Annotated in this window: 36 protein-coding genes and 1 pseudogene; 19 read left to right on the top strand and 18 right to left on the bottom strand. The window is 37.8% G+C overall.

What is annotated here, in order from left to right:
- Window positions 1-272 (top strand): YjbQ family protein (locus QNJ50_RS10655; protein WP_300635083.1); only part of this gene is annotated, 272 nt, incomplete at its 5' end.
- Window positions 273-313: 41 nt separating this feature from the next.
- Here the strand turns inward: QNJ50_RS10655 and QNJ50_RS10660 are convergent.
- From QNJ50_RS10660 to QNJ50_RS10680, 5 genes and pseudogenes are all read right to left on the bottom strand, one after another.
- A complete protein-coding gene (locus QNJ50_RS10660; RefSeq protein ID WP_300635085.1) occupies window positions 314-1,780 on the bottom strand; it encodes a glycoside hydrolase family 13 protein in 1,467 nt (488 codons plus the stop codon).
- 138 nt (window positions 1,781-1,918) lie between these two features.
- Entirely contained in the window at window positions 1,919-2,365 is a 447-nt protein-coding gene (locus QNJ50_RS10665; protein WP_300635087.1) for a hypothetical protein, read from the bottom strand.
- A gap of 281 nt (window positions 2,366-2,646) precedes the next feature.
- Window positions 2,647-3,212: pseudogene (hemJ, locus tag QNJ50_RS10670) on the bottom strand (protoporphyrinogen oxidase HemJ).
- 138 nt (window positions 3,213-3,350) lie between these two features.
- A complete protein-coding gene (locus tag QNJ50_RS10675) occupies window positions 3,351-4,124 on the bottom strand; it encodes a circadian clock KaiB family protein (RefSeq protein WP_300635089.1) in 774 nt (257 codons plus the stop codon).
- A gap of 238 nt (window positions 4,125-4,362) precedes the next feature.
- The gene (locus QNJ50_RS10680; protein WP_300635091.1) at window positions 4,363-5,697 is read right to left on the bottom strand and encodes a type IV pilus twitching motility protein PilT; all 1,335 of its coding nucleotides are present in this window, start codon (window positions 5,695-5,697) and stop codon (window positions 4,363-4,365) included.
- Between the two features lie 787 nt (window positions 5,698-6,484).
- On the opposite strand from QNJ50_RS10680, the gene QNJ50_RS10685 reads away from it, so the two are divergent.
- On the top strand, window positions 6,485-6,856 hold the full coding sequence (locus QNJ50_RS10685) for a hypothetical protein (protein ID WP_300635093.1): 372 nt from the start codon (window positions 6,485-6,487) through the stop codon (window positions 6,854-6,856).
- Window positions 6,857-7,298: 442 nt separating this feature from the next.
- The gene (wecB, locus tag QNJ50_RS10690; RefSeq protein WP_300635095.1) at window positions 7,299-8,405 is read left to right on the top strand and encodes a UDP-N-acetylglucosamine 2-epimerase (non-hydrolyzing); all 1,107 of its coding nucleotides are present in this window, start codon (window positions 7,299-7,301) and stop codon (window positions 8,403-8,405) included.
- Between the two features lie 2 nt (window positions 8,406-8,407).
- Here the strand turns inward: wecB and QNJ50_RS10695 are convergent, their stop codons facing one another.
- From QNJ50_RS10695 to hemC, 3 genes are all read right to left on the bottom strand, one after another.
- Window positions 8,408-8,698 carry a hypothetical protein gene (locus tag QNJ50_RS10695; RefSeq protein WP_300635097.1) on the bottom strand — a complete coding sequence of 97 codons (291 nt, stop codon included), beginning with the start codon at window positions 8,696-8,698 and terminating at the stop codon, window positions 8,408-8,410.
- A gap of 91 nt (window positions 8,699-8,789) precedes the next feature.
- Window positions 8,790-10,211, bottom strand: a complete 1,422-nt coding sequence (glgA, locus tag QNJ50_RS10700; RefSeq protein ID WP_300635098.1) for a glycogen synthase GlgA — start codon at window positions 10,209-10,211, stop codon at window positions 8,790-8,792.
- A gap of 145 nt (window positions 10,212-10,356) precedes the next feature.
- Entirely contained in the window at window positions 10,357-11,328 is a 972-nt protein-coding gene (gene hemC, locus QNJ50_RS10705) for a hydroxymethylbilane synthase (RefSeq protein WP_027844747.1), read from the bottom strand.
- 1,280 nt (window positions 11,329-12,608) lie between these two features.
- Between hemC and QNJ50_RS10710 the strand changes: the two genes are divergently transcribed.
- From QNJ50_RS10710 to QNJ50_RS10725, 4 genes are all read left to right on the top strand, one after another.
- Entirely contained in the window at window positions 12,609-12,755 is a 147-nt protein-coding gene (locus tag QNJ50_RS10710) for a hypothetical protein (RefSeq protein ID WP_300635100.1), read from the top strand.
- 637 nt (window positions 12,756-13,392) lie between these two features.
- Entirely contained in the window at window positions 13,393-14,163 is a 771-nt protein-coding gene (locus tag QNJ50_RS10715) for a pentapeptide repeat-containing protein (RefSeq protein ID WP_300635146.1), read from the top strand.
- A gap of 77 nt (window positions 14,164-14,240) precedes the next feature.
- Window positions 14,241-14,870: a TenA family protein gene (locus QNJ50_RS10720; RefSeq protein ID WP_300635101.1), complete on the top strand. Its 630-nt coding sequence runs from the start codon at window positions 14,241-14,243 to the stop codon at window positions 14,868-14,870.
- 364 nt (window positions 14,871-15,234) lie between these two features.
- Window positions 15,235-15,414, top strand: coding sequence for a hypothetical protein (locus tag QNJ50_RS10725; protein ID WP_300635102.1), 180 nt, complete (start codon window positions 15,235-15,237; stop codon window positions 15,412-15,414).
- Between the two features lie 332 nt (window positions 15,415-15,746).
- Here the strand turns inward: QNJ50_RS10725 and QNJ50_RS10730 are convergent, their stop codons facing one another.
- The 4 genes from QNJ50_RS10730 to QNJ50_RS10745 all read right to left on the bottom strand — a co-directional run bounded on the left by QNJ50_RS10730 (window position 15,747) and on the right by QNJ50_RS10745 (window position 18,514).
- Window positions 15,747-16,724 (bottom strand): glutathione S-transferase family protein, encoded by a 978-nt coding sequence (locus QNJ50_RS10730; protein ID WP_300635105.1) that lies wholly within the window; start codon window positions 16,722-16,724, stop codon window positions 15,747-15,749.
- A gap of 129 nt (window positions 16,725-16,853) precedes the next feature.
- On the bottom strand, window positions 16,854-17,210 hold the full coding sequence (locus tag QNJ50_RS10735) for a SnoaL-like domain-containing protein (RefSeq protein WP_300635107.1): 357 nt from the start codon (window positions 17,208-17,210) through the stop codon (window positions 16,854-16,856).
- Between the two features lie 484 nt (window positions 17,211-17,694).
- Window positions 17,695-18,156 carry a MarR family transcriptional regulator gene (locus QNJ50_RS10740; protein WP_300635108.1) on the bottom strand — a complete coding sequence of 154 codons (462 nt, stop codon included), beginning with the start codon at window positions 18,154-18,156 and terminating at the stop codon, window positions 17,695-17,697.
- 130 nt (window positions 18,157-18,286) lie between these two features.
- Window positions 18,287-18,514, bottom strand: coding sequence for a hypothetical protein (locus QNJ50_RS10745; RefSeq protein ID WP_300635110.1), 228 nt, complete (start codon window positions 18,512-18,514; stop codon window positions 18,287-18,289).
- A gap of 192 nt (window positions 18,515-18,706) precedes the next feature.
- Here QNJ50_RS10745 and ilvD point away from each other — a divergent pair, with 192 nt between their 5' ends.
- The 5 genes from ilvD to QNJ50_RS10770 all read left to right on the top strand — a co-directional run bounded on the left by ilvD (window position 18,707) and on the right by QNJ50_RS10770 (window position 24,423).
- Window positions 18,707-20,392, top strand: coding sequence for a dihydroxy-acid dehydratase (gene ilvD / locus QNJ50_RS10750; RefSeq protein ID WP_300635112.1), 1,686 nt, complete (start codon window positions 18,707-18,709; stop codon window positions 20,390-20,392).
- A 96-nt stretch (window positions 20,393-20,488) separates the two neighbouring features.
- Window positions 20,489-21,178, top strand: coding sequence for an acetoacetate decarboxylase family protein (locus QNJ50_RS10755; protein WP_300635113.1), 690 nt, complete (start codon window positions 20,489-20,491; stop codon window positions 21,176-21,178).
- Window positions 21,179-21,241: 63 nt separating this feature from the next.
- Window positions 21,242-22,654 (top strand): cytochrome P450, encoded by a 1,413-nt coding sequence (locus QNJ50_RS10760; RefSeq protein ID WP_300635115.1) that lies wholly within the window; start codon window positions 21,242-21,244, stop codon window positions 22,652-22,654.
- A 66-nt stretch (window positions 22,655-22,720) separates the two neighbouring features.
- Entirely contained in the window at window positions 22,721-23,398 is a 678-nt protein-coding gene (locus QNJ50_RS10765) for a DUF1295 domain-containing protein (RefSeq protein WP_300635117.1), read from the top strand.
- Window positions 23,399-23,604: 206 nt separating this feature from the next.
- Window positions 23,605-24,423 carry a hypothetical protein gene (locus QNJ50_RS10770; protein WP_300635119.1) on the top strand — a complete coding sequence of 273 codons (819 nt, stop codon included), beginning with the start codon at window positions 23,605-23,607 and terminating at the stop codon, window positions 24,421-24,423.
- Between the two features lie 301 nt (window positions 24,424-24,724).
- Here the strand turns inward: QNJ50_RS10770 and QNJ50_RS10775 are convergent, their stop codons facing one another.
- Together QNJ50_RS10775 and gcvP are read right to left on the bottom strand one after the other, a co-directional pair.
- Window positions 24,725-25,324, bottom strand: coding sequence for a hypothetical protein (locus tag QNJ50_RS10775; protein ID WP_300635121.1), 600 nt, complete (start codon window positions 25,322-25,324; stop codon window positions 24,725-24,727).
- Window positions 25,325-25,716: 392 nt separating this feature from the next.
- Window positions 25,717-28,650 (bottom strand): aminomethyl-transferring glycine dehydrogenase, encoded by a 2,934-nt coding sequence (gcvP, locus tag QNJ50_RS10780; protein ID WP_300635123.1) that lies wholly within the window; start codon window positions 28,648-28,650, stop codon window positions 25,717-25,719.
- Window positions 28,651-28,979: 329 nt separating this feature from the next.
- On the opposite strand from gcvP, the gene gcvT reads away from it, so the two are divergent.
- From gcvT to QNJ50_RS10795, 3 genes are all read left to right on the top strand, one after another.
- Complete coding sequence (gene gcvT / locus QNJ50_RS10785) at window positions 28,980-30,161, top strand: glycine cleavage system aminomethyltransferase GcvT (RefSeq protein WP_300635147.1); 1,182 nt, start codon at window positions 28,980-28,982, stop codon at window positions 30,159-30,161.
- Between the two features lie 357 nt (window positions 30,162-30,518).
- Window positions 30,519-30,908 (top strand): glycine cleavage system protein GcvH, encoded by a 390-nt coding sequence (gene gcvH, locus QNJ50_RS10790; protein WP_300635126.1) that lies wholly within the window; start codon window positions 30,519-30,521, stop codon window positions 30,906-30,908.
- 666 nt (window positions 30,909-31,574) lie between these two features.
- Window positions 31,575-32,861, top strand: a complete 1,287-nt coding sequence (locus QNJ50_RS10795; RefSeq protein WP_300635128.1) for a YbjN domain-containing protein — start codon at window positions 31,575-31,577, stop codon at window positions 32,859-32,861.
- 215 nt (window positions 32,862-33,076) lie between these two features.
- Here the strand turns inward: QNJ50_RS10795 and QNJ50_RS10800 are convergent, their stop codons facing one another.
- Complete coding sequence (locus QNJ50_RS10800) at window positions 33,077-33,298, bottom strand: hypothetical protein (RefSeq protein ID WP_300635130.1); 222 nt, start codon at window positions 33,296-33,298, stop codon at window positions 33,077-33,079.
- A 271-nt stretch (window positions 33,299-33,569) separates the two neighbouring features.
- On the opposite strand from QNJ50_RS10800, the gene QNJ50_RS10805 reads away from it, so the two are divergent.
- The gene (locus tag QNJ50_RS10805) at window positions 33,570-33,803 is read left to right on the top strand and encodes a hypothetical protein (RefSeq protein ID WP_300635132.1); all 234 of its coding nucleotides are present in this window, start codon (window positions 33,570-33,572) and stop codon (window positions 33,801-33,803) included.
- Here the strand turns inward: QNJ50_RS10805 and QNJ50_RS10810 are convergent.
- Window positions 33,792-36,812, bottom strand: a complete 3,021-nt coding sequence (locus tag QNJ50_RS10810; RefSeq protein WP_300635134.1) for an SMC family ATPase — start codon at window positions 36,810-36,812, stop codon at window positions 33,792-33,794. The genes QNJ50_RS10805 and QNJ50_RS10810 overlap by 12 nt on opposite strands.
- Before the next feature lie 955 nt (window positions 36,813-37,767).
- Between QNJ50_RS10810 and trmFO the strand changes: the two genes are divergently transcribed.
- Both trmFO and QNJ50_RS10820 read left to right on the top strand, forming a co-directional pair.
- Entirely contained in the window at window positions 37,768-39,138 is a 1,371-nt protein-coding gene (gene trmFO, locus QNJ50_RS10815; protein WP_300635136.1) for an FADH(2)-oxidizing methylenetetrahydrofolate--tRNA-(uracil(54)-C(5))-methyltransferase TrmFO, read from the top strand.
- Between the two features lie 787 nt (window positions 39,139-39,925).
- On the top strand, window positions 39,926-41,428 hold the full coding sequence (locus QNJ50_RS10820) for a hypothetical protein (protein ID WP_300635138.1): 1,503 nt from the start codon (window positions 39,926-39,928) through the stop codon (window positions 41,426-41,428).
- 32 nt (window positions 41,429-41,460) lie between these two features.
- Here the strand turns inward: QNJ50_RS10820 and QNJ50_RS10825 are convergent, their stop codons facing one another.
- The gene (locus QNJ50_RS10825) at window positions 41,461-41,853 is read right to left on the bottom strand and encodes a type II toxin-antitoxin system VapC family toxin (RefSeq protein WP_300635140.1); all 393 of its coding nucleotides are present in this window, start codon (window positions 41,851-41,853) and stop codon (window positions 41,461-41,463) included.
- Window positions 41,850-42,095 carry a type II toxin-antitoxin system prevent-host-death family antitoxin gene (locus QNJ50_RS10830; RefSeq protein ID WP_300635142.1) on the bottom strand — a complete coding sequence of 82 codons (246 nt, stop codon included), beginning with the start codon at window positions 42,093-42,095 and terminating at the stop codon, window positions 41,850-41,852. Before QNJ50_RS10830 ends, QNJ50_RS10825 begins: the two co-directional genes overlap by 4 nt.
- A gap of 1,003 nt (window positions 42,096-43,098) precedes the next feature.
- Between QNJ50_RS10830 and QNJ50_RS10835 the strand changes: the two genes are divergently transcribed.
- Window positions 43,099-50,706: an esterase-like activity of phytase family protein gene (locus tag QNJ50_RS10835; RefSeq protein ID WP_300635144.1), complete on the top strand. Its 7,608-nt coding sequence runs from the start codon at window positions 43,099-43,101 to the stop codon at window positions 50,704-50,706.
- Window positions 50,707-50,763: the final 57 nt, after the last annotated feature.

A 50,763-nucleotide genomic window follows, 5' to 3' on the forward strand; every position in this document is an offset into this window, starting at 1 on the left:
AAAGATTACTGGAAGATATTAAAGTATATTTGCGAAAATTAGCGCCGGAATCAAACAAATATTTACATAATGACCTTCACCTCAGAGAAAATATTCCAGCAGATGAACCAATGAACGCCCATTCTCATCTGATGGCGATTACTTTAAGTAGTAGTGAGGTAATTCCTATTGTTGATGGAAAATTAGCTTTGGGGACTTATCAATCAATTTTACTTTTTGAGTTAGATGGACCGCGTAACAGGAGTGTTTTCTGTCAAGTGTCTGGAGAATAAGTGAATAAATTATTCCTAACTCAATAATTACTAGTAAACAATCATTTTGTTGCAAAAACACAACCACTACGAGGAGGGATTCTTAAATTCAGTAGTTTGCGATTATCGCTTTCAATATTCCATTCCACTTCTTGCTTGCCATAAACAAGTTTTTGAGGCTGGGATTTTAGTTCACTCACATCAATATTTACAGTTGCTTCCTTCATACCAACATTAATTGCAACTATTACTTCTTCAAATCCCAAAATACGTGTAAATACGTAAATTTCTCCTTGAGCAAACAAAACTTGATATTTACCAGTGTGCAAACAAGTATAGCGATTGCGTAGAGCTATTAGTTCACGGTGGATTTTGAGAATATCTTGGTTCCAGTTGTCAGAATGAGGAAATCCACGACGAGAATCTGGATCGATACCACCAGGTAAGCCAACCTCATCGCCATAATAGATGCTGGGAGCACCAGGAAAGGTAACTAATAATAAAGTTGCTAATTCAACACTTGCAACATCTCCACCTGCAATAGTTAGTAGTCTTGCAGTATCGTGGGAAGCGAGTAGATTTAATTGAGTTAACTGAATTTCCCAAGGATAAAGTTTCAGTAATTCTTGGATTTTATGAGCATATTCTGCTGCTGATAAAGCTGGGTAAACTTCATAGTCCCGTCCTTTGACATATTCCCGCATCACGCGATCGCCTGCAGTAAAAGCAATGGTTAGTCCAGTAAATAAGTAATTCATTACCCCATCAAATTGTTTCCCATCCAACCACTGACGAGAATCTCCCCATACTTCACCAACAATATAAGCTTCAGAGTTGATAGCTTTGACTCGTTTCCTGAACTCTTCCCAAAATCCGGGAGTTTTAATTTCAAATGGTACGTCTAAACGCCAACCATCAATACCTACTTTTAGCCAATATTCGGCAATTTTCATGATATATTCCTGAACTTCAGGATTATCATGATTGAATACTGGTAAAGCACGATTTCCTACCCAACCAACATAATTCGCTGGTGAATCTCCAGTGTAAGCTGCAAGGGGCCATCCTTCAATCCGGAACCAATCCAACCAAGGGGAATGGGGACCATTTTCTAAGATGTCGTTAAAAAAGAAAAATCCGCGACTCGCGTGGTTAAATACTCCGTCGAGAACTACTTTAATATTCCGTTGAGGTGCTGCGTGTAGAAGTTCTCGGAAAGCTGCATTACCCCCCAAGATGGGGTCTACTTGATAATAATCATGGGTATGATAGCGATGATTGCAAGCTGATTGAAAAATCGGGGTAAAGTAAATCGCATTTACTCCCAAGTCTTGAATGTAATCTAATTGTTCGATTACACCCCATAAATCCCCACCTTTGTAACCTTGGAGTGTTGGTGGAACTTCCCACGGTTCCCATGAAGGATTGTGAAGTAATTTTCCATCTGTTTGCTGACTTTTGGCGAAGCGATCGGGGAAGATTTGGTAGAAAACTGCGTGTTTAACCCAATCTGGTGTTTGAATCTGCATAGATTAATTTATAAGACTATCCAAGTTTATAGAACTATAGAAAGTCACTAACTTGCAACACGCTATCAAAAAAACAGCAATACGAGTACAGAATTAACGAGAAACCCAAGTGGAATATGGAACTATGCAAATCCTATCCTAGATTAATGTATTTTTATTTACATTTTTTACAGCCCAGGCTAGTTTTTCAAGGCTAACTCTTTTATCTTCTATCCCCTCACATGGTTTTTTAAGATAGCTTTCGATGTAATTGTACTCATTAAGAGCTTCTGACCAATTTCCTGCATTCAAATCTTTCTCAAACATTTGGAAATGTGTCGGTAATTCTTTTTTCTTGTCTGGTGGAATTTCGGGAACCTCTGGAATATAACTCACAAGATTTTTGACCTCAGTAGCTACTTCATGTGGTTCTAATTTTTCACTATCTAAATATGACTCTTTAATACTGACTAAATTATCACTGCTATCTAACTTTACTTTGCATGTTATTTGCAAAATACCAACATTGCGTTCGATCACCTTACCGTGTTTTGCTCTGTATTCCCCTTCACATACACGCACGCGTTCATTTTTCTCGAAACTCATGATTTGTAGTGAAATCAGCTATTTCTATTTTATCTTGCTGATTCTAAAAAGACTATATTGTTACTCAGTAATGAGTACAATAGAAAATAACTATTCAAAGGATATTTACAAAAAATTCTAGAGCAGGGTCATTGCAAGAAAATAAGTATTCAATTGTTGGAAGAATTCAAAATTTGCTAATAAGCCCTAAAATAGCTAGGATCTGATCGCTAATTCTTTATAATGTTTATATTTTATAGCTCCTCCATCTAATTGCTGATGCTTTCTAGTGCGTATTCAATTTAACTAGAAACGCTTAAATCTTTTTTGTGTAAGCGACGTTTACGTGCATACAGTTGGATGATTATGGCAAAGGCTAAAATCGCAATACCTGTTCCCAAAGCTGCAATATTAACTGGTAAATTATTCTTGAAAATTGCCAATAATATCACTAAGCCTAGCAAAATTGTCGGTATCTCGTTAATGCGACGCATTTGTAAACCGCTAACCGAGCAAGTTCCTTTCTCTAGTTGGGTAATTAGACGTCCACAATAAAAATGGAAGCCTATTAACAAAAATACGAAAAAAAAAAAAGCTTTACATGCAACCACATTTCTTTGAGAACATATGGTTCGGTTGAGATAATACCAACTGCCATTACAACTGTAAATATCATTGCTGGCATCATAATTAACTTATATAACAGCTTTTCAATTCGGCTGTACTCTTCCTTCAGAGCCGACTTTACAGGTTCTTCTCGTTCTTCTGCTTCAATATGGTAAATGAAAAGACGAGGTAAATAAAACAAACCCGCGAACCAAGCTACGAAACCGAGGATATGAAATGACTTAAACCAAAGGTATGCCATACGTAAGATAAATACCTGGGAGATTGCCATTTTCTATCCTACAAAAAGCAGTTGACAGAGTTGAATTCATCTAGTGATGTATTCTTGATTCTTAACATTGAGAATATTTTGAAATACTAAATATTTTGAATAAAACCACTACCAGTTAGATTTTTGATTCCTCACTCCCAAATTTTGTAAAATTTTACCAATATTATTCAAGTCTCCCACAATTCGCCGAATGGGATGAGGCCAGACTTTAACTAATGTGGGAGTAGCAGTTACTTGGTTCGCTTCTGCTTGTTCGGGATGACTTAAAACATCAATCACCTTAAGAGTATAGGGATGACCCAAATATTTTTCTAAAATTTCGTGTAAAGTCTGTAAAATATGTTCTGTTGCAGGGCTATGTCCAGCAATGAATAGACGAAAGACATGAGCCTGGGTTTCTGTTTCTGAATTTTCTGGAGAAACAGTTGTTTGTCTATTATTTAAGTCCACAGGTTCAGAAAGATCTAAGCGTAAGACCAAATCATTTTCTTCCCACAATAACGGGAATGAAGAACGATAAGTCGTCAACATCATGCGATCGCACAAGTCTTCATGCCAAGTAGCACTCTGCCATACTAATTCTTTTGTACCAAAAATACAATTTAATAAGGCCTGATAGCGAATTACAAGAGGACTGGCTTCAGCAAAGGTTTTTATCTGTTGGGTGTTTGGATCTAGCCAATGGTCAATTGTGGCAGTATAACAAGGAACTAAAAAGTGAGGTGGTTCTGACAAACCTAAGGTTTCTTGTAAAGTTGCACATAAATGTAAATGCCATCGACCTTGTTTATGGGGGTCAATACAATATACTAAATCTCCACCCGGAGTGAATAGCGCAATCCCTTTAAATAATTTAGGTAGAGATAATTTATCGGAGTCCAAAAGTATAAGCCAATGTCACAATTTGTGCGAACTAAGGACTTATTGCCCTTATTTGCAAGTAGGGAGGATTTGAACAAACAAAAACCTCACTACTTTTATTATTCCATTTGAGAAGCTGGAAATCTTCAAAAATTTAAAACAACTATATAAATAGTAAGAAGTCAGGAGTCAGGAATTAAAAGTAATAAATTACCCATTACCCATTACCCACTACTCATTACCCATTACTCATTATTGCTTAAACACGACCGCGAAGGAATTGCGCCATTTCATTGGGAGTAGGCGACATTTCCAAAGCTGTTTCTTCAGTAATTCGTCCTTCTTCATAAAGCTGAAACAGCGACTGGTTCATGGTGACCATACCGTCATAACTGGCTTGTTTCATCAGTTCGGTAATTTCATCATATTTACCATCAATTACCCATTCTTTGACAGCATCAGTATTAATTAAAATATCGTGGAAAGCTGCACGTTTACCATCGGTAGTCCGACACAAACCTTGAGCGATAACTGCAACTAAAGCTTCCGATAAAGCTACTCGCATTGCATCTTGTTCTTCGCCAGAGTAAAGATTAAGAATACGCTCAATGGTTTTTACGGCGCTATTAGTGTGTAGGGTACCCATGACTAAGTGACCCGTTTGAGCAGCTTTAAGAGCAGTATTTACAGTTTCCTTATCTCGCATTTCACCCACCAGAATTAAATCTGGATCTTCCCGCAAAGCAGCTTTTAGTGCATTATCAAATTTACGGGTGTGCATTCCCACTTCACGTTGTTTGACGAGAGATTTTTGAGATTTGTGAACAAATTCTATGGGATCCTCAATGGTGATGATATTTTTTGCCATCTCTCTATTAATATAGTCAATCATCGCCGCCATTGTGGTAGATTTACCAGAACCAGTCGGACCTGTGACTAAAATTAAACCCTTGTGATAGTGACAAATATCTTTAAATACTAACGGCAACTTTAGTTGCTCCATAGTTAGTATTTTGACTGGAATTAGACGCAACACCATTGCAGAGCCACGCAGGGAACCAAAAATATTAATCCGTACTCGGGCAAAATCGTATTGAGTCGCACCGTCAAATTCAAGTTTTTCTTCAAAACTTTTGATCTCTTCAGGGGTTAATATTTCCCGTAACCATCCCCTGAAAGTCTCCTTATCTGTAACTGGATATTTTGTAGCTTCAATTTCACCACGGTTACGATATCGGGGTACTTCTCCCACACCGAGGTGAATGTCGGAAAAACCATCATCGAAAGCTTTTTTAATTAACTGCTCCAATTTTGGTTGGGAAGAATTATTTCTGGGATTTAAATTATTTCTGGAACTTGTAGGACTCGGTGCTGGTGGTGGGGGAGTTCCCGGACGATGTGTAGATGAATTATTGAAAGCTGGTGGTGGAGGTGGTGGAGATTTAACCACAGGATTAAAAGGAGTTTTTGAAGTAGACATATCTAATGTTTGTGTAACTTGTCGTTGAGTATCGATAGTTGGCTGCACCGTGGCTAGAAAGTCGTCAGACCCATCGGATGTCGAATTGGATAAATTCTCAGATTTGATATCCATATATAGATGCTTGTTAACCCAATTTTTTAAATAGAATTCAACTAAACTATGCTTTTGTATGATTTTGAGCTATGAAAATTTGAGTAACGAAAATCATACTCACGATTTACAAAAAACTGATTTAGTTATGTACAAATTCATTTAACACTCGTGAAGGATAAGTTTTCTTCAGTGAAAAAACTTAAAAATGATGATTTTGAATACTTCACAAACAAGTTTGAGACTATCTGTACGAGCACAGAAGCACAAATAAAAATTTTCAGCCTAAACTCTTAACGTATCAGTATTTAAGCCATCAACAGTAGGATTATTGCTTTTCTCTAAGTCTCACTAAAAATAAATACTCATAGCACTATACAAGCTAAATATGACTGAAGTTATAGGTTTTATAGCTAGGAGCAAAATCATAGATTGCAACGTTATTAAATTATGAGAGTCTAACTTGTTTTCTATAAGAAATGTAAAGTCGCCTCAAATTAAAGATTTAAAGAAATAAAAGTAAAATTTCCTCTTTCCTGAAATATAAAGGGTATCGGAGCCCTTCACGCTATTAATACTTTTGACAGATGGCAAACATGAGGTTGGCAATTAGCTAATAAATTAAGGTTTATCCACAATTACGAAAAATAAACTGTAAAGTTTATTAAATAAAGGCTCATTTAATCAGATGGATTCTATATACTTATCAACACGGAAGAAGAATACTAAATATCGAATCAGTTTAAATTCAGCAGATATTTATTGCTGATTGTTACGGTATAAATCCATTTTTTTAGGAGGACAAGTCATGTCTTTGTCAGGAACATCCAATTTAGGAAAAACCTATTCATTATTAATGGTTAAAAGCTTTTTAATATGGACGTTCACTTTGGCAGTATGCTTGCTTGTTGTTGGTTTTCCACTTGTAGTTTTAATGGCGACAGTCGGATGTTTACTATCCATTGTTCTGCAATCTGTAATGCCTGTTAGTGCAGTTTTACTAGTAGCTGGTGGGTTAATTTCATTTAATGTAATGGCAGTTTTAATCGGAGCTGGTGTATTAACTGCTAAAGGTATTAATCCTACAGAAGTTAGCTGGTTAAGCTGGTTGCATGGAGAGGAAGATGAAATGCAAACTACAGTTTATGCAGCTTGTCCTTTGACTTGTAATATCGAATAATCGAATATCCAAATTTAACTATCTGATTACAAATCATCTAACAACAAATTATCAAACAATAAATCATCAGATAACGAATCATCAGACTACAAATTAAAAATTGACAAACAGCGCATCTGCCCGGTTTTACCGGGTTTTTTCATGTTTAATATTTTTCACGTTTATTTTCATATTTATTTTCGTGTCGAACAAGTTATTACAGAAAATATAAGAGAAGAAGGAAGGGGGAACAGCGCAACTAACCCGCACTTTTCAAAAGTCAAGGCGAATATATCCACAATACAGGAAATGGGAAAATTTTCCTGCGAAGGATCTCTTAAATTTAATGTAGATGGAAGAATATGAGAAAGATTTCAAATTTTGTGATTGCGAACTATTGACTAATGGCTATGGACTTATAACTATTGAAAGAATTACTGTCGTTCACATGATTTGTTAACTAATGACCAATCAAAAGCGCGTTTGTATTATTTTGGGTACTCGACCTGAAGCAATTAAACTAGCGCCGGTAATTCAGGTTTTTCAGAATTATTCTGGTTTTGAAACTCAAGTGGTTTTGACTGGACAGCATCGTGAAATGGTTGAACAGGTTATGCAATTGTTTAATCTAAAAGCGGATGTTGATTTAGAAATTATGCAACCCAAGCAATCTTTGAGCGATATCACTTGTCGCAGCTTGCGTGGCTTAGAAGAATTATTCAATACGAATAAACCAGATTTAGTAATAGTTCAAGGAGATACAAGCACTGCTTTTGCTGCAGGTTTAGCAGCTTTTTATCAAAAAATTCCTTTAGGTCATGTAGAAGCAGGACTTAGAACTGACAATTTATTCAATCCTTATCCAGAAGAAGCTAACAGAAGGCTAATTTCTCAAATTACTCAGTTACACTTTGCACCAACGTCTTTAGCTGTAGAAAATTTGAAAAGTTCTGGAGTTTTAGGTGAAGTGTATTTGACAGGGAACACAGTTATTGATGCACTTTTAAATGTTGCAGCGAAAAAACCTGCTTGTAAGATACCAGGTTTAGAATGGGATAAATATCGCGTTTTACTTACAACGGTTCATCGTCGAGAAAATTGGGGTGAACCATTACAAGATATTGCTCAAGGTTTTTTACAAGTACTAGATAAAAATCCCGATACAGCTTTATTATTACCTTTACATCGTAATCCTACGGTTAGAGAACCTTTACAAGAACTTTTAGGCAATCATCCCCGAATATTTTTAACAGAACCTTTAAACTATGGCGAGTTAGTTGGAGCAATTATGCGATCGCATCTTCTCTTAACTGATTCTGGTGGTTTGCAAGAAGAAGCACCCAGTTTAGGAAAACCAGTTTTAGTTTTGAGGGAGACAACGGAAAGACCAGAAGCTGTGAATGCTGGTACAGCTAAACTTGTTGGGACTCAACCAGAGACAATTGCAATGAATGCAACTGAATTATTGAGTAATTCTACTGCTTATGAGGCTATGGCTAATGCTATTAATCCATTTGGTGATGGTTTAGCGTCGGAGCGAATTTTGCAAAGTGTCAGGAATTTTTTATAGGGTTATTTGGTAATTGGTAATTGGTAATGGGTAATAAGTAACAAGTAATGAGTAATGAGTAATGAGTAATTTATTACTCTTAATTTCTGACTTCTGACTTCTGACTTCTGATTTCTGACTCCTGACTCCTGACTTCTGACTTCTGCTCGCTCGTTAGAGCGCGGTCTGTCCTGACTTCTGACTTCTGACTTCTGATTTCTGACTCCTGACTTCTGACTTCTGACTTCTGGCTCCTGACTCTTACTAACAATTAATTTGATTATTGTTCTAATATATACATTTTTTCCGAGCAAAATTATGTAAAATTTTGTAGGGTAACAGCAGCGCTATTACCCCACAAGCAAACTATATTTCATTCAGTTGAGAATTGCTTTAAGCAATTGTCTATGAATTCATTACTAGGCTTGGTACCTGCTCCTGTGGTTCTTCTTCAGGCAGACCAAGTGTCGAGCGATATAATTTTATATACTGCTCGGCAGATTGATGCCAACTGAAGTTTTCACTCATGCCACGTTTTTGGAGTTCTTGCCATTTCTCCTGATAGCGGAAGCCTTCCCAGGCTCTAATCATACAGGTGAATAAATCCAGTGGTTCGTAGCGGTCAAAGCAATAACCCGTACCTAAGTTATTTCTTGGGTCATGATGGGATACTGTATCTACTAGTCCCCCTGTACGACGGACGATAGGTACGCAACCATAACGTAGGGCTAACATTTGACTGATTCCACATGGCTCAAAACGACTAGGCATTAAGAAAGCGTCAGAACCAGCATAAATTCGACGGGCGATCGCATCGCTGTAAAGTAGATATGTTGCCATGCGTCCGGGATAGCGAGATGCCATTTCCCATAACTGGGTTTCGTAGGAACGTTCTCCAGTACCTAATAAAACTAATTGGGCATCACTATAAGCCATGAAGCGATCGAGAACTTGTAAGATTAAATCAATCCCCTTCTGTTCTACCAATCGCGACACAATACCAATTAAGAAGGCGTTTGAATTAATTTCTAAACCAACTTCTTCTTGGAGAGCAATTTTATTTGCCTGACGTTTGTCTAAGGTATCAACACTGAAGTTTTGGGCAATCTGCTGGTCGGTTTCGGGATTATATAATTCCGTATCGATACCATTAATAATTCCCGATAACTTACCGCTAATAAATGACAGTAAGCCTTCTATGGTTTCTCCATATTCAGGTGTCTTGATTTGTTCGGCGTATGTTGGTGATACCGTATTTACCCGATCTGCAAACTGTACGGCAGCTGCCATGGTGTTATGTCCTTGCATGTACCAAGGGCACCAGGTAATTTTCTGTAAATACCAACTCCATGGACCTTGATAAGCCAAGTTATGAATCGTGAAAACGCTGCTGATATCTGGAGATTGATGCATCCAAACAGGAAGCATCCCCGTGTGCCAATCATGACAGTGAACGATTTGTGGCTTCCAGTAATTCCAACAAAATTCTGCTGCACCATTGGCAAATAGAGTAAACCGCCAATCTTCATCGTCACCAAAATAAATTCGACGCGGCCAAAATGCTGGATGCCCGAATAAATATAATGGCACATCAGTACCAGGCAGAACAGTTTCATAAACTGCAAAATCCTGGAACATGGCGTATCCATGCCAAACAGGTTCGGAAGGAGTTTCCATTTTGTCTGGCAAAAAACCGTAATAGGGCATGAATATCCGCACATCATGCCCCATTTGTCTCAGAATTTTTGGTAGTGCCCCTACAACATCGCCCATGCCCCCAACTTTAGCAATGGGAGCAGCTTCTGCTGCCACAAATAATATACGCATAGTTTCCTGTAGTTTCCCTATTCTGCCCTATGAAAGTAAATGTAACCCAGGGAAAACCCAGGTGCTATATTTCGCGTCTATTAGAACTGTTGTCCAACGGAAATACTTATTTGTTATATCTAAGCACATCTGTTGACACAATAATTCAAGCACCTCGTTGAATTTGGGCAAAAATTTCATTTAAGATTTCTTGAGCGCCCTGTTGCCGCAATTTTTCTGCAAGCTCAGTACCAATGCTTTCTGGGTCTTCTGTAGAACCAGTAACAATATCTTTAACGATTTTCTTACCATCAACACTAGCTACGATACCTGTCAAAGTTAAGCGATCGCCATCCAATTCGCTGTTAACTCCGATGGGTACTTGACAGCCACCTTCAAGATCCCGCAAGAAAGCTCTTTCTGCTAAACAACGATCGCGAGTTGTATTATGCTCGATGGCTTTGAGAAGGGAAATGACTTCTTGGTCACCAGCACGGCATTCAATGCCTAGTGCACCTTGTCCGACTGCGTGAAGAGAAACTTCTTTAGGCAAAATTTGATGAATGCGATCGCCCATTCCTAGACGTTGCAAACCAGCGGCAGCCAAAATCAAGGCGTCATATTCACCTGCGTCTAATTTTGCTAGGCGGGTGTTAAGGTTTCCGCGTACATCTTTAAATGCTAGATGGGGAAACTTATGACGTAATTGAGCTAGTCTTCTAAGAGAAGATGTACCAATTACTGCACCTTCTGGTAAGGTATCAATTTGCTTATCTTTGTACTTGGTATGTACTACTAAAGCATCAGCAGGATTTTCCCTTTCAGTAATTGCTGCTAATGCCAATCCTTCAGGCAAAGTAGTTGGCAAATCTTTGAGGGAGTGCACGGCAAAGTCAATCTCCCGATTCAGCATTCCAACTTCTAATTCTTTTGTAAATAATCCCTTATCGCCGATTTTAGCCAGCGCGACATCGAGAATTTTGTCACCTTGAGTTGACATGGTGTGAACTTCAAAGTTCATCTCGGGGAAAGTGGTTGCAAGTTCCTTTTGTACCCAACGAGTTTGAACCAGAGCTAATTGACTTTTGCGAGAACCGATGCGAATAGTACGCCTAGCAGTAGAAATAACTGATGTCATAAGGAAATATGTCGAATCAGGAGATAATTTCACTGGATCTAGACTACCTTAGTAAGTGACCTTTCTGGGGTGAAATTTTTCCATTTTCGTCAAGTTTATTGTTTTCTTTAAGTTACATTTTTTCAATAAGTTTTGTGACGGAAAAACTAAATAATAACTTTCATGAATTTATTTTTTCTTTGCCGGAAGCAGCTGTTATATTTATGGCTATTTGTAAATACTTAGATGAAAGTTATACGATTGAAAATTTGCAATATCTATGAATAACTAATAGGAAAGAAGAGTAAAAATTTTTGCCAATATATATGCGTTAATTGATGACGACAATCATTTCAATTTTTATTGCTAATATATATTTAATTTAATTAAGAGAAAGAATTTTAAAATCATTTATAAGAGATGTAAGTATTAGTTTTTAAGAGTTTTTCATTTAGTTCTATATATTTATAGTCTTTGCTGTTCAGCGATTAATTGATATTTTTAGGCTGACATATTTTTTTGTTTATGATTATTTAGCCTTTGGATAATTTAATCCTAGGTAAATATTTTTACCAACTAAAACAGCGCATCATACTGGCTGAATTCAGGCAAAGAATAGTTAACTTATGTAAAGCATAAATACACAAGAATACATAAGTTTATTTGGTTTCGTTGGTCAGTTGTCATACATTAACTTTAATTAAAATTCTTTAAGCAAGCTTCACAAGTAGTACAAAAACACTAATCAAAGTAACATTAAGTTTTGAATCACGATTTGAATTTACTTATTGAATTTAATTATTTTTGCCCCTGCGTTCTTAAAGAATTTTTTCTGATTGAAGTAAGAATTTCTCTGGATGAAGAGTGTTTGCTCTATATTTTTTTGTGATGAATGTTACGGCATATAGATGTATAAGTCTATGTATAGCGGTTGCTTAGCAACTTCTAGATCCGACTCGATACTGTTTCAATTATGCTGTGAACGTGATGTAATAAATAATTTATTAGACTAAATTCCCTCTTTATTAGTTGAGAACTTGTATATCTTTAATTTAAAGAGAGATTAATAATTAATACATAAAATATAAACTTAATTGTTCTACGTAAATAGCACGATTTATTGATATTAAACATACAAACATATTTCATGCTTAACAGCGAACAGTGATAAGTATCACTTGAGTATAAGCCACAGATCGCTTCACCTATTTGTTTGTATAAACTAGACTTACTAAAAGATAAAACTTTTTTATGAGTCAAATTTATTATATAATTGATACCAAGAGGTGGTAAGAATTACGATGTTAGAAAAATTGTTGCTAGCCCTTAGCCTCACTTTTGCTCTTAACTTATTTGTCAAAATCGGTTGGCCTGCTCCTAAAAATATTGGTGATAAAATTAACTCATCAGTACCTGCTATCGTGATTTTGACCCAGAGGAGCAACTGAAAGGTTATTCGGCTTAAATAAGATCTATATATTTAGAACAAGTTTGTTTTTGACTTGTTGTTTCTCCTAAAAAATAAGAAAAGGTTAGAAGACAAATATATTTGAACTCTAATCTTGCTTATATGTCCCCTGAGCCCCAATAAATTAGGGGTTTTTGGGTGATAATAAATTTTTAGTTTTATTTGCTTATTTTTATTGGCGTATTTTTATTTGTATGGGTAGCTTTTTAATTTTTCCTATTTTATAGGATATTCAAGCTTTAGGATTAACACTACCACGCCCAGAAGAAGTGAGTTTTGTGCTCCAAGGCTATAAGAATTTAATAACTTCTAATTCTAAAATTTGGAGTGGTGCGTTACGCGATGCTAACAGCACCCTACTTTTGTACTTTAATTTAATCCAAATTTCTTAGATACAAGCTTCAGATATCTTAGGATTACATTCTGCTGAGCCATGTAGTAACTACTTCACGGTAGAGTCTACAGGATTGAACTGATCCTCGAATAATACATCTTTGAAGAATATATCTTCAGTCAATATCGCTTGTGAGCATTTGTTATGAAGATGGGCTAAGCTAAAGTATCAATTTTTATGCAAAGAAGTTGAGTACTTACGAAAATATATTGTTATGCTGATGATGAGTAATCGAGTTTTAGCTACGGCTATATTTGGCTTCATAATAACCTTTGCCACAGATGCACAAGCAGCTAACCCCCAACACCTGAGACAGTTAATAGCAACTAAAGAATGTCAAGAATGTGACTTAAGTGGTGCTGGCTTAGTGAGAGCAGATTTAAGAGGAGCGAACCTGAGGGGAGCTAACTTAAGTGGAGCTAACCTCAGTCGTGCAAACCTCAGTGGTGCAGATTTAACTGGAGCAAATTTGAGTGCTACCGGTTTATTTGGTGTTAACCTGAGTGCTGCTAAACTTACTGGAGCAAATTTACTGGGTGCTGACTTAAGAAATACCTACCTGATGAATGCAGATTTGGCGGGTGTAGATTTAAAAGGAGTAAACCTGCAAGGAGCAGTTGGGATTCCTTTACAAAGTGCTCAACCCAAGCAGTTTTATGCTTGGGGAGTAGCAGCAGCAGAACAGGGTAATCAACAACAAGCAATTGATTATTTCGAACAAGCGATCGCTGCAAAACCAGATTATGCTGGAGCTTATCTCGCTCGTGGAATTGCTCGCTATCAAATATTTGACCGTAAGGGAGCATTCGAAGATGCGAAGTTAGCGGAGAAAATGTTTACATCCCAAAATAATCAACAAGGTTTGATAACTGCTCAAGCTTTTATTCAAGAACTTCAAGCTCCTTTAGAACCAAAGATTAATAAAGGAAAACCAAGTTTTACAGATTTTGTCGGTAGTTTAGGCTCTGTGTTACTTCAATTTCTACCATTTTAATTATTTATGATTTTTCAATTTTCATTTATCATTTCCTCCATATCTAATCCCCCAATTCCCAATTCCCAATCCCCAACATGACTATTTCTGATGAATTATGGTCTGCAAATCAAGATTTAGCACAAGCTTGCTTAGAACATCCATTTGTTCAAGGAATTGGTGATGGTAGCCTAGAACAACACAAATTTGCTTATTATGTTGGGCAAGATGCTTTCTTTTTAGAAGCTTTTGCCCGTGCTTATAGTATTGCAGCTGCTAAAGCACCGAATTGGGAAGGATTTACGATTTTTCATGCTTTAACTACGGGTGTATTAGACGAACTAAAATTACATGAAAGTTATGCAGCTAAATGGGAAGTGGATTTAGATTCTGTAAAACCCACAATCGCTACCCGTCGCTATACAGATTTTTTGCTTGCAACTGCTTGGGGTCAGGATATAGGTGTAACTGCTGCTGCTATGTCTCCTTGCATGGTTTTATATAGTTTTTTAGGTACGGAGTTATCTTTTAGGGAAGGTGATGCTCCTGATAACCCCTATAAAGATTGGGTTCAAACCTACAGTAGTTCTGATTTTCAGCCCTTAGTAAAGCAGTTAGAAAATTTAGTCGAAACTTATGTCGGTGATTCAGCTTTAGTAAATTCTACTTACCGTTATGCAATGTTATGTGAATGTGAGTTTTTTCAAGCAGCTTGGGAAGTTAGGTAAATGTCTTAAATAATCTAGTAATTTAATGTGGGTTACATTAATTCAATGAAACGCTTATTAATGGGTGCTTTAAGCAGGTAAAAACTGTCAGAATTCTACCCTTACTTCATATAAATTTTTATTAAAAAAAGAATTTGTCCCGAGTTTGTCATTTTTTATGGATATGTTTATATATAAGCTCAGGAAATCAAGCCCAGAGTTGCAGTATCAATTCTCAGAATAAACCTTTATTCAAAAGGGTTTCCTTATAATAATCCTTATAGGGAATATCCTTTTCAAACAGTTAATTATGTTAAAGGTATCTTACTTGAGATTTAGTGTATCTGTTCAAATAATTCGGAACTACAAAGAGAGGGATTAAACCATGAACAATAACATTCAATGGAAAAATTCAGTTAATGATATCCAATGGGATGGTCTAATGGTTGAAGAATTTCATCTAAAAGAGCAGACTGCTGCAGTCAATAATGGGAATTTGAATCTGCAATTGTGGCGCATTTTATTTTTGTTAACACTTGGTCTTTGTGTTTTTAATAATTTCTAATATCTTCTATAACGCCCTTGATGTCGTGCTTTCAGCCTGATAGAGTCACTACTAAAAACTTTATAAGCGGCAATTTTTCCTTCTAAAATTAATTTCAGTTATTACCCTAAGATTCACCCCATATTTTGGTCTATCTGACATTATCGTTGCTAAAAGTGTCACAAAATATATTCCTTTAATTTAAGGAAAATATTTCGAATAAATCAGTTATGAGAAATTAGTTCTAAAAAATTAATTTCAATAAATTTACTTTCAAGAAATTCACTTAAAAAATCTAGGCGCTCACATGCGCCTAGAATAAGATAGGATTTTTGAGAGTGTTAAGGGAGCAATCAAACGAATTGTGCAGATGAAATTTTTTCCCGATTATGGGGTGTACTAAAATCAATTTGAGGACCGACGGGTACAATTGCAGTGGGATTAATTGAACCGTGACTTTGATAGTAATGTCCCTTAATATGTTTTAAGTTTACCGTATCGGCAATTTTGGGAATTTGGTAAAGTTCGCGGGTATAAGCCCAAAGATTTGGATAGTCTACTAACCTTCGCAGGTTACATTTGAAATGTCCTACATAAACTGGGTCGAAACGTAGTAAAGTCGTAAAAAGTCTCCAGTCTGCTTCTGTAATTTGGTTTCCGGTTAGATAACGATGAGTTGATAAACGTTCTTCTAACCAATCTAAAGTTTCAAATAAAGGATAAATTGCTTCTTCGTAAGCTTCTTGAGTAGTAGCAAAGCCAGATTTATAAACACCATTATTGACTGTGTGATAGATGCGGTCATTTAAAGCGTTAATTTCTTCCCGCAAAGCTTCTGGATAGTAATCACCGGTTACAGCACCAAGATTATCAAAAGCACTGTTAAACATCCGAATAATTTCGGAAGACTCGTTATTAACAATCGTGTTAGTTTTCTTGTCCCATAAAACCGGTACTGTAACGCGTCCGGTAAAAGATGGATTTACTTTAGTATAAATTTGATGGAGAAATTGAGCATGATTAATTGGATCGGGGATGGTTCCTTCTCCTGAATCAAAAGTCCAACCATGTTCTCCCATAAACCAATGGACTACAGATACTGAAATCATTTCCTCTAATCCCTTGAGTGCTCTAAAAATTAGAGTGCGATGTGCCCAAGGACAAGCGTAGGATACATAAAGATGGTAGCGTCCCGCTTCAGCTTTAAAACCGCTAGAACCATCTGCTGTAATCCAGTTGCGAAATTGCGAATTTTGTCTGACGAATTTACCACCGGTTTTTTCTGTGTCGTACCAGCGATCGTGCCAAACTCCATCAACTAATAGTCCCATGGAAGATGCTCCTTTTAATTAGAGTGTTGAATATTTTGATAAAGCAGAAACATAACTTTTAGCCAAAATTAATTTCTGGAGACGTACCGTGGTACGTCTCTACATAATTTTTGAAGATGTTTTTGACTATTAGGCTCCGTAGTAATAACGTTCCTCTACAACTTTCCCATCTTTCCACACTTGAATACAGGCTTGATTATAAGTACGCTTACCCCATTCACTGTGGGTATAGTCGAGAAACCATTCTGAAATAATCAAATTATCTGCATAAGCCACATTTTTTACCTCTGCACCTCGAAATTCAGATAGCTTAGAAAAAAAATCTAACTCTCGCTGACGATTGGCTTCTTTTCCTATAGTTGGAGGATTACCATTTTCTTGCATTACTACATCTTCTGCGTAGTATTTCTCAAATGCATCCATTGCTTTACCTTGAAGTACTAGGTTTTGGATGTCTTCAAATGCAACTTTCAAATCAGTACTCATAAATACCTCGCTAACTGTTGGTGTTTGTAAATTTAGTAAGTAAATGTTTTGGGACAAAGCTATTTGTCACGCTATGGTTTCAAAACTTTTTAGCTTCAAAACTTCATGCACTCAAAGCATCTAAGTAGGGTTCTGGAAAAGCACGACCTAAAGAACGCAGACTTTCCCTATCATGTAAAAATAGTTCAAATATAGATATTCTAAATACAAACTATTTGCTAGGTATCGACATAACTGAGATTATTTTTTCGCTGCATTGTTTTTTGACAAGAATAAAGATTTTACATTCTTGTTCGCAATCGCCTCTGACAAAGAGATTTCAAAGCTCAAGCACCCAAAGTTTTAAGCATAAAGGGTACAACTTAAAATAATCTAAGTTTATAAAAACGGTGTTTAGCCAGAATTGTTTCAATCCATATAGTTTGAACTCGAACTATCTCTAAAGCTAAGTTAACAAAAAGTAGTTTGAGTGTCAACTATCTATCTAAAAACTTTTTTCGCTCTCAAAAGCGTTGCGCAATCTCGCCAGTAGAACTCGCAAAAGTTCCAATTCAGAGGGGTCGAGGCGCTCGAAGCATTCTTTGAGGTAAGCAATATGAACAGGAAATACGCGATCGAACATTTTCTCGCCTTCGAGGGTAAGTACGATTAGAAAGCTGCGGCGATCGCTTTCAACGACTTGGCGATAAACTAAGTTTTTGCGTTCTAGTCGGTCGATGACACCGGTCAGGGTACCTTTGGTAACTAAGGTTTTTTCGGCAAGTTCGGTCATAGTCATACCCTGTGTATTACCCAAGGTGGCGATGACGTCAAATTGACAGGTAGTCAAACCGAGTTTGCGAATGTGGGCGTCTGCATAAGAAGCAAATGCTTGATATGTGGCCGCCAATTCACGCATTGTGGGAATGAAAGATGCTTTAGGTGGTTTATTTTGCTCGCTTACCATTAAAGTTGTGGCGATGAATTCATATTAAGTTAGATAATCTAAGTATAAACAATATTTGATTTCAATCCCTTAAATTTTTATCTTGCAACCGAATGCGATAACACGCCATAAAAATAAAGGGACTTCCAACCTATTCTACAACTTCAGGAGCTCCCTTAGAAGCAAGATAAACCTTTACACCTGGGAGGAATTGAGAATTGTCCCCTTTGACAATAAAATCAACTAATTCATTTTGAACTGTGTATTTCTCCAAACCAATAGCACACGGAACTTCTGGAACAGCAACAGTAACTCCTATCCCACTTAGGGCGATCGCAGTTCCAATAATAAAGCTCCATTTAGTATAGTTAAACGGCATAGTGACACTTCATTATAATTTCTTCGTATATTATTACTAACTTTCAGCGCTAAACTATCAACTATCAAGCAATGCTTCTGAAAATTAAATTTGTACTAACAACCATCAACCGATCGCAGAATAACTGACAACTGTCAACCAACTTTCTGATACTCTGAGTATTCAGAGAGGAGAAGCCCTAGAGGAATCTAAATGTCAGAAAATTTGAGAAGTCGAGCAATTACACAAGGTTCAGAAAGAACACCAAATCGCGCCATGCTCCGCGCAACTGGTTTTGGTGATGGAGATTTTACTAAACCCATCGTGGGAATTTCCAATAGTTTTAGTACGATTACCCCTTGCAATATGGGGATAAACCAGTTAGCTCAAAGAGCAGAAACTGGGATTCGGGAAGCTGGGGGAATGCCCCAAATGTTCGGTACCATTACCGTAAGCGATGGTATTTCCATGGGTACTGAGGGTATGAAATATTCCTTAGTATCGCGGGAAGTTATTGCTGACTCCATTGAAACAGCTTGTACTGCTCAAAGCATGGATGGTGTTATAGCTATCGGTGGTTGCGATAAAAATATGCCTGGTGCAATGATTGCCATTGCAAGGATGAATATTCCGGCTGTGTTTGTTTATGGTGGGACGATTAAACCGGGACATCACGACGGACGCGACTTAACTGTTGTCAGTGCTTTTGAGGCTGTTGGTGCTTACAAAGCTGATAAAATTGACGATAAAGAATTATTAGAAATCGAACGTAAGGCTTGTCCTGGGGCTGGTTCCTGTGGTGGAATGTTCACTGCAAATACCATGTCTTCTGCTTTTGAAGCCTTGGGAATGAGTTTACCCTATTCTTCGACAATGGCTGCAGAAGATGCAGAAAAAGCTGACAGCACGGAAAAATCAGCATTTTTCTTAGTAGAAGCCATCCGCAAACAAATTTTACCCCGCCAAATCATTACTCGTAAATCTATAGAAAATGCTATTTCGGTAATTATGGCGATTGGTGGTTCTACCAATGCAGTCTTACACTTTTTAGCGATCGCTCGCGCTGCTGGTGTGGAACTTACCCTAGATGATTTTGAAACTATTCGTACCCGGGTTCCGGTTTTATGTGACTTAAAACCCAGTGGGAGATATGTGGCTACGGATCTACACAAAGCTGGTGGAATTCCCCAGGTAATGAAAATATTGCTGGAACATGACCTATTACATGGGGACTGTTTAACTATTACCGGTCAAACTGTGGCTGAAGTTTTAGCAGACGTACCTGCAGAACCATCAAGTAATCAAGATGTAATTCGTCCTTGGGATAATCCCATGTATAAGCAAGGACACCTCGCCATTTTGAAAGGTAATTTAGCACAAGAAGGTGGCGTTGCCAAAATTACTGGGGTGAAAAATCCCAAAATTACTGGTCCTGCGCGGGTATTTGAATCGGAAGAAGATTGTTTAGATGCAATTTTAGCCGGCAAAATTAAAGCTGGTGATGTAGTTGTTGTCCGTTATGAAGGACCAAAAGGTGGTCCGGGAATGCGGGAAATGTTAGCCCCAACTTCGGCGATTATTGGTGCTGGTTTGGGTGACTCTGTTGGATTAATTACTGATGGACGTTTTTCTGGTGGTACCTATGGTTTGGTGGTCGGTCACGTTGCTCCAGAAGCAGCAGTTGGCGGTACTATCGCCCTTGTAGAAGAAGGTGATTCCATTACAATTGATGCTACAGCACGTTTGTTGCAATTAAATATATCCGATGAAGAATTAGAACGTCGTCGGGCAAATTGGAAGTCGCGATCGCCACGTTACAATACAGGAGTATTAGCAAAATATGCCAAATTAGTATCTTCTAGTAGCTTGGGAGCTGTAACCGATTTGGATCTGTTTTAAATTAAAATTTAACTAGTAATCCGCCACAAAATAATGGCAGATTATAAATCAATAATTTCTTGTAGAGAGACGCGACATGTCGCGTCTCAGATGACTATGACATATCCACCCGCTCCTTGGCGACTTCAAGGCTTTGCTATTCAAAGTTTAAATTTAGTCGATAGTAAAGTCGCAAAAGATTTTGTCCCATCGCAATTAGAAATTGTTTCATTCTTACCAGGAAAAACCTTGGGAGGAATTTATATCTCTTCCTATAAACCAGGTTCGTTAGTGGAATACAACGAATTAATAGTTGTTCCAGGATATGTCCGGTATCAAGGGAAAACAGGATTTTGGATTTCTCATATTTATGTTGACAATGAAGATTCAGTTGCTGGGGGTAGAGAAATTTGGGGATTACCCAAAGAAACGGCTGAATTTAACTGGGAGAAAGAGAGCGTTAGAATCTATCAAGGTCAGGACTCTCAAGGTAACAATGAATTATGCTATCTAGAATATCATCAAGGATTATTTAATTTATCTACATGGTGGGAACCAGAAGTCAGTGGTAATTGCTTTAGTAGTTTGGGTTCGGATTTACTATTTTTTACTAGTCAATTTAAATCTAAAATCGCTTTGCTCAAATCTAATTTAGAAATTCCGACTTCCAGCCCATTTGCACCTTTAAATTTAGGTAAACCTATTTTAACTTTAAATTTACAGGATTTAGAATTAGTTGCTGGTGTACCGAAAACTATCAAAAATACTGAACCCCAGACACAAATACACAAAACAGAAAATATATAAAAATATAAATATATAATTGTTAATTTTTAAACCTGATAGTCGAGATTGGTGGAGTAAAATTTTATGTCTCAGGATACTAACGAAGTATTAATTTTAGAAGAAGGACAAACCCCACCACCAGGAACAAAAAGTCCCCCAAGAAAGCCCCAGTGGTACGACACTTTTACCTATATTAATAACCCAGATAAATTTTGCCGTCATAACCTAGAAAAGTATGGACCAATTTTTTGTACGGGTGTTTTTGGTGGTACAACTATTCTCGTTGGTTCTGCAAAAGCAATTCAAATGGTATTTAATGGTGACTTAAAGTATACCGAGATTGCTTTACCCAGCACCACTATGGATATGTTTGGCGAGTATAGTTTGTTTCAACGACCTGATTTACATCGCCAACGTAAAAGTGCTTTAAGACCTGGTTTAACTGGTCGCTTATTAGAAGGTTATGTTTCGCATATCAATAACGTAGTTAGAAATGGTTTAACACAATGGGATATTTCTCAAAGTATTGGGATTTATCCAGCAGTAGAAAAAATCTGCTTTAATGTTCTGACTCCTTTGTTGTTGGGAGTCAAATTAGATGATACCGATCCAAAAAGTTTTGCAGGTTTACCTATATCTAGTCAGATAGAACTAAAAGCTTTATATAAGACTTATTTTGATGGTTTCTATGGCTTATTGAAATGGGAATCACCCTTAACTGCTTATGGTAGAGGCATTAAAGCACGGAGACAACTGCTAGAGTTTATGCGTGCAGTTATGAAGCAAAGACGAGAAAAAGCTATCGATCCAACAAGTGACTTTTTAGGGATGATGCTTGCAGAACAGCAGGAGAATCCCGATGGTGTCTTTAGCGATACTTTAGTTGAAAACCAATGTCTGCTACAGTTATGGGCTTCCCATTACGAAATTTCAGGTTTAGTATCATCCCTGATTTATCAGTTAGGACAATACCCCCAGGTACTCAAAAAGCTACGGGAAGAACAAGCTCAATTAAACGATAAACAAAGTAATTCCCATAGCTTTTCGCCAGAACAAATCAAGCAGATGGTATTTTTGGAAGCAACTATCAAGGAAACTCTGCGAACTTTACCACCTAGTTCCACTGCAAACCGTCGTCTTACGAAGTCGGTAGTTTTAGATGGAGTACTGTACCCTCAAAATTCTACTATCATTGCCGAACCGCGAATAGCACACATCATGCAGAAACATTTTAGTAATCCAGAAAAATTTGAGCCAGAATGTTTTTTCGCACCAAAGAATGAAGGTAAAATGTACGAATTTATTCCTTTTGGTGGTGGCGTACATGCTTGCTTAGGCGCACAAATGGCAATGGTAATAACAAAAATTTTTGCTTCACATCTCATAAATTTATTTAACTGGCGATCGCCTGGAGAAGCCTCATTTGTACAGTTTCCCTTAAAGAAACTCAAAGATAATTACCAAATTAACCTGCAAAATTATTCGAGTTCTACTTAAACTTTTGTTTTCAAACAATATTTTCAATCTTAAAAAAATCGTTTATTTCTAGGTGTTAGGTAAACAATGAAAGCAAAACATATCATAAACTTCCATAAAGGAACGAGTTTTCTGTTTATTTTAGGACTAATGGTGATATATCAAAACTTTACCATTGGACCTTGGATTTATTTAGCTTTGCACGGTACTTATGGGATAATGTGGCTTCTTAAAGACCGTATATTTCCCGATAAACAATGGGAATTAGAAATTTCAATTCCTCAGGGGTTCGGGATATTAATTCTCATCAGTTTATATTGGGTCGCTCCATTTATTTTGGTTAGCAGTGGTTCGGAGCCTTCAACACCGTTAATTGCGGCTGCTGTCTGTGTTAACTTATTAGGGGTATTGTTGCATTTTGGTAGCGATGCACAGAAACACTACACCCTAAAATATAAATCGGGACTAATTACAGAAGGATTTTTTGCTCGCTGTCGCAATCCCAACTATTTAGGAGAAATCCTTACTTATACTAGCTTTGCGATGTTGGTTCAAAGTTGGATTCCTTTTGGTATTTTGGGCTTTTTCGCATCAATAGTATTTATTCCCAATATGCTTAAAAAAGATAAATCACTTTCCCGCTATCCAGAATTTGAGGAATATAAAGCTAATTCGGGATTAATTTTACCTAAATTATTTGGATTTGGAACTGGTACTTCAACTCAAATCTCAACAACAGCAAATATATCTCAAGAAAATCGTTAATTTAATTATTTTGTAAAAGCAAGACTTAATCAGCTTTACAACAGTTTAAAAGAGGTCTATCTGCTAAGTTTTCAAGTTCTTAGGACTGGAGCAAAGTAGCCCATTTTTCTAATAGTAATATACTGAAAAAAACCTAAGTCTTATAGGTGCTAGAAAATAAAGTTATCACCAAAAATTAATGCATTTTATCAGTGAGAGAAAGTAATATGCCAGTAGTTCTGATCAAAGGTATTTTCAAACCTGCTGCTGGTATACCTGACGGTGATACGATTCGATTTGCTCCATTCGATCCATCTCTTCTACTAAGGTTAGAAATAAAAAGTAAAAATCCCCGTATAAACTCAAATAATGGCACAATTTCCCTACGCTACGAAGGAATTGATGCTTTAGAAAAAGATGCTGTTGAATCCTTTGCTTCTCAAGCTACCACAACTAACCTAAAGTTATTAGGTTTAAAAGGAGTAAATGATGAAACTGAAGGTTATATACTTGCTAGCCACATTGGAACTAATGGTAGACCAATTTCCTTTGTATTTTCTGGGACAACAGATGAGAAGGATGGTTCCAGAATATTCCTCGATCCAGAAAGAATGAAGGATAGTGTCAACTACAAACTATTGAAAATTGGCTTAGTGTATCCATTATTTTATGATAATCTTTTTCCCGAATTGAGAGAGACATTGGCTTCGACAACAGCTTCAGTACGAGAGTCGGGGTTAGGAATTTGGCCTAAAGACAGAACAAAAAAAGGTGCAACCTGGAGAGGTGCTCGTTCTTTGGCAAAACTTCCACCAATATTTCCTAAATTGTGGCGCAGATTAGAAAACTATACCCAAGTTCGTGATTTTAAACATCGTTGCGCAACCTTAAGGTATTTTCAGGAATATTTACAAACAAAGCACGATCGCATTTTTATTGTTTCTGAATCTAGATTTACTAGTTTGGCTCGCATTGTGGCGATCAATCGTAATAAAATTAGTCTTTCCTATTTACCTGAAGATTTAGTATTTCAGAGGATGCTTTAAAAGTAGGGTATATTTGAATGAAGAACTCGACAGTATTCAGTCTTTTTTCGGGAATTCCAATCAATAAAAAATAAATCTTCAATAATGATAATAATTCTTTTGAAGAGAGGGAATTGATGCACCCTTCCCTCTCCTAGTCTTTTGTAGTAATTTTAGATGACTAAGGGCTGTGTTTATTATCCTGCATAAATCTTAGGGCTTATGGCAAGATAAAATTTCTATCTCTAAAAGTTTCTATCTCTAAAAGAGCCGCACCCTTAAAATTTCTAATTACCCATTACCCATTACCCATTACCAATCATCATGCTTTTTTAGGCACAAAAACCACAACAGTTGCAATCAAAGCAGAAAATATTAAATGACTGACAATTAAAGGTAAATAATGATTGCTACCACTGATTTCATAATGAATCCAAAAGTGTAGTAAATCAAATGGTTCAACAGTGTCTTTTAAGGCTCTGTAGTGATGAGATGCTAGTCCTAATGGTAATGATATAAATAAAAGAAAAGACCCACCAAATAAATTTGCTAATAACCACCACTTAGCTTTTTTATAACTCTTTCTCAGAATCCACCATTGGGCAACTCCTGCGAATGGAATACTAATGGGTAACGTTAATAGTCCATTAACGAAAATTGCTCCTAATATTTTATGACTAACTGGTACGTTATGGATGTAAAGAACAAATAATAAACCACCAATTGCGCCGCTCAAAGTACTGACGGCTAACCAATTTTTAAAACGAGAATCTTTGAAAGCAAATTTCTGAAAACTAGCGAGTAAAGCACCGCCAAATGCTGCTCCTAAGACAATTCCAACAAAAGAAGCAAACCAATGAAACGAAAAAGATTTGAGGGGGATAAAAAAGAAGAGTAATGCAATTAGAGTACTTGCTACCATACTTATTAATAAAATAATAGTATGACCTATAAGCACCGATAACCAAGACAAAATCAATTTTGTCGATTTTAATAACATATTTTTTCATTCACAACAACAAAACAACACAAACGAAAAATGACCCCATAAAAATGTCAGTAAAAACTGTTGGTTGTTAGTTGAAGAATCCCATTTTAAGGATTTTAGTTTATTTCAAAATTGGTAATTGGTAACTGGTAATTGGTAATTAGTAATTTCTAATTAGTAATGGGTAATTGTTAATATCGATAATCTAAATATCAAATCAACAATTACCCATTAAAAACTATTCGTCCAAAAAACTATCAGTCCGAAGAAAATATAAATCCATGTACTTTATACACAGTTCATACTGTTGACCGATATAATATCACTTATTGTGAATATGCTTCCATTGGCAAACAAGAACAAACAAAGTTGCGATCGCCAAATGCTGCATCAATCCGACTTACGCTAGGCCAAAATTTGTTATCTTTTGTCCAAGGTGCGGGATAAGCTGCTTGTTCGCGGGAATATGGATGATTCCACTCACCAATAATTAAACTTTCGGCAGTATGTGGTGCGTTTTTCAAGACGTTATTTTCAGTATCCACCTTACCTGCTTCAATTTCGGCAACTTCTTGGCGAATTGCAATCATGGCGTCGCAAAATCGATCTATTTCTTGTTTAGATTCGCTTTCAGTTGGTTCTACCATAATGGTACCGGCTACTGGCCAAGATACTGTAGGCGCATGGAAACCATAATCCATTAACCGTTTGGCTATATCGTCGATTTCTATTCCGGCTGATTTTTTCAGCGATCGCAAATCTAAAATGCATTCATGGGCGACTAACCCATTTTTGCCTTTGTATAACACGGGATAATGCTCTTGGAGTTTTTTAGCTATATAATTTGCATTGAGGATTGCAACCTTTGTCGCTTGGGTTAAGCCAGTTCCACCCATCATTGCAATATACATCCAAGAAATAACTAAAATGCTCGCACTACCCCAAGGTGCAGCAGAAACAGCACCCATTCCTTGCTCTCCACCCATTTCTACAACTGGATGTCCGGGAAGAAACGGAACCAAATGGGAAGCAACACCAATGGGACCCATTCCGGGACCACCACCACCGTGGGGAATACAAAAAGTTTTGTGGAGGTTGAGGTGACAAACATCTGCACCAATATTTCCGGGAGAACATAACCCAACTTGGGCGTTCATGTTCGCCCCATCCATGTATACCTGTCCCCCATGTTCGTGGACAATGGCACAGATTTCTTTGATTTTTTCCTCAAATACGCCGTGGGTAGAAGGATAGGTAATCATTAAAGCCGCTAGTTCTTGGCTATATTTTTCGGCTTTAGTCTTTAGGTCTGTGACATCAATATTACCTTCAGAATCACATGCGATCGCAACCACTTTCATCCCACACATAACAGCACTTGCAGGGTTTGTTCCATGTGCAGATGTGGGGATCAAACAAATTTTACGATGGGATTCGCCACGACTTTCATGGTATTGGCGAATGGCGAGCAAACCACTATACTCACCTTGAGCGCCAGAATTAGGTTGTAACGAGATTCCAGCAAAACCTGTGATTTCTGCTAACCATTCCTCCAGCTGTGTAAACAGAACTTGGTAACCCCGAGTTTGAGTTTGTGGTGCAAATGGATGAATATTACCAAATTCAGCCCAGGTGACAGGTATCATTTCTGCCGTCGCGTTTAATTTCATCGTACATGAGCCCAAGGGGATCATTGATGTTGTTAGTGACAAGTCTTTAGTTTCAAGCTTGTGCAGGTAGCGTAATAATTCAGTTTCTGAATGGTAGCTATTGAATACTGGATGGGTAAGAAATGGAGTATTGCGAGTTAAATTATGGGGAATAACTGACTTTAAGTTTTGAATTGAAGAATCAGTAAGTAATTCTTCAGAAGAGAAGGATTCGCAGTCGCTCTTGAGGGCAAATATTTCCCATAAGTCAATTAAATCTCGATTTGTTGTGGTTTCGTCTAAGGAAATGCCCACAGTATTATTATTAAATACCCGTAAGTTGACTTCACGAGCTTGGGAAGCTTCCAGAATGCTTTCTAAGGAGATTTTTCCTAAATCAACTTTTAAAGTATCGAAGAAATATTCGTTAACGATTTTATAACCGAGTTTTTGCAATCCTGCTGCTAAAATTTTGGTTTTTTGGTGGATATTTTCAGCAATTTGCTTTATACCTTTAGAACCATGATAAACAGCATACATGCTTGCCATTACAGCTAGTAATACTTGAGCGGTACAAATATTACTGGTAGCTTTCTCTCGGCGAATGTGTTGCTCGCGGGTTTGCAATGCTAAACGTAATGCAGTTTTGCCATTAACGTCTTTGGAAACACCAACAATTCTTCCCGGAACTTGGCGCTTATACTTCTCTTTGGTCGCAAAATAAGCAGCATGGGGTCCGCCATAACCAAGGGGAATTCCAAATCTCTGGGTACTACCGACAACGATATCAGCTCCAAATTCTCCTGGTGGTTTGAGTAAGGTTAAGCTGAGAAGATCGGCTGCGACAGTCACTAAAGCTTTTTGCTCATGTGCTTGCTCGATAAATTGAGCATAATCACAAACACTACCATCACTGGCAGGATACTGTAGGAGAGCACCAAAAATCGGTTGGGAAAAATCAAATTCTCTGTGGTCACCAATGATGATTTTAATACCTAAAGGTCTGGCCCGTGTCTGTAACACGGCGACCGTTTGGGGATGACAATCTTGGGAAACAAAGTAGGTATCAGATTTATTTTTACATACTCCGTAGCTCATGCTCATGGCTTCGGCTGCTGCTGTAGCTTCATCAAGTAAGGAAGCATTAGCAATTTCTAAACCTGTTAAATCGATGGTCATGGTTTGGAAATTTAACAGCGCTTCCAATCTTCCTTGAGCGATTTCGGGCTGATAGGGAGTATATGCAGTATACCAACCGGGATTTTCTAAAATATTACGTTGAATGACTGGTGGGGTAATACAATTGTAGTAACCCATACCAATAAAAGAGCGAAAAACTTGGTTTTTACCTGCAAGTTCTTTTAATTGAGCCAGTGCAGCATATTCACTTTGAGCTGCTGGTAATTTTAAAGAATGATGTTGTCTAATTGAAGGTGGTACTGTTTGCTCAATCAGGTCATTGAGGCTAGAAAGTCCCAGTACCTGTAACATTTTTTGGATCTCTTCAGGGGAAGGTCCAATATGTCTTGTGACAAAATTATCTGAGTTCTGGCTTCTGTCGTTTGGTATTTCTTGACTACCCGGCTTGGGGCGAGGCGCATTAATGACCACTAATTACTCTCCAGATACTACTACTTAATATTCACTCTAATTGTTTACATAAGTTCATTGTAAATTATTTACTTTTTCTGATTGTTTATATAGATTTCTAAATCATTACAGTATCGGAGCAAAAAGCCCACGGCTTCCAGTCGTGGGATGAATGGGTGCAGGTTACTAGATTTGGATTAAAGCAAGTCTGATCTGATATGAATTAGCCTTCACTGTACCTCTTGTATAGCTAAAACAAATGTATTGTCGTGCACCTAACACGACCTACAGCTGATATATATAAAGATGTTGACTTGAAAATGCAACGAAATCATCTGTGGCTAATCAAAATGAATGATGCATCTTTAAAGAGAACCCCTTTATTTGAGCCAATACAAGGACTTAAAGCGCGGTTCACGGGTTTTGGTGGTTGGGAAATGCCGGTACAATTTAGCGGGATTACCAAAGAACATGAAGCTGTGAGAAACTCTGCAGGGATGTTTGACATTTCCCATATGGGTAAATTTACGCTTCAGGGTAAAAATCTCATATCTCAACTCCAACGGTTAGTACCTTCAGATTTGAGTCGCTTGCAAGCCGGACAAGCTCAATATAGCGTTTTGTTAAACCCCCAAGCTGGGATTATTGATGACATAATTTTTTATTATCAAGGGAAAGATTCCTCGGAAGTAGAACGGGGAATAATAATTGTTAATGCAGCCACAACAGATAAAGATAAAACTTGGCTATTAGAAAATCTCAACATCACAGAAATTCAAGCCAATAAAATCGATCCTCAAAAAATTGACGCTCAAAAAATTGACACTCAAAAAATTGAATTTCAGGATTTATCGCCAGATAAAGTTTTACTCGCAATTCAAGGTCCAAAAGCCACCAGTATTATCCAAAAGTTCGTCTCCGCAGATTTAACACCTGTCAAAGCTTTTGGTCATTTGGAAACGGAAGTACTTGGTAAACCAGGATTTTTAGCCCGTACTGGTTATACCGGTGAAGATGGATTTGAAGTCATGGTAGACCCAGATTTAGGGATGGAACTGTGGCAAAAATTACTTCATGCAGGTGTTGCACCTTGCGGGTTGGGTGCTAGAGATACCCTAAGACTGGAAGCAGCTATGGCGCTTTACGGACAAGATATTGACGATCTAACCACACCTCTAGAAGCTGGTTTGGGTTGGTTAGTTCACCTCGATACCAAAGGTGATTTTATTGGGAGGTCAGTTTTAGAACAACAAAAAGCTAATGAAGTAGAGCGTAAAATTGTAGGTTTGCAAATGCAAGGACGTAACATTGCTCGTCATGATTATCCTGTACTATCCGCAGGTGAAGTCATTGGTAAGGTGACAAGTGGTACATTATCGCCAACTTTGGGATATCCTGTTGCTCTTGCTTATGTCAGCGCTAATTTAGCCAAGGTAGGACAAAACTTAGGAGTACAAATTCGCAACAAAACTTATCCTGCTACTGTAGTTAAGCGCCCCTTTTATCGTTCACAAAGTCGCGTATCGAAATGATTTGAAACCTACGCAGGTCGATAAAAAATATACTTACTTTTATGCATTAAAGATTACTCTTCCTCTTTTTTCCCTTTTCTCTGTTACCTATCACTAAAACTGTTAATTTTTGCTTTTACTGGGTAAGTAATATGGTAATTTGACTCTGATTTTAAGTAATAATTTGTGTTGGGTTAATTACAAACTCAACCGAATATAGCGTCTTGCAAACAAGTGAAGTATGAACCAAAGGCAAAAAAATGTATCAAGGGTATTCTACCCCTAGTCCTTGTTTCATAACTTCTCAACTGCTATAAGTCGAACAAAAGATCAAATTTAAACATTATTTTCTGAGTGCGTTTGAGGAATTAAATTTATATGGCTTTTGAATATCCAGACAATTTGAAGTATTTAGATTCCCATGAATATGTCAGACTAGAAGGAGAGATTGCCACCATTGGGATTTCTGAATTCGCAGTGGATCAATTGGGTGACATCGTATTTATTGAGTTACCAGAAGTTGGGGATGCTGTAGATAAGGGAGAAAATTTTGGTTCAATTGAATCAGTAAAAGCTGTAGAAGATTTAAAATCTCCCGTCAACGGGACAGTCATCGAACGCAATGATGAAATGATTGAAGCTCCCGAACAAATTGCTGATGACCCTTATGGTGAAGGTTGGTTGTTAAAGGTAAGGGTAAACGAGTCAGAAGATCTTGATGATGTAATGAGCGCACAGGAGTATCAAGCTTTGGTAGAAGGAGAATAATATTATTTAAAATTCATATTATTTGCCAATAAAATATTTTATTTGCCAATAAACTCTGTAGAGACGCAATATATGTCGTAAATATGTCAGGTTTAATTACCTAAGATATTCCTACGACAGAGGCGTCTCTATACGATTAATATAATGCCAGTAAAATTTATTAAAATAAGTAAAAAATGTTTTTTATCGCCAACAGAAATTTTTAAATTATTTATTCTAAATTATTTATATTGGAAGAATCAATTATAAGTTTTTTTTAGGAGATGTTTCGCTGGTATTCGAGTTGAACCAATCTAATCCAACGCTAAATTGAGACCTTAAAGTAAATAGTTGCTTGCAACTGTGAGATGTCCAAGCTAGAGTAAGCATCTATTTCAATCCATTCGTATTTAATAAGAAGTTGAAAAATTTTAATTGCAAAATATTAAATCATGATTTCAGCAAATCAAAGACTGCAACTTTGTTAGATAATCATGCAACGCTAATTATTCCCCTAAATTTCTTCTACTCCTTCCGAAAGTAACCACTTTATAAGTAAGCAGGAACTGCACGAATAAATTATCTCGAATATTGCGATACTCGAACATTGCGATAAATTTACTTCATAGAATCTGAATCGAGATTTTGATAGAGTATTAGCTTTAAAGCTTTATAATCTATCAAAAAATGAATCTTCTTATTGAAAATTTCTCTTTAGAAAAAGAATTAATTTTAGATCGGGAATCGGACTCTCCTTTCAAAATTCGGACGACTTCCCTATCTCTAAGCAAACAAGAGAACCAAATCATCGAGTGTCATCTTACCTTCTGGGTAACTCTGCAGTTCTACGATCGCATTGATCGAGAAAATTTATTTAACCTTAAGCCAGAAATTCGCAGTCCTTTTTCTGCAGGGGAATTTCAAGACTCAGAATTTCAAGATTCAGAATCTCAAGACTCAACAGATATTCAAATTACAGCAACTCTCGAACCTGCCTTAATTCCTAAATTAGCAGAAAATGGCACGGATGCAGAACAGGTTGCATTATATATCGAACGCCTCAACCAACAAGAACCCAAACATCCGATTCTATCTAGTTACAGTTGGTATGCCTTAGAATTTAAGCAACAAAAAGAAGGTGGTGAAACAGGATATCATACTCTGTGGACTTATCTTAAACCCTTCGAAGTTGCCAAGCAAGGTATTAACAGCAAAGATATTGACAGCAAAACCATCAATGAAGCAATGCTTAATTTTGCTGCATCGTGGGGGGATATTCCCCAAGTAAATGTTCAAACAGATGGTCAAACAGATGATCAAAGTATAGATCCCAATAATTCTGAAGATTCGGTAGATGTCATCTCTCAAGTGACTGAAGAAATGATTCATACTTTTGAAGAGTTAACCAATAATCTTTCAGAAATGACTGAAGAAATGGTTTCTGAAAGTATTAAGGAAATAAATGATGCTTTTGAAGAAGTGACTGACAGCATTTCAGAAGTATCTCGAAATATCAACTCCTCTGAAACTATTTTTCAAGCAATTATTAACTTTTTTGTAGAGGATAATTGGCAATTTAGCTATCTTAAAGCAGAACCAATCATTAGGGTGAATTTCCAAGGTAAAAATGGTCAATGGGACTGTTATGTGAAGGTAATAGAAGAAAAACAACAGTTTGCATTTTATTCAATTTGTCCCATCCGAACTCGTCTAAACAAACGCTTACCGGTAACAGAATTCATTACCCGCGCCAATTATGGGATGATTATAGGAAACTTTGAATTCGATTTTACATCGGGAGAAATTCGCTATAAAACCAGCATAGATGTTGAAGGTGACAACCTTAGTTTTGCATTAATTAAAAAAATTGTTTACACCAATGTCATGATGATGGATGAATACTTACCAAGTCTTATAGCAGTTATTGAAGGAAAAGCAGGGGTAAGGGAAGCACTTGCACGAATTGAAGTTTAAGATTTTTTAGCTTAGGTTTTTGTATTCGTTGTTCGTGCAACCATCTATAGCGTAATACGGTTACTGTTAAGTGTTTTCGTAGGTTGAGTTAAGGGACAGCGCAACCTAAGAAAACCCGATGATTGTTGAGTTATATCCTACGGATACGTTTTGCTAACCTGCGTCAACCCAACCTACTTCTCATTACCAATTACCAATTACCAATTACCAATTACTCATTCCCCATCACTTCCTTCCAAACGCAAAAAATGCACTCTTCCCGATGCATCTCCCGCCACAATTGTTACTCCATCTGGTGCAAAACCACAGGTTGTCATACGACTTTCACCAGTAAAAGTATGGAGAACTTCCCCTGTTTCTAAGTCCCATTGCTTGAGAGTTTTGTCACCCAAAGCAGAAATCGCCCGTTTTCCATCTGCTGCGTTAGCTTTGTGCATTCCCATAGGGGATATCGCTACTGCATTAACCCAGTCATATCAAATCCGTTAGCATCGGAATTATATATTTTATATGAACAAAGGTTCAGAGTTTTTTCAATCACCTTTTAAATCATTCCAAAGTAAACGGAAAGAATATCACCTATTTATCTCTATTTATTATAAAGAACTCTATCTAAATCTATTTCAACTCTATTTTTTGGCAATTTATTCTCAATTTGGCAAATTATAAATTGATAGTCACAGAGACAACCTTACTAAGGAGTGACTAATGAATCCCCAATTGATGCTCCTAATTGCCATTCAATATCCAGAGTTTTATATTCTAAACCAAGAGCATTCAAAGCTAACTAAATTAGGAAAAAATAGAGAACTGCGTAAAATTATTAAACCAATTTTGAGTCTTATTGTTCTCCTAATTCTGCCAGAAGAAGCAGACTTGATTTTTGCTTTGGTTAAACTATGTCTTAAGATACTGCAACTTGTGAAACAATTAAACCGATAACCGAATCTGCGAACCCTGCTGAGTCTTATTCACCTCAATTCTCGCCTGAAATGCTTCCTTAAGATGAGGCATGTGAGTAACTGTCAAAATACAAGCAAAATCAGGCGCGATCGCATTAATTGCAGCAATTAACCTGTCACAACCTTCAGCATCTTGGGTACCAAATCCTTCATCTACTATTAGTAATTGCAATGCAGCACCCGCTCTTTGAGCTAAGAGTTTCGCAAGAGCAAGCCTAATTGCAAAGTTAATTCTGAAAGCTTCACCACCGGAATAAGTTTCATAGGAACGGGTTCCTTTTGCATCAGCAATTAAAATATCCAGGGTATCGATTAACTTAGTATTCTTTTTACTTCTGCGCTTTGTAGATTTTTGCGTGACAAATTGTACGTGCAGTTGATTAGCACTTAACCTTGCTAAAAGATTATTTGTCTGAGCTTCTAACTGAGGTAAAACATTTTCAATCATCAAGGTTTGGATACCATTTTTACCAAAAGCCTGGGCTAATTCCTGATGTATGCGGTGTTGTTGGCGACAATTTTGTAATTGTTCTTGTTGCTGTTCTGACTGTACTTGCAGAGCTTGTAGTTGATGAGCGAGTTGTTCTAAACGTCCTAACTGTGAGAGGTATTCATCTAGTTGACGACGCCTTGATGCAATTTTTTGTTCTAAAGCCTGAATTTGGGATGCAGGATTTGCTGTTTGCTCCAATTGTTTAACAATATCAGTAATTTGAGTTGCTAAACGCTGTTTTTCTCCCAATCTTGCTTGTAAAGCAGCTTTTAATTCTTGTGCTCTAGCCTGCAATTGAGGATATTGTTGCTGTGCAGATTGTAATTGTTGGTAGCTTAATTGCCAAGCTTGACCTTGTTTTAGAGTCCCACGCAGTTGACTGTGAGTTTCTCTGTTATAGCCAATTTCTTTAATGCGAGCATCGAGTGCAGCAATTTCCCTTGCACATTCCGAATCAATTTGTTCCTGTTTAATTGCTGTTTCTAGCTGAGCAATTTGCGCCTCAAGTTGTGGTTTGCGTTGCGCAATCTGATTTTGACGTTTATTTGCTTCTTTGATTTGACTTAATTTAATTTCAGCCCAACGCCATCTTTCCACTTCGCTGCGAGCAAGAACGTGGTCTTGTTCGTTGTAATTTAGTTCTTGCAGATGTTGTTCTAATTGAATTAGTTGGTTTTGGGTATCGGGAGCATATTGACCGAGTTGCAATGCTCTTTCCAATTTTTCTTGTTCTGCAAATAATTCTGTTAATTGCTGTTGAGCATCTGCAGAAGATTCTAACTGTGCAGCTAATTGTCCCCTGTGTTCCCGCAGTCGATCATAGCAAGATAATCTTTGGGAAACTTCCCGATATTCCTGACGCAAAACCTGAATTTCTCGGTCAGAAACCGCCATTTGTTCCCGAAATACCCACAATTGTCCTTCAGTATCCTGATATTCTAGCTTGGTTTTATCTACTACTCGATTCCAGTGATGTTCGTCTAAAGGACGTTCGCACAAAGGACATTTAGCATCAGGATTTTGCAACATCAGCAATTTTTGCTCAAGTTCGCCCAGCAATCTTTCATATTCCCGTTGTTGGGCTTGTAAGCGTTCTATAAAATGGCGGCGTTCCTGTCCTTTTTCCTGTACTCTTTGCAGATAAACCCGGGTTTTTTCCATTTCTTCAATTTGAGTTGCAACATCCACCACCGCTTGCTGTAATTGTCCTTGGCGTTGGGAATGGTGTTGCAATTGATGTTGGGTTGTTTGTAGTTGCTCAATTTTTGCAACGATTCCAGCGTGTACCCGGTCTAACTGGCTTTGTAAGGTCGCCTTTTGTTGCAGTAGGGGAGAAACCTGCAATTGTAAATCATCTAAATATTTGAGGCGATTGCGAGCCGCATTCAATTGTTCTAATGCAACTTCAACTTCATTGGATTTACTCAAAGTTTGTTGAATATCTCGCTCTTGTTGAATTAAAGCTTCTAACTGTGCTTGTCCCTGTTGAATTTGTCGTTCTAAAGCTTGGACTTGCTTCACTAACTGCTGTTGTTTTTGTTGCTGTATTTGTCCCGCACGAGTGTATTCTTCAAATTTTGCACTCATGGCTTCTTCTTGGGATTGCAGGTTTTGATATTCGTTATATCCTGCTTCAATTTCAGCTTGGCGATTTAATATTGTTTCTAGTTGGGATAATTGAGCATCAATTGATGATTCCTCTTGATGTAAGCGATCGCAATCCTGGGTCAAATTTTGCAACTGTTGGCGAACAAAATTTAACTGCTCTTCCCAATTTTGTCTTTGATGCTGAACTACTTGCAAACTTTGTAGTTCCACATTATCTAATGCTTGCTGTTGCTGAAACTGATTAATTTGTACTTCTAATTCTCGCCGTTGATTCTCAGTTTCCGAACGTTGTTGTAATTGAGTTTTAATTGACTCTAAAGAACGTTTTAATTCCTCTCCCCGAACTTTAAATTGGCGGGAAAGTTCTTTTGCTCTATCTTCTAATTCATCGTATTGGTTAAGCTTCAGTAACTCAGCTAAAATTTCCTTACGTTCCGAAGGGCGTTTGAGCATAAATTCATCGGCTCGTCCTTGACGCAAATAAGCCGAATTAATGAAAGTATCGTAATCTAACTTAATATACTCTACAATCAACTCCTGGGTTGCTCTTAAACCCTTAGCTGTAATTGCTCGCAAACCCTTGGGAGTTTCGATTTGAAATTCCAGTGCACTAGTAGAACCTCGATTGCGGGTGCGAATAACTCGATAAATTTGCTGGTTAGTTTCAAAGGTAAAATCAACCCGAACTTCTTTCGCTCCAGTTTGAATGACATCATCTTCTGAAGCTGCTCTACTCTCGCCCCAAATTACCCAGGTAATAGCTTCGAGCAGAGACGATTTTCCAGCACCATTAGAACCACATATGCAAGCTGTATGCAACCCGCGAAAATCCAAAGTTGCATCACGATAACTCAAAAAGTTTTTCAGAGAAAGCTGTATTGGAATCATCTAGGCTTCTAGGCCACACCTTAATTTTATTAGAACTTAGAAATTAAATTATATTTGCTTGTTATTGTTAGTTTAACTAGACAAAAATTATGTTTCTAGTCTTTAACTGACTAATTTTACAAATGTTAACAATATTTTAAATGTTTTTTTTTCGATTGAGCTATTTTTTATTCTCATAATCAGAGAATAAACAAACTATTGTGATGATTCTATTGGTTTATGAGTGGCAATAGGATATTGTTTAAACTTCCTAAAAAAAATGGGGATCTGAGAAAGAAGAGGATTAGGGGGGGATATTTGGATAATTTTCCACAAACCCACACTCCAGAATCAATTTTTTCATCTTTATGTACCAACAGCCTATTAAGCGTTAAATTAGGCGATTTATCTACTCTTGAAGCGATTAATTTAGTTAAGGGACAATATTTTTATTTCCTCGATTTTTTCTTGTTTGTTCATTTATGGGATTGAGTTGTTATAGGTATTACATTACAAAATGCCAGTCATTGATTTTTGGCTTTATGTTTTACCTTCACGACTTGCGGAATAATGTCTATTTACCGATGCTAATTATCAATACTCAAAAATCTGACTTTTCAAATCCTCGAACTCTCGAATATTTACAAATCAAGATTTACAAGTTCAGTTATACATATTTATTTTGCTCTGCAAATCTACACATTTATTTTGCTCTGCAAAAATGAACTAAACTCGATAAAGTATAAGTCTGTGAAAAATTTAATCTAAATGGAAGGTAGTTATAAAAATCCCATCATGTCGTCTATGGGCAAATAGTTTGGCTGATGTATAATTATTTTCTTATGTATGAATATATGTATGGATAAATTTCCCCATAGATAAAAACCATAGATAAAAAACTAAACTCCAGAACTCTTATTTAAGAATTGGAATATTAGAAACCGGAATATTAAGAACTAAAACTAAGAACTAAAACATGGACAAGCAAACAGTTACAGTAATTGGTGGGGGACTTGCAGGAACTGAAGCAGCATGGCAAATTGCTCAAGCTGGAATACCAGTAATTTTCTATGAAATGCGTCCCAATCGCTTCAGTGGAGCACATCATAGCGAATATCTTGCAGAATTAGTATGCAGCAATTCCTTCGGAGCCATGGCTAGCGATCGCGCCGCAGGTTTATTACATGAAGAGTTACGTCAACTTGGTTCGATTGTCATTGCTAAAGCTGACGAGCATCAGGTTCCAGCAGGTGGAGCCTTGGCTGTAGATCGGGGTGTATTTAGCCAAGATTTAACTTCGACTTTGGCTAATCATCCTTTAATTGATCTCCGTCGTGAGGAATTACGCTCTATCCCTGATGGAATTGTTGTTTTAGCTACTGGTCCCTTAACTAGTCCCGACCTAGCTGCAGACTTGCACCGTTTTACGGGAATGGAATATCTCAGTTTCTTTGATGCAGCAAGTCCAATTATTGTTGGGGAATCAATTAATCATGATATTGCTTTTATGGCATCCCGTTATGATAAAGGTGAAGCAGCATATTTAAACTGCCCCATGAATAAGGAGCAGTACCTGAAATTTTGGCAAGAATTACGTACCGCCGAGCAAGTAGAATTAAAAGACTTCGAGCGGGAAAACGCCAAGTTTTTTGAAGCTTGTCTACCTATTGAAGAACAGGCGCTGCGGGGTGAAGATACAATGCGCTATGGACCTTTAAAACCCGTAGGTTTAACACCTCCCTCTCCTACTGGCTGGGGTTCTAGCGAAAATCCTCCTATCCCTACAAGTGATGGTGAAGTCAAAAAAGAACGTCCCTATGCTGTAGTGCAGCTGCGACAGGAAGACAAAGCCGGAAAACTGTGGAATATGGTAGGATTTCAAACTAACTTGCGTTGGGGTGAACAAAAACGCGTCTTCCGAATGATTCCTGGCTTGGAAAATGCCGAATTTGTCCGTTTGGGGGTAATGCATCGTAACACGTTTATTAATGCACCCCAACTAATGCTGACAACACTCCAATTTAAACAACGTCCCACGTTACTAGCTGCAGGACAGTTAATTGGTACAGAAGGTTATACCGCAGCATCTGCAGGTGGTTGGTTAGCAGGTACCAATGCTGCAAGAATTGCTTTAGGTAAAGAAGCTTTGAGCCTTCCCAACACAACCATGATGGGAGCATTATTTGAATTTATCAGTTCAGCTTCTCCCAAACATTTCCAACCAATGCCACCAAACTTTGGTATCATTCCAGACTTAGGTAAAAAAATCAAAAACAAACGAGAACGTTATGGGAAATATCGCGATCGCTCCTTAGCGGAGTTAGCAGCTTGGAAGTTGACAGTTTAATTTTTTTGCATAAGTAAGTAGGGAGTAGGGTGCGTTAGGCGCAAGAGCAGGTAATTATTCGTGCAAAATATGAAAAAGCGCCATAACGCACCTTTTTGAGGATTTATTTACTACGTTTTATTATTTACTTGGGTATTCTTATCATTAATTTTATATAAATTTCATTTGAGATTTATTTTGAAGCCCTATATTTCTGCTAAAAATAGCTAATAGTATTATTTTTATTTTTATAGAAACTGCACAAATAAAGAAAATAGCGTAAATATAGCGGTTTTCGGTTGAGTGTAGTACACCTCGTAGAGACGTAAAATTTTACGTCTCTACATTTGGGAATTAGAAAATGTATTTGATTCAAATGAAAACCGCTATATTTTCTTTATTTTGTTACTTTAGGATCCAGTAACTTATCGGAACAATTGTAATCTTGACGGTAATTATTGCCTGCAAAAATTTAGTTTTTTGTCAAGTATTGCATTAGTTATAAAATTTATTTTTTATTTCTGTTCCCTATTGTCTGTTCCGTAAAACTCAAAAGGCTAGAAACTCACATAATTGAGAAAAATCATAATGTGAGAGCCAATTCTAGTTGCGGAATACTCTGCAAACCGACAAAGGAAGTGTAGGGGGCTACTTTCCTCATAATCCTTACCGCAACAGTATTAATTTACTGTTCAAGTAAGCTTTACTTATCTCTGCTCAAATAAAATTCCACAGTCCAATTTCCTGATGAATCGTTTTCTTGATTCATTATTAATTAATTTTTTAAGCTCTAGATGAGGAGATTTTCATGACATCCTTAAACTTAAGTAAAGTCGATTTTTCCAATAAGGCTGATAAAGTCTACTCAAATAGAGGAATTTTCAACCCCTGGTATTCTCATGTCAGTACATTGAAGGGTGCAGATGAAATTATTGGTAATAAATATATAGATAGTGATTTTGGTCTAGGAGTTTTTGCTGGGGTCGGAACCAGAAACATCGGCGCGGTCGCTTCTGCAGAGCTTAGCCGTAAAGCAAGTATTTATGCTAATGGAATTGATAATCAAGGGAGTATTTCTACAAATAAAGGACGGGACATTGTCAGAGGTAATGCAACTGCAAAAATTGCAGCAACCATACAAACAGTCTCTCAAGCTATTGCTTATGCGGATTTTTTAGATGCAAATGCAATAGCTAAAACCTTTGCATCTATTGATATAAATGCGGTTGCTAATGGTATTAATAATTCCGGCGAAATTCGCACTGGTAGGGGTAGTGACACCCTTGATGGAACAATTACAGGTTCTGTCGCAGCAGTTGCTACAGCGAGTGCAGACGCTAGAGCTATCGTTCAAGCTATTGCTCAAGCCCCTATGTCTGATAGTCTTACAGCTTTTGCTGGAGCAATAGCCAAAAGTTTAGCCAACGCAACCATCACTGCAACAGGTATTAGAAATGTTGGCGGTCAAATTATCACTGCAAAGGGTGCAGATGTTATAAGTGCTATTGCAACTTCTGATTCTGCAACTTATACAAATACTTCTACTTATAGTATTACTAATGCAGCGACCCCAGAAACCAAAGCTTTAGCCGAAGCTGTTGCTGAAGCTAGCGCTACTGCTCAAGATAAGGCGATCGCAATTGATAATACTCAAGGATATATTAATCTTGGAATGGGAAACGATGGGATTAAAGTAACTGCTGAGGCTGTTACCGAGGCGATCGCCATCGACAATACTAGAGGCTATATTACTCTTGGTAAAGGACGCGACGCTATAAAAGCGAATGCTACTGCTTTGAGAGAGGCGATCGCAGTTGATAATAATCAAGGGTATATTAGCTTTGGTAAAGGACGCGATACTATCGAAGTCATTGCTGATGCTTCAGAACAAGCGATCGCGATTGATAATCATCGAGGAAGGATAGAAACAGGTAAAGGGTCTGATATTGTTAAAGCTTATGCAACCGGAAGTGATTCCTACGGTATTTTTGGTGGAACCATTAACATGGGAGATGGTAGAGATGAATTAACTGCTTCCAGCTTTGGTGGTGGTGTCAAGATTAAAATGGGTAACGGTAAAGATTTTATTGAAGGTTTTGGTGAAGCTAAAGTCAATGGTGGTAGAGGTTTTGATACACTCAGCCTTGGTTCCTATGAAATCGATGATTTTAATATCAGTTTAGGTGCGAATAATAATAAGGTCATTTTTGAGTTAGATGACACTATTATGACTGCAACTAAATTTGAGCAATTTAATTTTGATAATGGAAGTTTAAGTTTGAGCTATGACGATTTAGTTGCTAGTTTATAAGAGAGTTTGAGGTCTTAATTTTTAAGGAGTACCTACCAAATAACGTCTGAGTAAAAATTTCTGATTTCTCGATCTGCTGTGATAATTGGAGCTTGATTACTTTTTGCTAAAGCTACAACCACTCGATCAGCTGGATCTCGATGTTCCCATTCTAATTTGACGCTATCTAACCACATATCTTCATTAACGGGAACAATACTGACAACACTGGATTTTTTCAGGGAAGTGACGTAATCGTTAAGATCGACTCCCAAATCTAGTTTTTTATTTTTGATTTTGATGGCGATTTCCCAGATACTAATGGATGGAACTAGACCATTTTCTTCTTTTTCCATCCGATTACATACACGTAAAGCAGTTTGAGAAAGTTTATCCGGATCCAAACTCCACCAAATTAAAGCACAGGTATCAAGAACTATTTTCACAGTTCGCCCCATTCTTCTGTTGTGGGAGTTGTTAAATCTTCGAAGTACTTTACTTTTCCACGCATTTGTCCAAATAACTGTTCTGTTGACGGTGAATTTCCATATTTAGAAATCTTCACCACTGGTCTTCCCCGATCAGTTACTATAATTTCTTCTCCTTCTGACTCTACAAGACGCAAGAATTCTAATAGTTTGCTTTTAAGTTTGCTTTTGGAGATACTTTTCATTCTAACTATGGTCATGACTATGGTCATATATTAAAGATATCACACATCCCAAAACATTGTTTGGGATGGGAATTTGGTTTGATTTTGTGCCCTCTGGGCATAAAAAATTGAATATTTGTAGGGTGTATTAGCGACAGCGTAACGCACCGAAGTTCTTATCAATTAATCTTAGGGCGGTGCGGCGTGGCGATAAAAGTAACCTCAATAAAAACATTTTTCTTGCACGCTTAACATATTATACGTATTTTTTAAGCGCAAAGCGTGGGCTTATGTCAATAAAAATCAAATATGATTCCCATAGCAATTAGTATTAAATAAATCACATCAAAAAATATTTAATTATCTTGAAATATAAAAGCTTCAACATAAACATCTGATAAATTTTAGTTCCAAAATTTAAATAAAATACATCATAAAATTTACCAAAATAGTTTGTTCTCAATGCCTTAATATTACAAATATATGCAACTTAAAATATTGTTTCAGTTTGTATTTATTTTTGTGAAAGGTCTGATATATAAAAATAATTAAACTAAACTTAACTAAAAAATATTTGTTTGTTAACCATGATTTTTTAGTATTTTAATGAAAGACTAAAAATATAAACAGCCAAAAATTAAATTTATAAAGCTTATAAAAATCAAAATTATCTATTAATATATTTTAATTACCAAGAAATTGATTATGATTTTTTGGTAATTTTAGGCATTATTTAGATTAATTTGAAGATTGTCAACAGTTAATTTAAAAGCCTGTTTATATGCACTTTCATTAGTTATTAGTTAGTTTGAGTTGGAGTTTTTGTTTAACTACAAAATATAAATATGATGGCAAAATATTTTAATCTCTAAATATCTGAAAAATGGTATTAAGAAGAAAGCAATAAAGCTATGAAAATCTACATAAAAACTATTTTAGCTACTAAAAAATATATATTGAAATTCTATTTCATCAATATGGGTAGCTCAGATATTTTTGCATCTTTATGAGATAACTATTAACTAGGAGAGCATTTTTAGTGGCTACTGTATTTATTAATGAGTTTCACTACGATAACTCTGGTACTGATAGTAATGAATTTATTGAGGTTGCTGGTCCTGCTGATATTGACCTCAGGGGTTGGTCAATCGTTCTCTACAATGGAAATAACGGAGCACCCTATCGCACTATTAGTTTAAGTGGGACAATTCCCGACCTAGATAATGGTTTTGGTACGATTGCTGTCGATCTACCTACCAATGGGATTCAAAATGGCTCTCCTGATGGTATTGCTTTGGTAGATAATGGCAATAGTTTAATCCAATTTCTCAGCTACGAAGGAAGTTTTACTGCTGTTGGTGGTCCCGCAGATGGAATAACTAGTACTGATATTGGAGTTTCTCAGTCGGGTGCGACTCCTGTAAATAGTTCTTTACAATTACAAGGTACGGGTAAAGAAGATTCGGATTTTAATTGGGTTGCGGTTGATGGTAGCAATACCAAGGGAAGTATCAACACATCACAGACTTTTTCTGATTCTGTCGGAAGTTCGATTACTAAAATCTACGAAATTCAAGGTGAAGGTCACACTTCGCCATTTTTAAGTCAGTCTGTAACTACTACTGGTATCGTTACTGCAGTAGATAGTAATGGTTTTTATCTCCAAGACCCTACAGGGGATGATAACAATGGAACCTCTGACGCTATTTTTGTTTTCACTGGTTCTGCTCCTGGAGTTAAGGTTGGTGATGATGTAGAGGTTAGCGGGACGGTTAGCGAATTTACTCCTGGTAGTGCTAGTAGTGGTAATCTCTCCACGACTCAAATTAGTGGAAGTCCTAGTATTACTGTAAAGTCGAGCGGAAATACTCTTCCCGCAGCAACCATAATTGGGAGTGGTGGTAGGGTACCTCCCAACAAAAATATTGATGATGATGCTTTTGCAAGTTTTGACCCGGATACCGATGGGATAGATTTCTTCGAGTCCTTGGAGGGAATGCGGGTAACTGCAAAAGATGCAGTAGCGATCGCACCGACAAATCGTTTTGGTGAGATTTTTACTGTTGTAGATAATGGTGAAAATGCAACAGGAATTAGTGATTCCTTTCAGGATAGCTCCGCTTTACGCGGTACCCTGAATATTAGTCCTGATGACTTTAACCCTGAAAAAGTCCAAATCGATGCTGATTCTGATATCCTTCCCGGTTTTGAGTTTCCCGAGGTAAATACAGGTGCAAAATTAGGGGATGTGACAGGGGTTGTTTCCTATGGTTTTGGAAATTTTGAGATTAATCCTACTGAAGCTTTTAGCGTTACTCCTTCCGAACTTCAACCAGATGTTACTAGCTTGAAGGGTGATACAGATAAACTTACGGTAGCTAGTTACAATGTTCTCAATTTAGATTCTAACGATGGAGATGGAGATACGGATGTTGCTAACGGTCGGTTTGATGCGATCGCTAAGCAAATCATTAATAATTTGAATTCTCCGGATATTATTGGTTTGCAGGAAGTCCAGGATAATAATGGTTCGGATGATGCAGGGATAACAGCTGCTGATGAAACTTTACAAAAGTTAGTTGATGCGATTGCTGCAAATGGTGGTCCCCAATATAGCTTTATTGATAATACTTTTATCGGTAATGATACTAGTGGAGGTCAACCTGTTGGTAATATTCGTACGGCGTTTCTATATAATAGCGACCGGGTTAGTTTAAATGAAGGTTCAGTTGAATCGATTCAAAATGCTGACCAACAAACTAATCCTGAAAATCCCTTTTTTGATAGCCGTTTACCATTAGTTGCTAAATTTACCTTTAATGGTGAGGAAGTTACTGTAGTTAATAATCACTTTTCCTCCAAGGGTGGTAGCAGTCCCATTTTAGGTGTGGAGCAACCCTTTGAAGCACGTCAAGAAGATGTAACTGTTAATGGTAGTTTGGATGAGCGTCAAGACCAAGCTCAAGCGGTTAAGGGTTATGTGGATGATATTTTAGCTGCAGATTCTGAGGCTAAAGTAGTTGTATTGGGTGACTTAAACGAATTTGAGTTTGTCTCTCCGGTAGAAACTTTGGCGCAGAGTTTGACCAATTTAACGGAAACTCTACCAGAGGATGAACGTTACAGTTTTATTTTCCAAGGTAATTCACAATCTTTGGATCATATTTTAGTTAGTAATAACTTAGCGGATACAGCAAAGTTTGATGTGGTACATGTCAACTCTGAGTTTGCTGAAACCGATGCAAGAGCAAGCGACCACGATCCATTAGTTGCGAGTTTATCAATTCATAAAAAGAACTCAAATATGGATTCTCAGCAAATCGAACTTAGTAAAATTAGTACGTTTACTAGTGAAGATGGTGCAGAAATTGTCGCTCACGATCCAACGACTCAGCGCTTATTTATTACCACTGGTGACACCATTGAAATCATTGATATTAGCGACCCCACAAATCCTACTAAGGTAAGGGATATTGATATCACTGCGATCGGTGGTGGTGCTAATAGCGTTGCAGTTAAGAATGGTATCGTTGCTGTAGCTGTTGAAGCTGAGACTAAGCAAGATAAGGGTAAAGTTGCTTTCTACAATACCGAGGGTGAATTTCAGGGTTCTGTAACCGTGGGTGCGCTTCCCGATATGCTGACTTTTACCCCCGATGGAAACAAAATAATTGTAGCCAATGAAGGGGAACCCAATGATGACTATACTGTGGATCCGGAAGGTTCCATTAGTATTGTTGATATTTCCAATGGTGTTGCTAGTGCAACTGTAAAAACAGCTTCTTTCAATGGTTTTGACGACCAAAAGCAAGCTTTAATTAATAAGGGAGTACGGATATTTGGTCCCGATGCAACTGTTTCTGAAGATTTAGAACCAGAATACATTGCAGTTTCTCCCGATGGTGCGACAGCAATTGTCACCCTACAGGAAAATAATGCTGTTACAGTTGTAGATATTGAAACTGCGATTGTACAAGATGTTTTAGCATTGGGTGTTAAAGACTACAGCAAAGGTCAACCAACGGTAACTAACTATGAAGTTCAAGGTTTGGGAGCGATCGCTAATGGTGATGGTGTACCTCTCAAAACTCCTTCCGGTCAAACTATTGATTTGGGGGGTCTGTCTGGTTTGTACTATGCGGGTCAGGATGGTGACAAAATTAAGTTTGTAACTGTTCCCGATCGCGGTCCTAACCCTGATATATTTACAGAAGATAAAAACGGTGATGGTACGGCTGATACTGTTCGTCCCTTAGCTTTACCCGATTATCAAGCCCGAATTGTTGAAATAGAACTGGATACATCAACAGGGGTTGCTAGCGTTACCAATGAGATTTTTCTCACCCGCAATGATAATGGTGTAAGTAAACCCATCACAGGTGCTCCCAACTTTGTTTTTGATACTGAAGGAAACCAAGTTGATGAATTCCCTGTAGATGCTGCTGGTAATCCGGTAGAGTTAGATCCCTTTGGTGGGGATATGGAAGGTATTGTTATCGATCCAGATGGGAATTACTGGACGGTTGACGAATATCGTCCTGCAATTTACCAGTTTGATAGCGATGGGGTGCTTTTAAATCGTTTTATTCCCGAAGGTACAGCAGCATCAGCAGGTCAATCGGAGGGTACCTATGGAACGGAAACATTACCTGAAGAATATGCAAATCGTCGTCGCAATCGCGGTTTTGAAGCCGTAGCTCTGGATACCGATGAGGGAATTCTCTACTCATTTATCCAAACTCCTTTAGCAAATCCAGACCGGGATGCTTCCGATAATTCCGATGTGATTCGCATTTTGGGGATTAATCCTGCAACTGGCGAACCTGTTTCCGAATACGTTTATTTACTGGAAGATCCAGCAGTACGTTCTGGGGGACGAGTTGATAAAATTGGCGATGCGACTTATGTTGGTGACGGTAAATTCCAAGTTATCGAACGGGATTCAGCTGTTGGTGCAAATGCGAAGAAGTTTATCTTTGAAATTGACCTTAAAGGTGCAACCAACGTTCTCGATACCACTTCCCTGTTACCTGGAAAAACTCTAGAACAGCATACAGCAGATGAACTAGTCACCCAAGGTATTAACCCCGTTCATAAAACTAAAATTACAAACTTACCTTCCATTGGTTATGATGCCGGTGATAAGCCCGAAGGTTTAGCATTATTACCGGATGGTCGCTTAGCTGTAATTAACGATAATGACTTTGGACTGTTAGATGAAACCATTCCCCAAGATGGTTCGGGAAAAGTTGTACTCAATCCCAATCCTACCAAAACAATATTGGGATTAATTGAATTCCCGGAAGGTAATAAACTGGATGCTAGTAATGAAGATGGTGGGATAAACCTCCAGAATCACCCAGTTTTTGGATTGTATCAGCCCGATGCGATCGATAGTTTTGTTGCTGATGGTAGGACCTATTACATCACTGCAAATGAAGGTGATGCTCGTATCCGTCCCGATGGCGATATTGAAGATAGTCAAGGTAATGTTTTAATCGAAGAAGGTGACATCTTTAATGAAGAACAACGGATAGGTAAAGCAACTTTAGATCCTGATGTCTTCCCCAATGCTGAAGAACTACAAAAAGATGAAAACCTCGGTCGCTTAAAAATTACTAACACCTTGGGTGACTTGGACGGCGATGGCGATTTCGATCAATTATTTAGTTATGGTGGTCGTTCCTTCTCCGTTTGGGATGAATTTGGTAACTTGGTATTTGATAGCGGTGACCAAATAGCGAAAATTACTGCGGAACAAACCCCAGAACTCTTCAATGCTAATGATGGAGATCCAGCCGAATTCGATCAACGTTCCGACGATAAGGGTGCTGAACCCGAATCCGTAACCGTTGGTAAGATTAACGGTAAACCTTATGGTTTCATTGGGTTAGAACGTGCTGGAGGTGGAGTACTAGTTTATGACCTCAGCAATCCCACCGCACCTGAATTTGTTCAATATATTCGCACCGAAGGTGACATTGCTCCTGAAGGGTTAAAGTTTATTCCTGCTTCCGAAAGTCCTAATGGTAATCCGGTGTTGGTGGTTGCAAATGAAGAAAGCAAAACCACTACCCTTTATGATATTGAAGTTAATGATACTCAAGCTTCTAACTACACCCTGCAACTTCTCCATGCTGCAGATCAAGAAGCAGGAATTCCCGCACTTGAGGACGCACCTAACTTTTCAGCAGTTCTCAACGCTTTGAAAAACGAAGATGCAAACCAAGATGGAAATCCAGATTATGAAAATACCCTGCTCCTATCTTCCGGTGATGCTTATATTCCCGGTATTTTCCTAGATGCGAGTGCTGACCCTGAATTAGCTCCTTTATTGGGTAAAGAAGGTAGAGGTCGCTCCGACATCATTATTCAAAACGAACTGGGATTTGAAGCAATAGCTTTAGGGAACCACGAATTCGATTTAGGTACTGAGTTTGTAGCTTCCGTAGTTGCTCCCGATGGTGAATATCCCGGTGCAAATTTCCCCTATCTCAGTTCCAACTTAGACTTTAGTAACGATGAAAACCTCAAAGATTTAGTTACTGAAGACGGACAAGAAGCTAGTACTATTCCCAGTAAACTGGCTAAAAGTGCGATCGTTACAATTAACGGGGAAAAAATCGGGGTTGTCGGTGCAACGACGCCAAATTTAGCTAATATCTCCTCCACCGGTGATGTAGTAATTTCCCCCGAGAATCCCGATGATATTGCAGCTTTAGCAGCTGAAATTCAAACATCAGTTGATGCATTACTTGCAGATAATCCAGACCTTAATAAAGTAGTCTTGGTATCTCACATGCAGCAAATAGCTATCGAGGAAAAATTGGCTGGTTTGCTCAGAAATGTCGATATTATTATGGCTGGTGGGTCTAATACCCTGTTAGCGGATGAAACCGATCGCTTGCGGGATGGAGATGAAAATGAAGGTGTTTATCCCATTCTAAAAACCGATGCTGATGGTAAACCAGTTGCGCTAATCAATACCGATGGAAACTATAAGTATGTTGGTCGCTTGGTTGTGGACTTCGACAGTGACGGTAATATTATTCCTGAAAGTATTGACCCCAATGTTAGCGGTGCTTACGCGACAGACGCAGCAGGTGTTGCAGCAGTAAATGGTAATCCCGACCCAGAAATCGTCGAAATTACCAACGCTTTACGGGATGTCATCACCGACTTAGAAAGTAACTTCTTTGGAATCACCGATACATTTCTCAACGGTACCAGAGGTGACGTGCGCACCCAGGAAACCAACCTCGGTAACTTAACTGCTGATGCAAATCTCGCGATCGCCAAACAAACCGACCCCGAAGTAGTAATTTCCATTAAAAACGGCGGTGGAATTCGCGATAACATCGGTAGAGTATTTACACCTCCCGGTGCAACTGAATCTGAATTCTTACCACCAGCAGCAAACGAATTAGCCGGTAAACCAGAAGGTGGAATTTCTCAAGTTGACATCCAAAATGCTCTGAGATTCAACAACGGTCTGACTCTAGTAACCGTAACCGCTCAAGAATTACTTGATATTATCGAGCATGGAGTATCAGCAAGTGAAGATGGTGCGACACCCGGACGTTTTCCTCAAGTAAGCGGTTTACAATTCAGCTTTGACGATGACTCACCAGTTGGTGATAGGGTAGAATCCCTCGCAATTGTGGATGAAAATGGCGAAGTTACAGATGTCATAGCTCGGGATGGAGAACTACAAGGTGATGCTAATCGTACCTTCCGGGTTGTAACCTTAAATTTCCTTGCTGAGGGTGGTGATGGTTATTCCTTCCCTGACCGCGATGTGGTGCAGTTAACCCAAGCAGAAGATGCTCCTCGTAGCGGTGAAGCAACCTTTGCACCCGATGGTTCCGAACAAGATGCTTTAGCTGAATTCTTAGAAGCAAACTTCTCCCAAGAAAACCCTTTTACTACAGAAGATGTTGCACCTGCGGAAGATACCCGGATTCAAAACCTTGATTTCCGTCAAGATACCGTATTAGATGGAGCAACTAATGGAGGTAATGGAAACGGTGGAGAACCTCAAAACCCATCAGGTGGTACCAAAGATGCAGACCTATTTGTCATTGGAGACAACTTAAAGAGCAGTGGTAACATCCTATTTGCTGGTGCTGGCGATGATGAAATCGATCTAACCGGTGGAAGCAGAAATCGCGTTAATGCTGGTCGTGGTGACGATCTGATTTTTGTCGGTCGCGAAGATCGGGTATTTGGTGGTCCTGGTAATGACGAATTCGATGCTACCGATGGTATGGGTGGTAATCGGATGTCTGGTGGAAAAGGTAACGATATCTTCTTCTTAGGTAAATCCGATCGCGCTCTTGGTGGTCGAGGGAATGATCAACTCTACATCCAATCCGGCGGTGACAACATTATTTCTGGTGGTAAAGGTGCGGATCAATTCTGGATTTTCAATGCAGAAACTCCCGAATCTCCTAACACCATCCTTGATTTTGAAGTTGGTACCGATGTCATTGGTACTTTAGGTATTGATGCAGGAGCTTTAACACTTAATGAAATCAATGGTAACACCGAGGTTCTTTTAGGCGAGCAAACATTAGCAACCTTAAATGGTGTCACAGGTTTGGATCTAAATGACAACAATCAGTTTGTTTTTGTAGATTTTGGTTAATTCTGAATAATTTTGATTGGTGTTTGAGACGATCCATTGGGTCGTCTCGTTTCTTTT

The organism is Mastigocoleus sp. MO_188.B34 (genome assembly GCF_030065675.1).
Lineage (GTDB): Bacteria > Cyanobacteriota > Cyanobacteriia > Cyanobacteriales > Nostocaceae > Mastigocoleus.

Coding starts and splice junctions, on each gene's coding strand:
- QNJ50_RS10660 (WP_300635085.1), bottom strand. CDS start 1,780: ATGCAGATTCAAACACCAGATTGGGTTAAACACGCAGTTTTCTACCAA.
- QNJ50_RS10665 (WP_300635087.1), bottom strand. CDS start 2,365: ATGAGTTTCGAGAAAAATGAACGCGTGCGTGTATGTGAAGGGGAATAC.
- QNJ50_RS10680 (WP_300635091.1), bottom strand. CDS start 5,697: ATGGATATCAAATCTGAGAATTTATCCAATTCGACATCCGATGGGTCT.
- QNJ50_RS10685 (WP_300635093.1), top strand. CDS start 6,485: ATGTCTTTGTCAGGAACATCCAATTTAGGAAAAACCTATTCATTATTA.
- wecB (WP_300635095.1), top strand. CDS start 7,299: ATGACCAATCAAAAGCGCGTTTGTATTATTTTGGGTACTCGACCTGAA.
- glgA (WP_300635098.1), bottom strand. CDS start 10,211: ATGCGTATATTATTTGTGGCAGCAGAAGCTGCTCCCATTGCTAAAGTT.
- hemC (WP_027844747.1), bottom strand. CDS start 11,328: ATGACATCAGTTATTTCTACTGCTAGGCGTACTATTCGCATCGGTTCT.
- QNJ50_RS10710 (WP_300635100.1), top strand. CDS start 12,609: ATGTTAGAAAAATTGTTGCTAGCCCTTAGCCTCACTTTTGCTCTTAAC.
- QNJ50_RS10715 (WP_300635146.1), top strand. CDS start 13,393: ATGAGTAATCGAGTTTTAGCTACGGCTATATTTGGCTTCATAATAACC.
- QNJ50_RS10720 (WP_300635101.1), top strand. CDS start 14,241: ATGACTATTTCTGATGAATTATGGTCTGCAAATCAAGATTTAGCACAA.
- QNJ50_RS10725 (WP_300635102.1), top strand. CDS start 15,235: ATGAACAATAACATTCAATGGAAAAATTCAGTTAATGATATCCAATGG.
- QNJ50_RS10730 (WP_300635105.1), bottom strand. CDS start 16,724: ATGGGACTATTAGTTGATGGAGTTTGGCACGATCGCTGGTACGACACA.
- QNJ50_RS10735 (WP_300635107.1), bottom strand. CDS start 17,210: ATGAGTACTGATTTGAAAGTTGCATTTGAAGACATCCAAAACCTAGTA.
- QNJ50_RS10740 (WP_300635108.1), bottom strand. CDS start 18,156: ATGGTAAGCGAGCAAAATAAACCACCTAAAGCATCTTTCATTCCCACA.
- QNJ50_RS10745 (WP_300635110.1), bottom strand. CDS start 18,514: ATGCCGTTTAACTATACTAAATGGAGCTTTATTATTGGAACTGCGATC.
- ilvD (WP_300635112.1), top strand. CDS start 18,707: ATGTCAGAAAATTTGAGAAGTCGAGCAATTACACAAGGTTCAGAAAGA.
- QNJ50_RS10755 (WP_300635113.1), top strand. CDS start 20,489: ATGACATATCCACCCGCTCCTTGGCGACTTCAAGGCTTTGCTATTCAA.
- QNJ50_RS10760 (WP_300635115.1), top strand. CDS start 21,242: ATGTCTCAGGATACTAACGAAGTATTAATTTTAGAAGAAGGACAAACC.
- QNJ50_RS10765 (WP_300635117.1), top strand. CDS start 22,721: ATGAAAGCAAAACATATCATAAACTTCCATAAAGGAACGAGTTTTCTG.
- QNJ50_RS10770 (WP_300635119.1), top strand. CDS start 23,605: ATGCCAGTAGTTCTGATCAAAGGTATTTTCAAACCTGCTGCTGGTATA.
- QNJ50_RS10775 (WP_300635121.1), bottom strand. CDS start 25,324: ATGGTAGCAAGTACTCTAATTGCATTACTCTTCTTTTTTATCCCCCTC.
- gcvT (WP_300635147.1), top strand. CDS start 28,980: ATGAATGATGCATCTTTAAAGAGAACCCCTTTATTTGAGCCAATACAA.
- gcvH (WP_300635126.1), top strand. CDS start 30,519: ATGGCTTTTGAATATCCAGACAATTTGAAGTATTTAGATTCCCATGAA.
- QNJ50_RS10795 (WP_300635128.1), top strand. CDS start 31,575: ATGAATCTTCTTATTGAAAATTTCTCTTTAGAAAAAGAATTAATTTTA.
- QNJ50_RS10800 (WP_300635130.1), bottom strand. CDS start 33,298: ATGCACAAAGCTAACGCAGCAGATGGAAAACGGGCGATTTCTGCTTTG.
- QNJ50_RS10805 (WP_300635132.1), top strand. CDS start 33,570: ATGAATCCCCAATTGATGCTCCTAATTGCCATTCAATATCCAGAGTTT.
- QNJ50_RS10810 (WP_300635134.1), bottom strand. CDS start 36,812: ATGATTCCAATACAGCTTTCTCTGAAAAACTTTTTGAGTTATCGTGAT.
- trmFO (WP_300635136.1), top strand. CDS start 37,768: ATGGACAAGCAAACAGTTACAGTAATTGGTGGGGGACTTGCAGGAACT.
- QNJ50_RS10820 (WP_300635138.1), top strand. CDS start 39,926: ATGACATCCTTAAACTTAAGTAAAGTCGATTTTTCCAATAAGGCTGAT.
- QNJ50_RS10830 (WP_300635142.1), bottom strand. CDS start 42,095: ATGACCATAGTTAGAATGAAAAGTATCTCCAAAAGCAAACTTAAAAGC.